The sequence below is a fragment of the Novosphingobium sp. genome (genome assembly GCF_036820275.1).
Lineage (GTDB): Bacteria > Pseudomonadota > Alphaproteobacteria > Sphingomonadales > Sphingomonadaceae > Novosphingobium.
Window position 1 is genome coordinate 1 of the sequence record NZ_DAISLT010000052.1, and the last position, 41,359, is coordinate 41,359.

The 41,359-nt window shown below is 63.9% G+C and carries 39 protein-coding genes, 1 tRNA gene and 1 riboswitch; of the genes, 20 read left to right on the forward strand and 20 right to left on the reverse strand.

Annotated features, from left to right (window positions below):
• Together V7066_RS25690 and V7066_RS25695 are read left to right on the forward strand one after the other, a co-directional pair.
• Window positions 1–358: hypothetical protein (locus V7066_RS25690; protein ID WP_334185773.1), on the forward strand; the 358-nt coding region annotated here is incomplete at its 5' end.
• Window positions 359–483: 125 nt separating this feature from the next.
• The gene (locus tag V7066_RS25695) at window positions 484–864 is read left to right on the forward strand and encodes a hypothetical protein (RefSeq protein WP_334185774.1); all 381 of its coding nucleotides are present in this window, start codon (window positions 484–486) and stop codon (window positions 862–864) included.
• A gap of 340 nt (window positions 865–1,204) precedes the next feature.
• Here the strand turns inward: V7066_RS25695 and V7066_RS25700 are convergent, their stop codons facing one another.
• The 3 genes from V7066_RS25700 to V7066_RS25710 all read right to left on the reverse strand — a co-directional run bounded on the left by V7066_RS25700 (window position 1,205) and on the right by V7066_RS25710 (window position 2,570).
• On the reverse strand, window positions 1,205–1,684 hold the full coding sequence (locus tag V7066_RS25700) for a hypothetical protein (protein ID WP_334185775.1): 480 nt from the start codon (window positions 1,682–1,684) through the stop codon (window positions 1,205–1,207).
• Between the two features lie 69 nt (window positions 1,685–1,753).
• A complete protein-coding gene (locus tag V7066_RS25705; protein WP_334185776.1) occupies window positions 1,754–2,326 on the reverse strand; it encodes a tyrosine-type recombinase/integrase in 573 nt (190 codons plus the stop codon).
• Between the two features lie 154 nt (window positions 2,327–2,480).
• Window positions 2,481–2,570, reverse strand: a tRNA-Ser gene (locus V7066_RS25710).
• 153 nt (window positions 2,571–2,723) lie between these two features.
• Between V7066_RS25710 and V7066_RS25715 the strand changes: the two genes are divergently transcribed.
• From V7066_RS25715 to V7066_RS25755, 9 genes are all read left to right on the forward strand, one after another.
• Window positions 2,724–3,788, forward strand: a complete 1,065-nt coding sequence (locus tag V7066_RS25715) for a lytic murein transglycosylase (protein WP_442947381.1) — start codon at window positions 2,724–2,726, stop codon at window positions 3,786–3,788.
• Window positions 3,772–4,734, forward strand: coding sequence for an SPOR domain-containing protein (locus V7066_RS25720; protein ID WP_334185777.1), 963 nt, complete (start codon window positions 3,772–3,774; stop codon window positions 4,732–4,734). Before V7066_RS25715 ends, V7066_RS25720 begins: the two co-directional genes overlap by 17 nt.
• Before the next feature lie 73 nt (window positions 4,735–4,807).
• The gene (locus V7066_RS25725; protein ID WP_334185778.1) at window positions 4,808–5,968 is read left to right on the forward strand and encodes a D-alanyl-D-alanine carboxypeptidase family protein; all 1,161 of its coding nucleotides are present in this window, start codon (window positions 4,808–4,810) and stop codon (window positions 5,966–5,968) included.
• Window positions 5,965–6,594: a dTMP kinase gene (gene tmk, locus V7066_RS25730; protein ID WP_334185779.1), complete on the forward strand. Its 630-nt coding sequence runs from the start codon at window positions 5,965–5,967 to the stop codon at window positions 6,592–6,594. The genes V7066_RS25725 and tmk overlap by 4 nt, the downstream gene beginning before the upstream one ends.
• Window positions 6,591–7,565 (forward strand): AAA family ATPase, encoded by a 975-nt coding sequence (locus V7066_RS25735; protein ID WP_334185780.1) that lies wholly within the window; start codon window positions 6,591–6,593, stop codon window positions 7,563–7,565. The genes tmk and V7066_RS25735 overlap by 4 nt, the downstream gene beginning before the upstream one ends.
• A 131-nt stretch (window positions 7,566–7,696) precedes the next feature.
• On the forward strand, window positions 7,697–9,256 hold the full coding sequence (gene metG / locus V7066_RS25740) for a methionine--tRNA ligase (RefSeq protein WP_334185781.1): 1,560 nt from the start codon (window positions 7,697–7,699) through the stop codon (window positions 9,254–9,256).
• Window positions 9,256–10,032, forward strand: a complete 777-nt coding sequence (locus V7066_RS25745) for a TatD family hydrolase (RefSeq protein WP_286980119.1) — start codon at window positions 9,256–9,258, stop codon at window positions 10,030–10,032. The genes metG and V7066_RS25745 overlap by 1 nt, the downstream gene beginning before the upstream one ends.
• A complete protein-coding gene (locus V7066_RS25750) occupies window positions 10,029–10,808 on the forward strand; it encodes an MBL fold metallo-hydrolase (RefSeq protein WP_286980121.1) in 780 nt (259 codons plus the stop codon). Before V7066_RS25745 ends, V7066_RS25750 begins: the two co-directional genes overlap by 4 nt.
• A complete protein-coding gene (locus V7066_RS25755) occupies window positions 10,805–10,990 on the forward strand; it encodes a hypothetical protein (RefSeq protein ID WP_286980123.1) in 186 nt (61 codons plus the stop codon). The genes V7066_RS25750 and V7066_RS25755 overlap by 4 nt, the downstream gene beginning before the upstream one ends.
• Before the next feature lie 192 nt (window positions 10,991–11,182).
• Here the strand turns inward: V7066_RS25755 and V7066_RS25760 are convergent, their stop codons facing one another.
• Both V7066_RS25760 and V7066_RS25765 read right to left on the reverse strand, forming a co-directional pair.
• Window positions 11,183–12,211 (reverse strand): methionine synthase, encoded by a 1,029-nt coding sequence (locus tag V7066_RS25760; protein WP_286980125.1) that lies wholly within the window; start codon window positions 12,209–12,211, stop codon window positions 11,183–11,185.
• Between the two features lie 26 nt (window positions 12,212–12,237).
• Complete coding sequence (locus V7066_RS25765; RefSeq protein ID WP_334185782.1) at window positions 12,238–13,263, reverse strand: DUF1852 domain-containing protein; 1,026 nt, start codon at window positions 13,261–13,263, stop codon at window positions 12,238–12,240.
• Between the two features lie 288 nt (window positions 13,264–13,551).
• A riboswitch (cobalamin riboswitch) is annotated at window positions 13,552–13,773 on the reverse strand.
• 472 nt (window positions 13,774–14,245) lie between these two features.
• Between V7066_RS25765 and mazG the strand changes: the two genes are divergently transcribed.
• Entirely contained in the window at window positions 14,246–15,034 is a 789-nt protein-coding gene (gene mazG / locus V7066_RS25770; RefSeq protein ID WP_334185783.1) for a nucleoside triphosphate pyrophosphohydrolase, read from the forward strand.
• On the opposite strand, the gene hflX is transcribed toward mazG, so the two are convergent.
• From hflX to dusB, 7 genes are all read right to left on the reverse strand, one after another.
• On the reverse strand, window positions 15,011–16,351 hold the full coding sequence (gene hflX, locus V7066_RS25775; protein ID WP_334185784.1) for a GTPase HflX: 1,341 nt from the start codon (window positions 16,349–16,351) through the stop codon (window positions 15,011–15,013). The genes mazG and hflX overlap by 24 nt on opposite strands.
• 28 nt (window positions 16,352–16,379) lie before the next feature.
• Window positions 16,380–16,994, reverse strand: a complete 615-nt coding sequence (gene hfq / locus V7066_RS25780) for an RNA chaperone Hfq (RefSeq protein WP_334185785.1) — start codon at window positions 16,992–16,994, stop codon at window positions 16,380–16,382.
• A 215-nt stretch (window positions 16,995–17,209) separates the two neighbouring features.
• Entirely contained in the window at window positions 17,210–18,607 is a 1,398-nt protein-coding gene (gene ntrX, locus V7066_RS25785; protein ID WP_334185786.1) for a nitrogen assimilation response regulator NtrX, read from the reverse strand.
• Between the two features lie 58 nt (window positions 18,608–18,665).
• Window positions 18,666–20,840 (reverse strand): sensor histidine kinase, encoded by a 2,175-nt coding sequence (locus V7066_RS25790; protein WP_334185805.1) that lies wholly within the window; start codon window positions 20,838–20,840, stop codon window positions 18,666–18,668.
• Window positions 20,841–20,951: 111 nt separating this feature from the next.
• The gene (locus V7066_RS25795; RefSeq protein ID WP_334185787.1) at window positions 20,952–22,361 is read right to left on the reverse strand and encodes a sigma-54-dependent transcriptional regulator; all 1,410 of its coding nucleotides are present in this window, start codon (window positions 22,359–22,361) and stop codon (window positions 20,952–20,954) included.
• Window positions 22,358–23,497 carry a two-component system sensor histidine kinase NtrB gene (locus V7066_RS25800; protein ID WP_334185788.1) on the reverse strand — a complete coding sequence of 380 codons (1,140 nt, stop codon included), beginning with the start codon at window positions 23,495–23,497 and terminating at the stop codon, window positions 22,358–22,360. The genes V7066_RS25795 and V7066_RS25800 overlap by 4 nt, the downstream gene beginning before the upstream one ends.
• Window positions 23,494–24,549 carry a tRNA dihydrouridine synthase DusB gene (dusB, locus tag V7066_RS25805; RefSeq protein WP_334185789.1) on the reverse strand — a complete coding sequence of 352 codons (1,056 nt, stop codon included), beginning with the start codon at window positions 24,547–24,549 and terminating at the stop codon, window positions 23,494–23,496. The genes V7066_RS25800 and dusB overlap by 4 nt, the downstream gene beginning before the upstream one ends.
• A gap of 100 nt (window positions 24,550–24,649) precedes the next feature.
• Between dusB and V7066_RS25810 the strand changes: the two genes are divergently transcribed.
• The 3 genes from V7066_RS25810 to V7066_RS25820 are packed head-to-tail and all read left to right on the forward strand — an operon-like array spanning window position 24,650 to window position 26,928.
• Window positions 24,650–25,846: a bifunctional 2-C-methyl-D-erythritol 4-phosphate cytidylyltransferase/2-C-methyl-D-erythritol 2,4-cyclodiphosphate synthase gene (locus V7066_RS25810; RefSeq protein ID WP_334185790.1), complete on the forward strand. Its 1,197-nt coding sequence runs from the start codon at window positions 24,650–24,652 to the stop codon at window positions 25,844–25,846.
• A gap of 10 nt (window positions 25,847–25,856) precedes the next feature.
• On the forward strand, window positions 25,857–26,402 hold the full coding sequence (locus V7066_RS25815; RefSeq protein ID WP_334185791.1) for a hypothetical protein: 546 nt from the start codon (window positions 25,857–25,859) through the stop codon (window positions 26,400–26,402).
• Between the two features lies 1 nt (window position 26,403).
• Window positions 26,404–26,928 (forward strand): CinA family protein, encoded by a 525-nt coding sequence (locus tag V7066_RS25820; RefSeq protein WP_334185792.1) that lies wholly within the window; start codon window positions 26,404–26,406, stop codon window positions 26,926–26,928.
• Between the two features lie 131 nt (window positions 26,929–27,059).
• On the opposite strand, the gene V7066_RS25825 is transcribed toward V7066_RS25820, so the two are convergent.
• A complete protein-coding gene (locus tag V7066_RS25825; RefSeq protein ID WP_334185793.1) occupies window positions 27,060–27,500 on the reverse strand; it encodes a type II toxin-antitoxin system RatA family toxin in 441 nt (146 codons plus the stop codon).
• A 3-nt stretch (window positions 27,501–27,503) separates the two neighbouring features.
• A complete protein-coding gene (gene lipA, locus V7066_RS25830; RefSeq protein ID WP_334185806.1) occupies window positions 27,504–28,460 on the reverse strand; it encodes a lipoyl synthase in 957 nt (318 codons plus the stop codon).
• Between the two features lie 84 nt (window positions 28,461–28,544).
• On the opposite strand from lipA, the gene V7066_RS25835 reads away from it, so the two are divergent.
• Window positions 28,545–29,213 (forward strand): carbonic anhydrase, encoded by a 669-nt coding sequence (locus V7066_RS25835; RefSeq protein ID WP_334185794.1) that lies wholly within the window; start codon window positions 28,545–28,547, stop codon window positions 29,211–29,213.
• Between the two features lie 91 nt (window positions 29,214–29,304).
• On the opposite strand, the gene V7066_RS25840 is transcribed toward V7066_RS25835, so the two are convergent.
• Window positions 29,305–30,660, reverse strand: a complete 1,356-nt coding sequence (locus V7066_RS25840) for a hypothetical protein (RefSeq protein WP_334185795.1) — start codon at window positions 30,658–30,660, stop codon at window positions 29,305–29,307.
• 340 nt (window positions 30,661–31,000) lie between these two features.
• Here V7066_RS25840 and gyrA point away from each other — a divergent pair, with 340 nt between their 5' ends.
• The 3 genes from gyrA to trmFO all read left to right on the forward strand — a co-directional run bounded on the left by gyrA (window position 31,001) and on the right by trmFO (window position 35,699).
• Window positions 31,001–33,799, forward strand: a complete 2,799-nt coding sequence (gene gyrA, locus V7066_RS25845; protein ID WP_442947382.1) for a DNA gyrase subunit A — start codon at window positions 31,001–31,003, stop codon at window positions 33,797–33,799.
• Window positions 33,796–34,140, forward strand: coding sequence for a DUF952 domain-containing protein (locus V7066_RS25850; protein WP_334185796.1), 345 nt, complete (start codon window positions 33,796–33,798; stop codon window positions 34,138–34,140). Before gyrA ends, V7066_RS25850 begins: the two co-directional genes overlap by 4 nt.
• 209 nt (window positions 34,141–34,349) lie before the next feature.
• Window positions 34,350–35,699, forward strand: coding sequence for a methylenetetrahydrofolate--tRNA-(uracil(54)-C(5))-methyltransferase (FADH(2)-oxidizing) TrmFO (trmFO, locus tag V7066_RS25855; protein ID WP_334185797.1), 1,350 nt, complete (start codon window positions 34,350–34,352; stop codon window positions 35,697–35,699).
• 10 nt (window positions 35,700–35,709) lie between these two features.
• Here the strand turns inward: trmFO and V7066_RS25860 are convergent, their stop codons facing one another.
• The 5 genes from V7066_RS25860 to V7066_RS25880 all read right to left on the reverse strand — a co-directional run bounded on the left by V7066_RS25860 (window position 35,710) and on the right by V7066_RS25880 (window position 40,063).
• Window positions 35,710–36,177, reverse strand: coding sequence for an EF-hand domain-containing protein (locus V7066_RS25860; RefSeq protein ID WP_334185798.1), 468 nt, complete (start codon window positions 36,175–36,177; stop codon window positions 35,710–35,712).
• 83 nt (window positions 36,178–36,260) lie between these two features.
• Entirely contained in the window at window positions 36,261–36,941 is a 681-nt protein-coding gene (locus V7066_RS25865) for a hypothetical protein (RefSeq protein WP_334185799.1), read from the reverse strand.
• 130 nt (window positions 36,942–37,071) lie between these two features.
• Entirely contained in the window at window positions 37,072–38,433 is a 1,362-nt protein-coding gene (locus tag V7066_RS25870; protein WP_334185800.1) for a pyruvate dehydrogenase complex E1 component subunit beta, read from the reverse strand.
• Entirely contained in the window at window positions 38,433–39,518 is a 1,086-nt protein-coding gene (gene pdhA / locus V7066_RS25875; protein WP_334185801.1) for a pyruvate dehydrogenase (acetyl-transferring) E1 component subunit alpha, read from the reverse strand. The genes V7066_RS25870 and pdhA overlap by 1 nt, the downstream gene beginning before the upstream one ends.
• Window positions 39,519–39,736: 218 nt before the next feature.
• Entirely contained in the window at window positions 39,737–40,063 is a 327-nt protein-coding gene (locus V7066_RS25880) for an FtsB family cell division protein (RefSeq protein WP_334185802.1), read from the reverse strand.
• A 226-nt stretch (window positions 40,064–40,289) separates the two neighbouring features.
• Between V7066_RS25880 and V7066_RS25885 the strand changes: the two genes are divergently transcribed.
• Window positions 40,290–41,359: ABC-F family ATP-binding cassette domain-containing protein (locus V7066_RS25885; RefSeq protein ID WP_334185803.1), on the forward strand; the 1,070-nt coding region annotated here is incomplete at its 3' end.

The following is a 41,359-nucleotide window of genomic DNA, read 5'->3' on the forward strand; positions in this document are numbered from 1 at the left end:
CCGTCAGGCAGAAAATCCACTTAACCCTCTGTCCAGTTTTACCAGGCCACCTCTGGATAACGCCATCCCGTTTCACGCCGTGATGCCAGCGCGCAACATAGAAGCAGTGGATCCGATGCGCACAGATGTACGGATAGTCGACAAAAGCTACGCTGGTCACTGGGTTCGTAGCGTGGATTTCCCAGAGACGGTCGTGTTTCAATCTGAAGTTGTGAAAAATCTCCATACGTTTTCCGACATCGACATTCGTGGGTGGTTTTGGTCTCGCGAACTCATTGAAGCGGCTATAAAAGCCTGCATCAAGGGGCTATACACAACAACGATCGGAGGGCGATCACGTCAGGTGCATAGATTATAAGAGTCACCTATCCATTTTCAATATGTCCGCCTGCGCCGACATCTGCGGACGTCCAACCAAGTTTCGCTTCCGCTTGCATACACGATTGCGCAAATTATCATGAGGCCTGAGAAGAGGAATACTTAATGGGCATCGGCGCGCGAATAGGCGTGATTGCAACGGGTAGCGTACTGATCGCAGTTCTCTGTGTCGGGTTGCATTTCGGAATTGAGGCGCTTCGCACCGGGAGACAATCGAACCGGGTAAAGCCGGACCTTAACCGATATGCTGAAGAAGCGCAGCTTTGCTCCGAAACCTACCGCTTCAGCCAATTTTCTGATAACGACCATTGCAAGTCAGCTATGGAAGCCAAAAGAAAACTCATAGGCGCTGTGCCGTACAATAACCGAAGAATGGTGGATCAATTAAATTTTGCATTAATAAACATGCGCAATGCCTATATTGGTTCGTTTCGCGAACATGGCTGCCCAAAGGCGTGCATGGATATTCCCATCGGCGCCCTTTGATCAATGCGCTCAACGTAGCAGGCAAAGTCCGCTTCCCCCGACATTTTGGTCGTATAGGGTGTTAATCCGACCCATCCATACCGGTCATCCGTTCAGATTGTGACCGACCATGGCAACGCACGGCCGCTATCAGGGATCGGCAGAGACCACCTGAAGGACGGCTAAGTTGGCGCAGCAGGGCAGGGCGCGACCGGCAGGTCGCGACCAGATCAGGACTTTACGCAACTCAAACAAGCGTCAGCGATTGACGATAGCGGCCGTTGGTCCGTTGGTGGGACAACGACCCACGACGGGCAGAAACTTGTAGGCGATGTTCGGAGATAGCCGCTAACCCGCATGATTATGCTCGGCCGCTAAAGAGGCCAATCACGCTGTGCGGGGCGTCATCGCTGAAGAAACGCTTGAGATTGTCGGCCGAAGCCTGCGCGACTACTTCCGCGCGCGGAAACAGGTCGCGCTCGTAATCAGTCAGTGCCGCCTCAATAGCTTCTCCCGCGAAGGGCATAGCGGCGAAGGACAAGCCGCCCCCCACTAGGAGCTGCACAACGGTCACCCGGCTACTGTCGACCACGGATGCAAACCGCCCGATAAGGATGATCTCACCAGCAATGGCGACGGCGCTGAACAGCGTAGCGATCTCGCCGATACCAAGGCCGAGATGGAAGGCGTCCGGGCCAGCAAGCAACGCCAAGCCGATAAATGCAAGCGCAATCCCTATCCATGTCGTCGTTTGCGGTGGTCGGCGCATTGTTGCCCATTGGAGGAGCGGTACCATCGGCACGTAGAGCGCCGTTAGGAAAGCCGACGTGCTGCTGTTCACGCTCTGAAGCCCATATGCCTGAAGCGCGTACTTGGCTGTTTTCCTTTCTTGGGAAGCGGCTTCAGCGCCTTACCTACGATTGCTGCCGGATCGCCGGACAATCCCTTCAGCGATTGCATAGGCATACACGGCTGAAATACGCTGCCTCAGCCTTTTGGCCGTCTCAATTGCTCCGCGATCCTCTACGACACGAAGCGTCTTCAACACTGCAGGCGCATCGATGGCCACGACAGGCATTGCTCCCAGCAGAGGAAACACATCACGCTCGAGGCTTGTAATCACGTCGTCCGCGTGGACCGGCGTCCAACGAGAGGCGTGCATTCCAAACCAGGTTCGAGCGGCAGATTCGAAGGTAACCAGCTTCGCCAACTCAGCGGCTTCAGCCGCTTTGGTCTCGAGAGCACGCTTACGAACCCCAGAAGGGTCAACATTTTCCTGGATCTGTTTGCGAGCGGCATCTCGCTTGTCCCGAGCCTTGCTTAGCTTGACGTCCGGGTAGGACCCGAAGGTCAGGAGCTTCTCCTTGCCTTCGAATTTGAATTTGATCCGCCAGGATTTGAGGCCGGTTTTCGTCACATAGAGGAACAGCCCGCCCGAATCCGAAAGCTTGTAAGCCTTCTCTCTCGGCTTGGCGTTCAGCACCTGTTTGTCCGTTAGCACGATACCCCACTTTGTACCCCACTCTGCCGTGGGCTAGAGTGGAACAAAGCGGGTAAAAGCGAAACCGATGATAGCAGAAAAATCGGCTAAAATCAGCCGTTTTTTGGACTTTTGGGGATGTCTTGGGAAGGGCACTTGGCGGACAGGGTGGGATTCGAACCCACGGTGAGCTTACACCCACGGCGGTTTTCAAGACCGCTGCCTTAAACCACTCGGCCACCTGTCCGTTGGTCCCAGCGAATAGAGAAATCGCAGCCGCTTGCAAGCCCCGCCTGCAAAGTCTGATTGGGACAGACAGCAATCCGCTTGCGGTGACTTTCCACGGAGGATGCGCGGCGGCCATTTGCAAGAGCGTGGCATTGTGCCAGATTTGCAGGCGATGACTTTTGCTTCGAAGCTTCGTTCCTTGCGCTTTCCGCTAGCTGCCACCGTTCTTGCCATGGTGCCGATGGTCTCCTCGGATGCGCAACCGGTTGTCCAGAACATCGGCAGCCAGGCCGTTCCTGCGCAGAGCTTCGAGAGCTATCTGCAAACGGTTGGCGCGCGCGCGCGCCGGGAAGGCGTCAGCGAAGCGACGATTTCGCGCGTATTGACGGGGCTGACGCCGAATCAACGCGTTGTCGAACTCGATTCGGCACAGCCAAGCCGCGCGAGCACGCCTCCGCCGATCGGACCGTACATCGCCCAGCACGTCGGGCCGAACATCATCGCCCGTGGGCGCGCGCGCTATGCCGACCTTTCCGGAATCGTTCCCTCGATCGAGCGACGCTATGGCGTGCCCGCGCCGGTGCTCTTCGCGATCTGGGGGCATGAAACGAACTACGGCAGTTATGTGGGCGACTTCGATCTCGCGCGCTCGCTGGCGACCCTTGCCTGGGAAGGGCGCCGCCGGGGCCTGTTCGAAGGCGAGCTGATTGCGCTGCTCAAGATGGTGGATCAGGGCGTCCCGACTTACCGGCTGAAGGGCAGCTGGGCAGGGGCCTTCGGTTATCCGCAGTTCCTTCCAAGCGTCTATCTCCGTCTGGCGGTGGATGGCGACGGCAACGGCACGCGCGACATCTTCACCAGCCCGGCCGACACCATTGCCTCGATCGCCAACTATTTTCGCGATTCCGGTTGGCGTCCAGGCCAACCCTGGGGCGTGCGCGTTTCGCTGCCCGCCGGGTTCGACGCCAACGCCTATGCCTCAAAGCTGGCCGCACCCACCTGCGACCGGGTCCACGCCCGTCATGGCCAGTGGAAGTCGGTATCCGAATGGCGCGCGCTGGGGGTGACGCCGCAGAGTGCCATCGGCAGCGATGTGCAGGCCTCGCTGTTCCAGCCCGATGGGCCGGGAACGCCCGCCTATCTGTTAACCGGCAATTATCGGGTGATCCTCCAGTACAACTGCTCGAACTACTACGCGTTGTCCGTGGGATTGCTTGCAGATGAGATTGCCCGTTAACCTGACCCTGCCGCTCGCGGCGCTGATCCTTGCTGCCCCGGTCATGGGGTCTGAGGCGGGCCCGGCTCCGACGACGGGACCGGCTGCGGACTATCCCGTGACGGTGGGCGAGCCGTTTACCGTCGGCAACGTCACCTGGACGCCGACGGACCAGCTCAACTACGATGCCGTAGGGTATGCCGTCATCGGGGAAGGGGCCGGAACGACCGGCGCCAACAAGACCTTGCCGCTGCCCTCCTATGTGGAAGTAACCGCGCTGGACAGCGGCCGCACTATCCTCGTCCGGCTCGAACGGCGCGGCCCTATGGTCAATGAGGCACTGGTGGAGCTTTCGGCGGACGCTGCCACCCAGCTTGGTCTGGCACCGGGCAGCCATGCCCCCGTCCGCGTTCGCCGCGTCAATCCTCCCGAAGTCGAACGCGCCGCGCTTCGTTCGGGCAACAAGGTGCCCGAGCGCATGGAAACGCCGGAAGGCCTGCTCAAGGTCCTGCGCCGCAAGCTCGCCGACCAGTCGCCGCTCCTGCCGCCCCCTTCCACTCCGCCGACGATGCCGAAGGGGCCGCTCGCACAAGCTGCACCGGCTCCGTTGCCCCTCGCTTCTTCGACACCCGTTCCCAAGGCCAAGACGCTGCCCCCGGCAACAACAGCGGCCATACCCAATCCGGCGCCCCGAAAGCCGGCCTCTTCAGCACCTCAAGTTCCCGGCCCGAAGCCGTCCGCGAAGCCTCCGGTTCCGAAAGGCGGGGAGGTCGTGCAGATCGGCGCCTTTTCCGTCGAAGCGAACGCGCACAAGGCAGCTGCCCAACTGGGTGCAACCGTGACCACGGCAGGCAAGTTCTGGCGCGTCCAGACAGGGCCCTTCGCAAACCGTGCACAAGCCGCCGCAGCGCTGGAGAAGGCCAGGGCGGCAGGGTATAGCGACGCACGAATCCAGCGCGCGGATTGATGTCGGGTCGTTTCGCGCAGGCCACCGCGTCCGTCCTGGGCGCGCGGGGAGAAGTCGCGCCTTGAAATCCTTGTTGAAGTTTGCCCTCCTGCTCGCCGCTCCGGCGAGCGTCGTCGCCGCCAGCCTGTCCAGCGCCGCCAGTGCCGCGATTCCCGCACCGCCGCCTCAACTGGCGCCGGTTCCGGTCAGCATCCTGGTGGACATCGGTTCCGGCCAGGTACTCGTGCAGCGCCGCCCGGACGTGCCGTTCCTGCCGGCCTCGGTCACCAAGGTCATGACCGCCTTCGTCGCCTTCGAGGAGATTGATGCAGGCCGCCTCAGCCTTGACCGGCGCATGTCCGTCCGTCCGGAAACGGCCAAGGAATGGTTCGCAAAAGGCACGTCCATGTATCTGACGGAAAAGGATCATCCTACCGTCCGCGACCTGCTCCACGGTGTCATGACCGCCTCCTCCAACGACGGTGCCGTGGTCCTCGCCGAGGGATATGCAGGCAGCGTCACCGCCTGGACCGCCATGATGAACGCCGCCGCACACCGCATCGGCATGACCGGCAGCCACTACCACACGCCCAATGGCTGGATGGACGACGGCAACACGTACATTACCGCCAGCGACATGGTTAAGCTGGCCGATGCCATGATCACACGCCACCCGCAGCTCTATCACGAGTTCTCGGGCGTGAAGCATTACATGTGGCGCGACATCCCTCTGCGTAGCCACGATCCGACGGTCGGCGTGATCCCCGGCGCGGATGGCATCAAGACCGGCTATACCCGCGAGGCCGGCTACAACTTCCTCGGTACCGCCGAGCGGGGCGGGCGGCGTCTGGTCATGATGCTGGCCGCATCGCCGCTGCCGAAAGTTCGCGACGATGCCGCCAAGGCGCTCCTCGAATGGGGCTTCTCGGCCTGGGAAGCGCGCCATCTCTTCGATCAGGGCCAGCCTGTGGCCCAGGCGAAAGTGCAGGACGGCGATGCCCGCGAGGTGCCGCTCGTCGCCGACCGCGAGGTTCATGCCACCCTGCCCAGGGGCGGGCACGAGAAAGTCTCGCTGGCAGTCCATTACAAGGGACCGCTGGTCGCGCCGATCCGCAAGGGCGATCAGGTCGGCGAACTGGAGATCAAGGTCGACGGTCTCGCGCCGGGCCATATACCGCTCTACGCCGGCAAGGACGTCGGCGTCGCCGGACCGCTGGACAGACTGATGAACGGGCTTATCAGCTTCTTCTCATGATCCGGGGACGATTCATTGCACTGGAAGGTGGGGAAGGGGCCGGCAAGTCCACCCAGTCTCGCCTGTTGGCCGAAGCTCTGCGCGCGCGGGGCGTCGAAGTTGTGACCACGCGTGAGCCGGGCGGCACCGCCGGGGCCGAGGCGATCCGAGCGCTCGTGCTGGACGGGGTCGAAGGGCAAGGCTGGGGTGCGCGCGCCGAAGCGCTGTTGTTTGCCGCTGCCCGCTCGGACCATGTCGAAAGGCTGATCCAGCCTGCACTGGAACGCGGCGCCTGGGTGATCTGCGACCGCTTCCTTGATTCGAGCCGTGCCTATCAGGGCGGCGGCGGCGGGCTTTCGGATGAAGACATCCGTACGCTCCACGGGATCGGCAGCCTCGACATGCTTCCGGACGTGACCGTTCTCATCGAAGTGTCCCCGGAGATAGCGGCCCAGCGCCTCGCGCTGCGCGACGTCGACGGCACCGATCTGATCGGCGGGCGCGAGGCTGCCTATCACGACCGCGTGGCGCAGGCCTTCGCCCGCTTCGCGGATGCCGAACCGGAGCGCTTCGCCCGTATCGACGGCGACGGAACGCCGGAGGAAACCTGCACGCGCATTCTTGCCGCACTGGACGAAATCCGATGAGTGACGACCTGCCGTTCATCGGCCAGCGGGCCGCATGGAACGAGTGGCTCTCCGCGCTCGATTCCGAACGCATGCACCATGCCTGGCTGCTGGCGGGAAGCAAGGGCCTCGGCAAGGCCGCCTTCGCGCGCACGGCCGCCGCGCAGCTCGTACGGAATCCCGGCGAGCCACGCCCCGATCCGGAAATGCACCCGGACATCCACATTCTCGAACATCTTCCCGCGAACGACGACGAGGCGAAGAAGAAGGCCGAGGGCAAGCCCTACCAGACCAAGCGCAACATCTCGGTCGACCAGGTCCGCGAGATGATCCGTCGCCTCGTGACCAAGCCCACCATGGGCGATCGCCGCGCGATCATCATCGATCCGGCGGACGACATGGAGAAGAGTGCGGTCAACGCCTTGCTCAAGGCACTGGAAGAGCCGCCTGCGGGAACCTATTTCTTGCTGCTCGCCCACCAGCCCGGACGCCTGCTGCCGACCATTCGCTCGCGCTGCCGCGTCCTGCGCTTCGCCGCACTGGACGAAGGTGAACTCGACGAGGTCATCCGCCGCGACCTGCCGCAGTCCGATGCCGAGACGCGCCGCGCCGCCATAGCCGCCGCGCACGGCTCCCCCGGCGTGGCCCTGAACTTCGTGGAGCACGACCTCGGCGCGATCCACCGGCTGATGATGCAGATCCTGCGCGAAGGCGACTACGAATACCAATTGCGCGGCAGCCTGGCCGAGGAAATGGGCGCGAGACCGGCGCGAGACCGGCAATTGGCAACGCTGGAACTGGCGCGCACCGTGCTGGCCAACGAATTGGCGCAAGCCTCCCCGGCACGCCAGATGCGGCTGATCGAGGCCCATGGCACGCTCACGAAGCTGTCCACCCAGGCGCCGACCTACAATTTCGACGCCGGGCTCCTGATTATGGAAATTGGCGGGTTGCTGGCTTCGACCGCGATGCCTAGAGAAGCGGTTCGGTAGAGCAGCTCCCGATCCGACTGCATCGGATCAACTGCTCTAGGTTGTTGGTTTGCCGCATTTTCCGAGTCATCAGGTGATTCCACCTGATTAGAAAATGCTCTGACACTCTTGAAAAGAAAGCGCGACGCCGCATGGGCGAGCCCTATTACATTACCACCGCGATCAGCTACCCCAACGGCAAGCCCCATATCGGCCACGCCTACGAGGCGATCGCCGCCGACGTCATCGCCCGCTTCAAGAAGGCGGAAGGCTTCGATGTCCGCTTCCAGACCGGAACCGACGAACACGGCCTGAAGATGGCTCAGAAGGCCCGCGATCTCGGCATTACCCCGGCCGAACTCGCCACGGAAATGTCCGCGCACTTCAAGGACATGTGCGACGCTTTGAACATCGGTTACGATGTCTTCATCCGCACCACCGAGCCGCGCCACCATGCCGCCACGCAGGAACTCTGGCGCCGGATGGAAGCCAATGGCGACCTCTATCTCGACCGCTATGAGGGCTGGTACTCGGTCCGCGACGAAGCCTATTACGACGAAGGCGAACTCGTTGCCGGAGAGAACGGCGAAAAGCTCTCTCCGCAAGGTACGCCGGTCGAATGGACCGTCGAGGAATCGTGGTTCTTCCGCCTGTCCAAATACCAGGACAAGCTGATCGAACTCTACAATTCGACCGACTTCATTCGCCCCGAAACCCGCAAGAACGAAATCCTGCGCTTCGTCGAAGGCGGCCTGCGCGACCTTTCGGTATCGCGCACCAGCTTCGACTGGGGGATCAAGGTCCCCGGCAGCGAAAACCATGTGATGTACGTCTGGGTAGACGCCTTGACGAACTACATCACCGGCCTCGGCTTCCCCGAGGAAACCGGCGATTTCGCGAAGTTCTGGCCGGCCGACGTCCACCTGATCGGCAAGGATATCGTCCGCTTCCACACGGTCTACTGGCCCGCATTCCTGATGAGCGCCGGTCTCGATCTGCCCAAGCAGGTCTTCGGCCACGGCTTCCTGCTCAATCGCGGGCAGAAGGAATCGAAGTCGCTCGGCAACGTGACCGACCCGATCGGCCTGGCCGAGACCTTCGGCGTCGATACCCTGCGCTATTTCTTCCTGCGTGAAGTGGCCTTCGGACAGGACGGCTCGTGGTCGCCCGATGCAATCGTCACCCGCGCGAACGCGGAACTGGCGAACAGCTTCGGCAATCTCGCACAGCGCAGCCTTTCCATGATTTTCAAGAACATGGACGGCGTTGTTAAGGCCGGACTTCCGGAAACCGAAGCCGATGCCACGCTGCTTGCCGCCGTTGCAGAGGGGATCACCGGCCTGCGCAAGAGCTTCGACGAACTCTCCTTCAGCGAAGGCCTGGAAGCCTGGATGCGCGCCGTCTTCGCCTGCAACCAGTACGTAGATGAGCAGGCGCCCTGGGCGCTCCGCAAGTCCGATCCGGAGCGCATGGAAGCCGTGCTGATGATGCTGTTCCGCGTCGTGCGCGATCTGGCCATCGCGGTTCGCCCGGTCGTGCCGACCTCGATCGACAAGCTGCTCGACCAGATGGGCCTTGCCGCTGATGCACGGGACTATGCCGCGCTCGCTGACAAGGATTGGTTCGCCTCGCTCGTCGCCACCGGCTTCAAGGTCGACAAGCCCGTGGGCGTGTTCCCCCGCCTCGAACTCCCGGAAGAGGCCAGCACCTGATGCTCATCGATTCGCATTGCCATCTCGAATACGAAGGGCTCGTCGAGGACCAGAACGGCGTCCTGGACCGTGCCCGCGCGGCAGGCATTCGCGGATTCCTGAACATCTCGACGCGGCGCAGCGAGTGGGAGAGGGTGGTCGGCACGGCTGCCCGCCATCCCGACGTCTGGGCCTCGGTCGGCATTCATCCTCATGAAGCCGACCAGCACGCCGATCTCGGAGAAGCGGCGCTGCTCGAAGCAACCCGCCATCCCAAAGTCATCGGCATCGGCGAAACCGGGCTCGACTACTATTACGACAAGTCAGACCGAGAGGTTCAACAGGCCCTGTTCCGCACGCACATCACTGTCGGGCGCGAAACCGGCCTGCCGCTCATCATCCACACGCGCGATGCCGAGGACGATACGTTCCGTATCCTCGAGGAGGAGATGGGGAAGGGAGCCTTCCCGGCGCTGATCCACTGCTTCACCGCCAGCGCCGATTTCGGCCGGAAAGTTCTCGATCTTGGCCTTTCGATCTCGATCTCCGGCATCGTGACTTTCAAGAATGCCAAGGACTTGCAGGACGTAGTTCCGACCATTCCCGAAGATCGTATCCTGGTGGAAACGGACTCCCCGTTCCTCGCTCCGGTCCCGCATCGCGGCAAGCGCTGCGAACCGGCCTATACGGCCGATACGGCAAGGTTCGTGGCCGATCTGCGCGGCATTTCCGTCGAACAACTCGGCGCAACAACGACGCGCAACTTCTTTAATCTGTTCAGGAAAGCTGCCGCGTGAAGGTTACCATTCTCGGCAGCGGCACCTCGACAGGCGTGCCGCGCCTGGGCGGCGAATTCGGAGCGGACTGGGGCCTTTGTGATCCGGGCGAGCCGAAAAACCGCCGCACACGCGTGTCAATCATGCTGGAAAGCGACGTCGGCAGCCGCATTCTCGTCGATACCTCGACCGACTTGCGCGCGCAGCTTCTGGCCAACGACATTCACCGGATCGACGCGGTGTTCTGGACCCACGATCACGCCGACCATTGCCACGGCATCGACGACCTGCGGCCGCTGCGCTACGGCCGCGCCGGGCCGATACCGGGATTCGCGAATTCGGAAACAGTGCGACGCCTTCGCCAGCGCTTCGGTTACGTCTTCGCCGGGCAATTCGGCTATCCGACGCTGATCTCGCTCGACAATCTCGATACCTTGCGGCTCTGCGAAGGTTTCCGGGTCGACCATGTGCAGATGCCGCACGGCCCGACGGAATCGACTGCATTCCGTTTCGATTGTGACGGAAAATCAGTCTGTTACATGACTGATTTCAGCGAAATCACCCGAGGTATGATCGACTTGTGCTACGGCGCCGATCTTCTTGTGGTCGATTGCCTGCGCCGCGAACCGCATCCGACGCACGCGCATCTCGGCATGGCGCTGGAGATCACCGAGGTCTGCCGCGTGGGCCAGGCCGTCCTGACGCATCTCGACAAGAGCATGGATTATGCCACACTCAGCGGCGAAGTGCCCGAGAACGTCCGGGTCGCATTTGACGGGATGGTGATCGAACCATGAGCCAGACAGGAATGATCGTCGCCGTCATCTCCGTGATCGGTTCGCTCATTCTCGTCACCAGCGGTTCGCGGTTCCGGTCGACTCCGATGGGCATCAAGCTCAAGCTGGCGCTGATCTGGGCCGCAATCATCATCGGTCTGGTGGTGATCATCCAGCTAAGCGGCTTCCAGATCCAGCAATGATCGCGCCCGCTCGAACGTAGCGGCACGATATGATGATTTTCATAGCACAGCACCGGCCTTATCGATGGCTCGCAGCCTGCTGAAGTAGCGAAGATTTGCGAAAATCTGGGGGAGGCGAATATCGCACCTCCAACCCGACGCCCCACCGACTATTTCCGGCGGGTCGTCGGGCGTGGTGAACCTCGGCGTTTGTCAGACCGAGAGTTCCTTGCGGACGATCGCCGCGCCTTCGCCGAGAGCTTTCAGCTTGCCCTGCGCCACGCGGCGAGACAGCGGCGCCATGCCGCAGTTGGTGGACGGATAGAGCTTGTCGGCATCGACGAACTGGAGCGCCTTGCGCAAGGTCTCGGCCACTTCTTCCGGCGTCTCGATCGTGTCGGAGGCGACGTCGATGGCGCCCACCATCACTTTCTTTCCGCGGATGAGTTCGACCAGGTCCAGCGGAACGCGGGAGTGGTGGCATTCCAGCGAGATGATGTCGATCCGGGACTTCCGCAGGTTGGGGAAGGTTTCCTCATACTGCCGCCATTCCGATCCCAGGGTCTTCTTCCAGTCGGTATTCGCCTTGATGCCGTAGCCATAGCAGATGTGGACCGCCGTTTCGCACTTCAGTCCTTCGGCGGCTTTTTCGAGAGTGGCGATCCCCCAGTCGTTCGCCTCGTCGAAGAATACGTTGAAGGCCGGTTCGTCGAACTGGATGATATCGACGCCCGCAGCTTCCAGTTCCCTGGCTTCCCGGTTGAGGATCGTGGCGAATTCCCAGGCCAGCTTTTCGCGGCTCCGGTAATGGGCGTCGTAGAGCGTATCGATCATCGTCATGGGGCCGGGCAGCGTCCATTTGATCGGCTGATCGGTCTGGGCCCGCAGGTATCTGGCGTCGTCGACGTAGACCGGCTTCGGACGGGTGACGGGACCGACGACCGTCGGCACGCTGGCATCGTAGCGGTTACGGATCCTGACGGTCTCGCGCTTCTCGAAATCAACGCCGCCGAGATGCTCGATGAACGTCGTGACGAAATGCTGGCGCGTCTGCTCGCCGTCGCCAATGATGTCGATGCCCGCCTGCCGCTGATCGTCCACGGCCAGGCGCAGGGCATCCTGCTTGCCGGCCGCCAGTTCCTCGCCCTCCAGCTTCCAGGGCGACCAGAGTTTCTCCGGCTCGGCCAGCCAGGAAGGCTTGGGCAAGCTGCCGGCGGTCGATGTGGGCAACAGTGTTTTCATGAGGAATGACCTTGTGTTCCGACTTTTCAGAGGGCGGGGTTGGCGGACAATTGCGCCAGGACGTGCCGGTAGGGTTTGATGAAGTTCTCTTCGGCAAACCGGCCCTGCTCGATGGCGAGGCGGCTGCGTTCCTCGCGGTCGTAGACGATCCGGGTGGACGAATAGTCCTGGTGCTCCAGACTGGGCTGGAAGTGCTGTCCCGCCGCGGAGTTGGCATTGTAGATTTCGGGACGGTAGATTTTCTGGAACGATTCCATCGTGCTGATGGTGCCGATAAGCTCGAGACCGGTGTAATCGCCGAGCAGGTCGCCGGTAAAATAGAACGCCATGGGTGCGGCACTGCCCCGAGGCATGAAATAGCGCGCTTTGAGGCCCATCTTGCCGAAGTATTCGTCGGTCGAGGAGAACTCGCTCTGTCGATATTCGACGCCGAGTATCGGGTGGCGATTTTCGGTCCGGTGATAGGTCCTGCTGCTCGATACGCTCAGGCAAATGACCGGGGGCTTCCTGAAGTTGGCTTTGTATGCCTCCGAGATCAGGAACATCCGGAAAAGATTTCCGTGCAGGTCGCCAAAACCGTCCGGCGTGCCGAATGCGGCCCGGCCCCGGTTGTGTTCCGGAAGAACGACGCTGAAATCGTAATCGCGTACGTAGGAGGAGAAGTTGTTCCCGACGATGCCGTCGATAAGCGTGTCGGTCTTCCGGTCGAGGACGCCGATTTTCAGCATTTCGATCATGGGAAACGAATGGCTTCCGCCCGCGCCGGTCACTTCCATGTCGACCGATATGATATCGAGTTCGACTCCGTAGCGCTGCCCGTCGGGATTATCCCAATCGGCCAGATCGTTGAAGCGGTTGTCGATCATCCTCAAGGCATTGCGCAGGTTCTCGCGGCGGTTTTCGCCCCTGGCCAGATTGGCGAAGTTCGTCGTGATGCGGGTATTGTCCGAGGGACGATACGCCTCGTCGAAGCGAATGCTCTTGATGGAGAAGGCTAGCTCATGATCGAGGGCGGAGTGGGGAAGGGCGGGTCTGGCGCGTGTTACAGGCATGCGAGGTTTCCTTCGGTCCGGCGCGGGCGCCGTCCGTCGTTGCGGTTCGAAATGGACGAGGTGTGCGGCGCGCCGCGTCGGCGCGGGGATCAGCCCCGCGACACGGCGCGCGGACGCATTCGTCGGAGGGAGACGGAGCGGAACAGGATTGGAAGCATCGACCGATCACCTGCGATTGCCGGGCGAAAGGGCCGAAGGAAGAACGCGCAAGACACGGTCCGGCTCAGGTGGCCATAAGCCACGGGCCTTGCTTCAAGCGCGATCCACCGGAGGAACCCCCGTCCGAGGAACGTTTTGGCGCCGAAGGCAGGTCTCCTGGCTTGCGGGTCATCGCGGTGGTTCCGGCCTTCCCGAGCCTTGTGCGAAGCTCAGTGACACGAAATGGAACCGCCACTCGCCGCTTACAGTTGCGGGGGCAGCGCCGGACTCTGCCCCGAAAGGCACCACCGGCTTCCCGTCTTAGCCCCGCTGTCATGCCTGAAGCGGGGAACCTTGACATGTTCCTTGAACACCATGGAGGGGCTACTGTCAAGCATCATATAAAGATATCTTTATATGATGCTTGCAATGAGTCGGCTGCGCTCATCGTGGGAACCATGAGTCCTGCGCGCGCCTCCGCTCGATTTCTTCCGGATCAAGCGCAGGGGACGATCTCCGAGCAGACGAATGTCGATGGCATCAGGTGCGAAGATTCTCGACAGCTTCGCCACTATCATCGAGCGTCGTGAACGAACGATGCTCATCGGGCATAGCTGGTTCGATGAGAGTGGCCACGGTGCGGATAGGGTTGGGAAATCACCATCGAGGCACGCTACGATGGCACGCACTTCGACACGCTAAACACGAACACTGTGGGTACATATTTAACATAATACATATTATCAGCCATGTGCGCCGGTTGATCGCAGGACTACACCTGCTGGCGCACAGCGGTGACATTTCTGTCTTGCACAACAAGTGTCTTTTCTAAATGGCAGTGACAATGACCGAACCTCGTCACCAGCAGCTCGACCGCCTCCTGTCCATCATGGCACGCCTTCGCGATCCGGTGTCCGGCTGTGAATGGGACCTTGCGCAGAACTTCGCGACGATCGCGCCTTACACGATCGAGGAAGCCTACGAAGTCGCCGATGCCATCGCCCGCGAGGATCTGGCGGCGCTGCGTGACGAACTCGGCGATTTGCTGCTCCAGGTGGTCTTTCATGCCCGCATGGCCGAGGAAGACGGTCATTTCGCCTTCGGTGATGTGGCGGACGCCATTTCGAACAAGCTGGAAACGCGGCATCCGCATATCTTCGGTGACGACAAGACCGGAGACGCCCAGACCGAGCGCTGGGAAAAGGTCAAGGCCAAGGAGCGCAGCGCCAAGGGAGAAACCAGTGCTGTCGATGGCGTCGCGATCTCGCTGCCGGCCCTGATGCGCGCGGAAAAGCTCCAGAAGCGCGCAGCGCGCGTCGGCTTCGACTGGCCCGATCCCAGCGGCGCCGCCGAAAAGGTGCGCGAGGAAATGGACGAACTGGCCGAGGCATCCGATGCCGAAAAGCTGGAAGAAGCCGGAGACCTGCTGTTCGCGGCGGTGAACCTCGTGCGCCTCAATGGCATCGCGCCAGAGGATGCCCTGCGCGCCGCCAATGCCAAGTTCGAACGCCGCTTCCGCGCCATGGAAGCCTTCGCACAGCGGGACGGCAGGTCGTTCGACGGCCTCCCGCTCGACGAGCAGGAGGCCTATTGGCAGGAAGTGAAAGCGTCAGAGCGCGCTGAAACGGCCTAGTTCGCGCTCGGCCAGTCGAACCTGAAGGCGCAGCAGAGGGCCTTCATCCCCCTCGCCCGCGTCTTCCTCGGACAGGACTTCGCCGCGCGCATGCAGGAATGCGAGGCGCTGTCCGTCTGCGGCGGGAACCACGAACGTGTAGACTTTCGCATCCGATGTCAGCGTGGCGCCGACCGTTTCTAGCAGGAAGTCGCAGCCCATTCCGGTCCGTGCGGAGACCGGGACGATCACTTCGTCCGGGCGCTGCGCCATGACATCGCGCAAGTCCGCGGCCTGGGTCGGGTCCAGCAGGTCCCACTTGTTCCAGACCTCGATGATCGGGATCGAAGGCGCAGCGCCCTCTCCGTCGTCGTTCTGCCCTTCCCCGCCGATCACCCCAAGATCGGCCAGAACTTCCAGAACCTGCCGCTTCTGCGATTCCGTGTCGGGATTATGGATGTCGCGAACGTGGAGAATCACGTCCGCCGCGTTCACTTCTTCCAGCGTCGCGCGGAACGCCGCGACGAGCTGGGTCGGAAGGTCGGAGATGAAGCCCACGGTGTCGGACAGGATCGCCTTCTCGACCGCCGGCAGGCGGATCGCCCGCATGGTCGGGTCGAGGGTGGCGAAGAGCAAGTCCTCCGCCATCACTTCAGCACCAGTCAGGTAATTGAAAAGCGTAGACTTTCCGGCGTTAGTATAGCCCACCAGAGCCACGATCGGCCAAGGTGCCTTTTCGCGGCGATCACGGTGGAGACCGCGTGTACGGCGGACCTGTTCCAGTTCCCGCCGGATCTTGCTCATGCGATCGCGGATCATGCGGCGGTCCGCCTCGATCTGCGTTTCACCCGGTCCGCCGAGGAAGCCGAAGCCGCCCCGCTGACGTTCCAGGTGAGTCCAGCTGCGCACCAGGCGACCGGCCTGATAGTCCAGGTGGGCCAGTTCGACCTGAAGGCGGCCCTCGGCAGTCGCTGCACGCTCACCGAAGATTTCGAGGATCAGGCCGGTCCGGTCGATGACCTTGCGCTTGAGCTTCTCTTCGAGGTTGCGCTGCTGAATCGCCGACAGCGAGCCGTCGACGATGATCAGTTCCGCCTCGTTCAGCTCGCAGGCGACCGAGATGTTCTGGATCTGGCCTTCGCCGAAGAGCGTGCCGGCGCGGGGTTCGCGGATCGGAATGGCCATGGCTTCCGCCACAACGAGACCGATCGCCAGGGCGAGGCCCTTGGCCTCTTCGAGGCGTGCCTCGGTATCGAGGTCGCCTCTGCCGCGCATCTGCGGATAGACGACGAGGGCACGCGCGCCGCGCGTGACCTCGCCCTTGAGTTCGTCGTTCAAATCAGTTCAGCTTCGGTCCGGAGTGTTCTCAGTCTTCGGCTTCTTCATGCGCCTGAAGATCGACCGGAGTCACGGGCTGAATCGTCGAAACGGCATGCTTGTAAGCGAGCTGGACGTAGCCTTCGCGTTCCAGCAGCATGCAGAACAGGTCGTAAGCCGCGACGCGGCCCTGCAGCATGACGCCGTTGATCAGGAACATCGTGACCTGAACACCGGCATTGCGGATGCTGGAAAGGAACACGTCCTGAAGGACGCGCGTCTTCTTGCCGTTGTCCGCACCGCTCGAGAACTGGCGCGCATCGACCGGGGTCGAAGGCATGATCGTCGAGATCGCGTGCTTGTAAACGAGCTGCGACTGGCCGTCGCGGCGCAGCAGGATCGAGAAATTGTCGAACCAGGTGACGATACCCTGCAACTTCACGCCCTTGACCAGGAACATGGTCACGGGGGTCTTGTTCTTGCGCAGGAGGTTCAGGAACTGGTCCTGGAGGTTCTGCCCCTTCCCTGCCGAGGTGCTGGGAGAAGAAGTACCGGCGGAAATCGGCGGCGGTGCCACGGCGGGCGTGGAAGGTGCGGCTTCGGTTTCGGTTTCGACCTCGGTGGTCGTGGTTCGCGGACGAGCGGTCAGCGTACGGCCGGCCATATCATTTCTCCTTCTTTTTGGCGGCCGCTTTGCGGTCCGCGATCTGGCCATCGGAACTTCCCGAGACCGTTCTCGAATCGGAATCTACTCAGTTGCTGCAATGCAGTAAACGCCAAAAATGTAGCGTTCTTGTGACAGGTTCGCAAAAATCGACCGAAGGCAACCCTGCCGCAGGATTGCCAATCCGCTGAAACCCCGTAGTTTTCAGGGTTTTCTCAAGGCTGATCCTCGCCGTCGACCTCGCCTTCGCGCCGGTCTGCCATGCCCAGGAGCTTCAGCTTGCGGTGCAGCGCCGAGCGCTCCATCCCGATGAACGAGGCCGTCTTCGAGATATTGCCGGAGAACCGCCGGATCTGGACGCGCAGATACTCCCGCTCGAAACTTTCCCGGGCTTCGCGCAAGGGGGCGCTCATCATCACCGAGACCCCCGCATCGCCGTTGCCCCGGCTGTTGAAGATTTCCGGCGGCAGCATGTCGGCCTCGATCCGGGCCAGCTTCTCGCGCGGGGCCATGATGACGGTGCGCTCCACGACGTTGCGAAGCTGGCGGACGTTGCCCGGCCATTCGTAGGCCTGAAGCGCCGTCATCGCTTCGGCGCTGACCACCGGCGGGGCAACGCCCTGCTCATTGGCATAGCGGGCGAAGAAGTGATCGATCAGCGCAGGAATGTCGTCCCGGCGCTCGCGCAGCGCGGGAATCGTCACCGGCACCACGTTGAGGCGGTAGAACAGGTCCTCGCGGAAACGGCGCTCGGCGATTTCCTTTTCGAGATCGCGCGAAGTGGAGGAAACCACGCGCACGTCCACGCGGATCTGGCGCGTGCCGCCCACGCGCACGAAGGCCTGATCGGTGAGAACACGCAGGATGCGGGCCTGGGTGGAGAGCGGCATGTCGGCCACTTCGTCGAAATAGAGCGTACCGCTGTCCGCCGTTTCCAGCAGACCGGGGCGAATCAGCGCGCCGTCGGCTTCCTCGCCGAACAGTTCCTGCTCGAAGCGTTCGGGCGTGATGCGCGCCGAATTGACGCTGACGAAGGCATTGCCGGCACGCGGACTCCAGGCATGCAGCAGCCTGGCCGCGACTTCCTTGCCGGAACCGGCCGGGCCGGTGATGAGCAGGCGGCTGCCGGTATTGGCCACGCGCTTCAGCGTCGCGCGAACCTGGTTGATGGCCCCGCTCGATCCGGTGAATTCCTCGCCGGTCGAGAAATCGTGGCGAAGCTGCGCATTCTCGCGGCGCAGGCGCTCGGTTTCTGTCGCGCGGCCGACGAGATGCAGCAGCTTTTCCGCCTCGAACGGCTTCTCGATGAAATCCACCGCCCCGCGGCTGATCGCGGCGACGGCCGTGTCGATATTGCCGTGGCCCGAGAAGATGATGACCGGCAGTTCCGGCTCGCGGGCCTTGATGGCGTCGAGCACCTCCAGGCCGTCCATCGGGCTGCCGTGAAGCCAGACGTCCAGCAGGACCAGCGAGGGGCGACGCGCGTCGATCGCGGCCAGCGCCGCCTCGCTGTCTCCGGCGGTGCGGCATTCGTAGCCTTCGTCGCTCAGGACACCTGCGACCAGTTCACGGATGTCGCGCTCGTCGTCGACGATCAGGATTTCGAGAGCCATGGGATTGTCTTCTTGGTGAGGGAGATGGAGGGGGAAAGCAGGTTGCGACAGGCCGGCATCATTCGGCGGCCTCCTGCTTGCGGGCATGGGCTACGGGATCGGCAGCGAAGCGCATGGAGACGGTGGTTCCGCCGCCCGGAGTCGGCAGGAACAGCATTTCGCCGCCATGTTCCTCGATGATCTTGTTGACGATGGCGAGGCCGAGGCCGGTGCCTTTCTCGCGCGTGGTCACGTAAGGCTCGATGATGCGCTCGCGGTCCTGCGAGAGGCCGATACCGTTGTCGGCAACACGCACAACGATGGCGCTTTCCAGCGCTTCCACCGAGACCCCGATCGCACCGCGATAGTCCGGATCGGCATCCTTGGCCTTGGCCTCAATCGCCTCGACGGCGTTCTTGAGCACATTGGTCATGGCCTGGCCGAACTGGTGGCGGTCGCAGTCGATCGCGCTGATCGCCGGATCGCTCTCGAAGCGGAAGCCGATATCGGGACGCGCCACTTCCTGGAGGAACAGGGCCTGCCGGGTGAGCGCCACCGGATCTTCCGAGCGGAACACCGGCTTGGGCAGACGCGCGAAGGACGAGAATTCATCCACCATCTTGCGCAGTTCCCCGACCTGCCGGATGATCGTGCGGGTCAGGTCCTCGAACAGCTCCGGATTGTCGACGATCTGCTTGCGGTAACGGCGGCTGAGTCGCTCGGTGGCGAGCTGGATCGGGGTGAGCGGGTTCTTGATCTCGTGCGCGATGCGGCGGGCGACGTCGGACCAGGCGGCGGTGCGCTGGTCGAGCAGTTGCCGGGTGATATCCTCGAAGGTGATGACGAAGCCGGTCACGTCGCGCGTGACCTTCACGGCGAAAGTCAGGAGATCGCCGTTGCGGTTGTACTGGACGAGCCCACCCGAACTGCCCTGCTCGATCAAGGCCGCCAGTTGCGGCGCGAGTTCGGCAAGCGGCATGTCCTCGGGCAGTTCGGCCCGGTCGGTCAGCAGCTTCTGCGCGGTGCTGTTCATCAGCAGGATGCGGCCGGCGGGATCGAGCGAGACGATGCCCGAGGTCACCGATTCCAGCACAGCCTCGATGAAGACGCGGCGTTCGTGAAGCTGGCGGTTGGCGCCGAGCAAGGCCTGGGTCTGCTTCTCGATCTGCGCGGTCATGCGGTTGAAGGCGCGGTTGAGCAGGCCGATCTCGTCGGCACCGGTACGCCCCTCGATCCGCAGCGCGAAGTTGCCGCTGCCGACACGGCGAGCGGCATCGACCAGCTCGTAGAGCGGCTTGACCTGCCGGTCCGCGAACCGCAGCGCGAACCACACAGAAAGGCCGACGAGCGCCAGCGAGACCACGAACAGCGCGACGTTGAAACGCAATTGCAGCACGCGAGCACGATTGGTCAGGACCTCGTAGGCCCGCACGATGTTCTCGGCGTTTTCCGCGCGCTGGCCCTGGCTGAGGGCGAGAAGTTCGGAACTGCGCGCGGCGTAGAGATAGACCCCGGCGTCGTTGTCGATCGGCGCCACCGCGACGACGCGGTCGTTGTTCGAACTGACGACCAGTTGTTCGCCGTTGCTCAGCCGTTCCAGCGCTTGGGGTGAGATCCGCTTGTCTTCGGTCTTGCCTTCCGGGTCGACGATGATCGGCGTGCGCTGGGTCCCGTCCGGCGCGACCTGGATGATCGCAGCAACGGAAAGATTGCGCTTATAGACCTGACCAGCAAAAAACTGCTGAAAGCGATCGCTGGCTACGGGAAACTCAGCGAGCACGTCGCCTGTGTCCTTGGCCATGGCCGCCGACTCGTATCCGACTTCGCGCTGGGTCTGCTCGTAGTATCCGCGCGCCAGCTTGTTCGCGTTTTCCAGAAGCCCACGCGACGAATCGGAGAACCAGAATTCGACGCCGGACTGAAACTGCCAGGACGCGAAAATCACGACCAGCAAGGTCGGCACCGCAGCGATCAGCGAAAAGATGAACACGAGGCGCACGTGCATCTGCCCGGTGCCGCCGATGCTCTCCGCCGCGCGCCGCAGGGCGAGATGGCGGCCCAGCAGAACAAGGATCGCCATGGCCGGAACCAGCGTGCCTACCAGCAGCGTCGCGGTCAGGTTTGAAGGTAGTAGCTGGCCCTTGTCCCGCGAATTCAGGGCGATCCAGGTGATCGCCGTCATCGCCAGGAACAAGACAATCGACACTACGGTGATGATCGCGAAGAAGTTCGCGCGGCGGGCAGCGACCTGCATCCGCCGCCACCAGCGCGGCCATGCTCGTTTGTGGACCAGTGCCTCGTTCATCGTTGCACCGTTACAACGCCGGTGTTGCCGTTTTGCAAGGGTAAATCCATCAAAGACGTATCATAAGCGACGGGCGAATTCCTCGGGATCGAGCGCCAGTTCGCTGAGACGCTTGCGCAAGGTGTTGCGGTTTATCCCGAGCGCCTGCGCCGCACGGAGCTGATTTCCGCCGGTCTCCCGCAGCACTTCAGCAAAAAGCGGCCGTTCGAACGCGGCCGCGGCGGCCTGATAGATCGTGCCACTGGCCGGACGTTCGGAGGCCAGCCAACGCGTGACCGCCTGTGCAATGTCGCCGCTTTCTTCCTCGCTCGGCGCGGGCGCATCCGCGACGAGCAGCGACTGGATGCTCTCGGGATCAATCGCGTCCTCTCGCGCCAGCAAGGCGAGGCGATAGATGAAGTTCTTGAGTTCGCGCACATTGCCGCGCCAGGGCTGCCGACTGAGCAGTTCCGCCGCTTCCGGCGTCAACTGGCGGCGTGGCAGCCCCTCGTTCGCGGCATGCTGGAGGAAGTGCCGGGCGAGCACATCGATATCGTCGCGCCGGTCGCGCAGGGGCGGCATATGGATCGGCACGACATTGAGGCGGTAGTAGAGATCCTCGCGGAACCGCCCGGCGGCGATCTCGGGTTCGAGATCCTTGTTGGTCGCGGCGATGATGCGCACGTCGAGCCGGATCTCGTCGCGTCCGCCCACCCGGCGCACGGTGCCGGACTGGAGCGCGCGCAGCAAACGGGTCTGGGCCTGCATCGGCATGTCGCCGATCTCATCAAGGAACAGGGTGCCGCCTGCCGCCTGCTCGAACTTGCCCATGTGACGCGCGACGGCGCCGGTGAAGGCGCCCTTCTCGTGGCCGAACAGTTCGCTTTCGATGAGTTCGGCGGGAATCGCGGCGGCGTTGACGGCAATGAAGGGGCCGGTGCGGCGATGGCCGAGGTTGTGCACCGCCTCCGCCACCAGTTCCTTGCCGGTTCCCGATTCGCCGAGGATCAACACGGTCAGGTCGTTGCGCAGGACGCGCGTGATCATGCGGAACACGGTCTGCATCGCCGTGCTGCGCCCGACCAGCGGCAGGCCGTCGCCAAGCGGCTCGTCACCTTCGACGGCAATGCCCTGCCCCGCTCCCGCAGCCTGGCGAACAGTGCGTGCGAGTTCGTCGATGTCGAAAGGCTTGGGGAAATATTCGAACGCGCCGGTATCGGTGGCGCGGACCGCGGTATCGAGCGTGTTCTGCGCGGAGAGGATCACGATCGGCAGCGCGGGATGCAGGGTCCGCACCCGGTCGATCGTCTCGATTCCGTCGCCGTCGGGCAGCATCACGTCGGTGACGAGCGCCTGATAGGAGCCCTCTTCCAGCAGCCGGTCGCGCTCGGCGATGGACAGGCAGTGGACCACGCTGAAGCCCTCCGCCTCCAGCGCGGCGGTGATGACGATGGCGATCGAAAGGTCGTCCTCGACGAGCAGCACGCTCACGCGGTCGGTCTCCTTCTGGTCGGGCGGCTGCGCGTCTCGCGCGCCAGCGGCAGGTGGACGCGGAAGTGGGTATAGCAGCCCTCTTCGTCGCGTTCGTGGGTGATGCGGCCGTTCATGTCCCGCACCAGCTTGCGCACGAGCGGCAGGCCGAGGCCCTGTCCCGACTTCTTGGTGGTCACGAAAGGCTCGAAGATATGGTCGCGCATCGCCGGATCGACGCCGGGGCCGTTGTCGGTGACGCGCAGTTCCACCGGCAGGCGCACCGGCTCGCCCGAATCGGTTGTGTGAAGCTGGAGGCCGCTGGCAAAGCGGGTGCGGATCGTCACGCGCGGCTTCTCCTCGTGGGCGCAGGCCTCCGAGGCATTGGCGAGCAGGTTGATGATCACCTGCACGAGCGCATCGGGGCTGCCGAGCACCGCGGGCAGCGAGGGGTCGAATTCTTCGACCAGCCTCACCCGCTCGGGCGCCGCGCCATTCGCGGCCGACATCACGTCGAGTGCCCGGCGCGCGGCTTCGTGGAGGTTGCAGGGCTCGACCGGAGGCGCGGTGCGGCGGCTGAGTTTCTGCATCTGGTCGATCAGACCCGCGATCCGGTCGACCTCCAGCGTGATGAGATCGGTGAGCGCCCGGTCCTTGTCCTCGACCTTGCGGGCGAGCAACTGGGCGGCACCGCGAATGCCGGCGAGCGGGTTCTTGATCTCGTGGGCCATGATCTCCGGCCCGCGGAGCACCGCATTGTCGGGACCGCCCGAATCGTCTCCGAGCGCCTCGGTGGCGGTATTGTCGTGAATCGTCAGGACCTGCCAGCCCGGCGTATCGGCGACCGGGGCGACATTGATGTCGATCCGGCGCGCGCCCCGGCCCTTCAGTGCAACAGCGACTTCGCGCGCCGAAACCGGCGTTTCGTAATCGTCGAGACGCTCCAGCAACAGCGGGTCGGAAAAGGTCAGGATATCCTGAAGCGGCGTCCCCACGAGCAGGCGCAGCGACTGGCCGAAGAACTGCTCCGCAGCGGGATTCAGCGAAGCGATCCGCAGACCCGGCTCAAGCAGCACGACGGCCTGCGGCAGACTCCCGAGAATCCGGGATGCCGCAGGCAGGTTGGTGTTCGGGGCCGAGCGCGGCGCGAGGCTCATGCAGCCTGACGGTCTGCCGATGCGTCGTCCTGATCGCAATGAGGGCCCTGGTCGCGGTAAGGCGCATAGAATTCGGCGAGCAGGCGCAGCACTTCGTCGGGATCGCTGACGAAATTGATGCGGTTGCGGAATTCGGCCGAACCCTTGATGCCCTTGATGTACCAGCCCAGGTGCTTGCGCGCCATCTTCACGCCGGTATCGCGGCCGTAGTGCGAGAGCATGTCCTCGTAGTGCTCACGGATGATCTCGTACTGCTGGCCGAAACCGGGCTCTTCCATCAGCCCGTTGCCGCGCCACCACTGCATCACCTTGGCGAGCGCCCAGGGCCTACCGTAGGAGCCGCGCCCGATCATCAGGCCGTCGGCGCCCGACTGTTCCAGCGCGGTGGCGGCATTCTCGATATCGAGAATATCGCCGTTGACGATCACCGGGATCGAGACCGCTTCCTTCACGCCGCGCACGAAGGCCCAGTCGGCCGAGCCCTTGTACATCTGATTGCGGGTGCGGCCGTGGACCGTGATCATCTGCGCGCCCAGGTCCTGAGCAATGCGCGCGAGTTCGGGGGCGTTGAGGCTGTCATGGCACCAGCCCATGCGCATCTTCACGGTGACAGGCACTTTCACCGCCTTCACCGTCGCCTCGATCAGGCGGGTGGCGAGCGGCACGTCGCGCATCAGCGCGGAACCGGCGTCGCCATTGACGACCTTGCGGACCGGGCAGCCCATGTTGATGTCGATGATCGCCGCGCCGCGATCCTCCACCAGCCTTGCGGCTTCGGCCATCTGCTCCGGCTCGCAGCCCACGAGCTGCATCGAGACCGGGTCCTCGATCTGGTCCCACATGGCCTTCTGGAGCGACACGCGCGTCTCGCGGATGGCCGCCGGGCTGGCGATCATCTCGGTGACGTTCAGGCCGGAGCCGAAACCGCGCACCATGCGGCGGAACGGCAGGTCCGATACGCCGGTCATCGGCGCGAGGACGACCGGACAGTCGATCGTGACCGGACCGACCTGGATCGGCTTCAGAGCCGGAGGAGTGGGCAGTGTGTTCATTGCGCGCGCCGTTAAATGCCTGGAAAACAGGATGTGCCTAAAAAACAGGCAGCGCATAGTGGATTGCCCTCGCCTCGGCAAGCGATTACCGGCAACGACAATGTCGCAAGACCTGTCAGAAACGCCCCGGCGTCCCCCTTCGCATCCCTCCACAGCAGCCATCGTGGTGGCCGCAGGCAAGGGACTGCGTGCCGGACAGCCCCTCCCCAAACAGTTCGCCTTCTGGCGCGGCAAGCCCGTGATCCGCCATTCGGTGGAAGCCTTGGCCCGCGCCGGAGTCGCGCCGATCCTCGTGGTGATCCCGCAAGGCGCCGAGGACATTGCCGCCGAGGCACTGGCAGGCATCCCGAGCGTCCAGTTCACCAACGGCGGCGAGACGCGGCAGGAATCGGTTCGGCTCGGGCTGGAAGTGCTGGCCGGCAGCGCCCCCGATTTCGTGCTGATCCACGATGCCGCTCGCCCCGTGCTTCCCTCCGCAGTGATCGACCGTCTGCTCGGCGCACTGACGAGCAAGCCCGGCGCGATTCCCGTCCTGCCGGTTGCGGACAGCCTGACCCACGCGGAATGCGAGGATGGCGCCGAAGTGATGGGCGCACCCGCCCGCCGCGAGGACTTGCGCCGCGTGCAGACCCCGCAGGCCTTTCGCTTCGCCGATATCCTCGCCGCCCACCGCGCCTGGGACGGCCCGACCACGGCCGGAGACGACGCCCAGGTGGCGCAGGCTTCCGGCCTCCAGATCGCGCTCGTCGAAGGAGACGAAGCCTTGCACAAGCTTACTTACGCTTCTGATTTCGCGGGCGATTTCGCAGTCGGCGCCCCGCCGATCCGCGTCGGCACCGGCTACGACGTCCACCGCCTGGAACAGGGCGAGGAACTCTGGCTCTGCGGTGTCAGGATCGAACACACCCATGGCCTGTCCGGCCACAGCGATGCCGACGTCGCCATCCACGCCCTCGTCGATGCCCTGCTCGGCGCGGTCGGGCGGGGTGACATCGGTCAGCACTTCCCGCCCAGCGATCCGCAGTGGAAGGGCGCCGCGTCCGATCGCTTCCTCGCCCATGCCGGAAAGCTCGTTGCCGAAGCCGGTTACGCCTTGGGCAACGCCGACGTGACGATCATTTGCGAGGCACCCAAGATCGGCCCCCACCGTGAGGCCATGCGGGCACGCCTTGCGGAAATTCTCGCCGTGGACCCGTCGCTCATCAGCGTGAAAGCAACTACCACCGAGAAGCTGGGTTTCACCGGCAGGTCGGAAGGGATCGCCTGCCAGGCCGCCGTCAGCCTGGTAAGGATGTAAGGAGATGACGATGCGCAAGACCATTACCCTCGCTCTGGCCTCCGCGCTGGCGATCGTGCCCGGCGTGGCCAGCGCCCAGCAGGCATGCCTGACCAAGGCCGAGGCCCGCTCGCTGTTCGGCTATGCCCTGCCGCAGGTCATTTCCGGCACCAGCAAGCGCTGCGCCCAGGTCCTGCCGAGCGATTCCTTCCTGCGCAGCCATGGCGCCGAGCTCGTCACGCGCTATTCCGCGCAGAAGGCCCGCTACTGGCCCGAAGCCAAGGCCGCCTTCCTCAAGCTCGGTCAGAGCAAGGACGCCGGGGTCGGCCAGTTCGCGCGCAACCTGCCCGACGAATCGCTGCGTCCACTGGTGGACATCACCGTGGAAGGCCTTGTTTCCCAGGAGCTTCCGCTGAAATCCTGCGACAAGGTCGATCTCGCACTCGACCTGCTCTCCCCGCTTCCTCCCGAGAACACCGCCGGCCTGATCGCCCTGCTGATCGAAGCCACCTCCAAGGCCGACGACGTAGCGCCCGGAAAGACGAAGCTCGGCGGCTTCTCGCTCTGCAAGGACTGACATGGCCGACATCCTCTTTCCGCAGGACCTCTACGCCCTCGCCGCGCGCGTGATCGCCGAGAACAAGGCGATCGGCCGCAAGGTCGCGCTGGCAGAAAGCTGCACGGGCGGGCTGGTCTGCGCCGCACTTACCGAAGTGGCCGGTTCTTCCGCCGTGCTCGATCGCGGTTTCGTGACGTATTCGAACGAATCGAAGCGGGAACTGCTCGGCGTTCCCTCGGACATCATCGACACGCTCGGCGCAGTCTCGCCCGCGACGGCATGGGCCATGGCGCAAGGCGCGATCGCGCATAGCCACGCCGATGTGGCCGTGGCGATCAGCGGGATCGCCGGTCCGGACGGCGGCAGCGAACTCAAGCCGGTCGGCACCGTGGTCTTCGCCCGCGCCCATCGCGGCGAAGAGGAAGTCCATGCCGAACAGAAGCTGATCGCAGGCGCGAACCGGGCGGAAATTCGCCATCACGCGGCCGTGGTCGCGCTGGAGCTGCTACTGCCGGGAACGGAATTGCCCGCTTACGCCGATTGATTGCAAGCGTAGCGAAGCGGATCCAAAGCCGGTCTCAGGCCGCCCAGGATTGCTTCGCTACGCTCGCAATGACCAAAGTTGAGGACGAAAGTCGGGAACGAAGGTCCGGGTAAACGCGCTCAGCGGCGCATTCAGACCGGCTCGCCGTAAAGCTCGTGAGCACGGGTTTCGAAGGCCGCCACCATCTTGCGGAAGGCCTTGTCGAAATACTGCCCCGCCAGCTTCTCGAACAGGGCATTGCGGAAGCTGAAGCGCACGTCGAACTCGATGTCGCAGCTATGCGAATCCACCGGATGGAAGATCCAGTGGTTGTGCAGGTCCTTCATCGGACCGTCGACATAGTGGACCTTGATCTCGCGCGGCCGCACCTTCTCGACACGCGACGTGAACTTCTCGCGCAAAGCCTTGAAGCCGACCAGCATGTCCGCAACCATCTCGGTCTCGGTGTCCGACTTCACGCGGGTGGCGACCACCCAGGGAAGGAACTCCTGGTAGCGGCCCACGTCCGCCACGAGGTCGAACATCTGCTGGGCGCTGTAAGGCAGCCGCTGGGTCTCATGAATTCCGGGCATGCGTCAGGCTTTCGAAACAGCCCCAGGAGCCTTTTGGGCGAGTTTCGCCTCACGCGCCGCGCGCATTTCGGCGAAGTCCTTGCCCGCATGATAGCTTGAGCGCGTGAGCGGCGAGGACGCGACCTGAAGGAAGCCCTTCGCACGGGCGATCGCGCCATAGGCGTCGAAAGCCTTCGGCGTGACGAATTCCTTGACCTCGGCATGCTTCGGCGTCGGGCGCAGGTACTGGCCCATGGTCAGGAAGTCGATGTCGGCACAGCGCATGTCGTCCATGACCTGGTGCACTTCGAGGCGTTCCTCGCCAAGGCCGAGCATGACGCCGGACTTGGTGAAGATCAGAGGATTGTGCGCCTTGACCTCTTCCAGCAGGCGCAGCGACGCATAGTAGCGCGCGCCGGGACGGATCGTGGGATAGAGCCGCGGAACCGTCTCCAGGTTGTGGTTGTAGACGTCCGGACCAGCCTCGACGATCGCTTCGACCGCGCGGCGCATCTTGCCGCGGAAGTCGGGCGTGAGGATCTCGATCGTGGTGTTCGGCGTGGCCGCGCGCAAGGCCTGGATCACCTTCACGAACTGGTTCGCGCCGCCGTCCGGCAGGTCGTCGCGGTCGACCGAGGTGATGACGATGTGTTCGAGGCCGGTCTTGAGCGCCAGTTCGGCGACATGTTCCGGCTCGGAAGGATCGACGCGGCCAGGCATGCCGGTCTTCACGTTGCAGAAGGCACAGGCGCGGGTGCAGGTGTCGCCGAGAATCATCACCGTGGCGTGCTTCTTGGTCCAGCACTCGCCGATGTTCGGGCAGGCCGCTTCCTCGCAGACCGTATTGAGCTTGAGATCCCGCATCAACTGGCGCGTCTCGCCATAGCCCTTGCTGGTCGGCGCCTTGACGCGGATCCAGTCGGGCTTGCGCTGACGTTCGGGCTTCTGCTCTGGGCTCGGCACGGAGGAAAGATCGTTCATGGCGTCCAGATAGTCGCAAGCTTGCCCGCTTGCCAGTGCGAATATCCGCTCTATGGGTTGCGTGCGTTTCAATGGAGGCAACCCATGACCGATTCCAGCGCCGCGCAACCCGAACAACGCGCCCTCGATAATCTCCTCGCCGGATACCGCCGCTTCCGCAACAGCGGCTGGAGCCCCCATCGCGAACGCTGGGAACGCCTCAGCGAAGGCCAGCAGCCCGAAGTGATGATCGTCGCCTGCTCCGACAGCCGCGTCGACCCCTCGCAGATCTTCGACGTCGATCCCGGCGAAATCTTCGTGGTCCGCAACGTCGCCGCGCTCGTTCCGCCCTTCGAGACCACGCCCGGCCACCACGGCGTCTCTGCCGCACTGGAATTCGCGGTGCAGGTGCTGAAGGTGAAGGAAATCGTGGTCATGGGCCACGGCATGTGCGGCGGCTGCAAGGCGGCGCTGACCCAGGAACTGCGCGGCGCCGAGCCCGGCCAGGGCGGCTTCATCGCCGACTGGATCTCGATGCTCGACGAGGCGCGCGCGCCTGTCGCCGCCGAGTTCGGCACTTCGGGCCGCCCCGCCGAACGCCAGATGGAACAGGCCGCCGTGCGCGTCAGCCTCGACAACCTGATGACGTTCCCTTGCGTGCGCCACAAGGTGAAGAACGGCGACCTCAAGCTGCGCGGCGCCTTTTTCGCGATTTCCGACGGCGAGCTTCATCTGATGGACGAAGCCAGCGGCGAATTCGCTCCGGCGGCCTGATCCTCCCGGACTGGTCCTGCGACGGATCAGGCAAACGAAAAGGGCGGCGGGATGATCCCGCCGCCCTTTCTTTTTCGCCGGAATGGCAGGCTCAGGAAGCCGGCACACCCTTGGTGGCGGCATAAGCAGCCCAGAGCTTGGCGATCGGCGCGCGGGTGCCGGTGACCTTGGCGAGCGTCGCCTGGGCATCGGCTGCCTTGCCCTGCATCGCCTGGGCCATGCCGAGGCGCAGGTTCGCCTTGTTGGCATCGACACCCGACTTGCCGAGCGCGACCTTGTAGAGCGCTTCCGCCTGCGGATACTGCTCGTAGCTGAGGAACACGTCGGCCGAACCGGTGACGGAAGCGGCGGTCGCGGCAGGCTTCATCGCGTCACGCTCGGTGGCAGGCAGCGACGCCTTGTCGGCAGCGACGCGTCCGGCGCTGTTGGTGCGATCCTGCCCGACTTCGGCCTGGGTCAGCAGGCCCTTGGCGAGACCCTGGTCGATGACCTTGACGGCTTCGCCCGGGAAGGCGCGGGGGTCGACGTTCTGGAGATATTCGAAGTAGTCGCCCTTGGTCTTCATCGCGCCGGTCACGAACATCAGGCGCATCAGGTCGATGTTTTCCGCGTTCTGGAGCGAGGCCAGCTGGCGCACGATCGAGGTCGAGATGTTCCAGGTGTCGACGCTCGGATAATACTGCGTAAGCATCGCGGCATATTCGGCCGAAGGCGCAAGCTGCTTGGCGTCGTAGGAAGCCTGGAGCGCGCTGCGGATCGAGGTCTCGCTCGGCTTGGTGCCGTTGGCCTTTGCAGCCTCCAGTTCCTTCTTGACCATCTCCAGCGCCGCCTGCGGGTTGTTCGAGCGCTTGTAGGAATCGGCCAGCAGCGGCTGGATCATGTTTTGCTGGTCGCGATAGCCACCGTCGTAGGACTGCTGGAGGTAGCGCGCAGCCACGTCGTACTGGCCGCTCTGGTAAGCGGTAACGCCGGCGAGGTACTGGACCTGGCCGAGCGATTCAGGGCTGGTCTGGCCGCTGTCCAGCATCAGGATGAGACCCTTGTGCTGCATGGCCGGGTCATTCATCAGAACGCCGACATTGCGGGTCATCTCGCCCTGCTTGAGCTTGTCGAACGGCTGGGTGGCCTGCGCCTCGGCCGCCTGGAGCTGGGCGAGCACGCCGCCCATGGCCGCATCCACTTCGGCGCGGGCAGCGGCCTTCTCGGCGTCGGTCTTGGCAGCCTGGGCCTTCTGCGAGGCAGCCTGCACGGCCGGGTTGGCCTTGGAATCTGCGATAGCCTTGTCGACCGGTGCGGCGACGGCGGCGTATTCCTTCGAGAAGGTCGCCTTCGCGGGCGCAGCAGCCTTTTCCTTGGCGACGGCCATCGTCGGCGCCACGGCAGCTGTCATTCCGCCGGTCATGGCCACGGCCAGGGCGATACGGGAAATCAGGAACTTGCGAGCCATTCAGGCCTACTCCTCATCAAGACACGGGGAGACGCGCTCGAAAGCGTGACTCCATGAATTCGGTGTTGCCGGTGTGGCCGCGAAACGCCCGCTTGGCAACCTCGACGCGGAATTAGAACTCCGCCACTTAACGCTGTTTGAATGCAATTCATCGCAGGCTGCTCGGTTCCCCCGGGCGCTTCGATGCGCACGATACCGGTGGATGCGCTCCCTTCGGCCCATAAGTGTGGAAAAAAGCATGGAGCTCCGTCCGCGCCCGCCTGTTCATGTGGCTTTCCCCCGGCGCATGTCCTAGGGCGATCCATCACCCTTTGTCCCGCAGCAACGAACGATCCAGCGCGTGAGCGACGACACCGACATGAACGGCCCCGAGCACATCGGTCCCGAAGGCGAATATACCCGCATCGACATCGTCGATGAGATGAAGACGAGCTATCTCGATTACGCGATGAGCGTGATCGTGAGCCGCGCCCTGCCCGACGTGCGCGACGGCCTGAAGCCGGTCCACCGCCGCATTCTCTATGCCTGCCAGGAAGCGGGCTACGTCGCCGGTCGTCCCTACCGCAAGTCGAGCCGCATCGTCGGCGACGTCATGGGTAAGTATCACCCCCATGGCGACAGCGCGATCTACGACGCTCTGGCGCGCCTGACGCAGCCGTGGTCGATGCGCCTTCCGCTGATCGACGGCCAGGGCAACTTCGGCTCGATGGACCCCGATCCGCCGGCGGCCATGCGTTACACGGAAGCCCGCCTCGACAAGGTGGCGAACGAGTTGCTCGCCGATATCGACAAGAACACCGTCGATTTCGCCGACAACTACGACGGCTCCGAAAGCGAGCCGACCGTGCTTCCCGCGCGCTTCCCGAACCTGCTGGTCAACGGCGCGGGCGGCATCGCGGTCGGCATGGCCACGAACATTCCGCCGCACAACCTGGGCGAAGTGATCGACGGCTGCCTGGCCATGATCGACAATCCGGCCACGACGATCGAGGACCTGATCCAGATCATTCCCGGCCCGGACTTCCCCACCGGCCCGCTGATCCTCGGCCAGGGCGGCGCCCGCAATGCCTATATGACGGGCCGCGGCTCGATCATCATGCGCTGCCGCCACGAGATCGAGGAAGGCCGCGGCGATCGCCGCTCGATCGTCCTCACCTCGATTCCCTATCAGGTCGGCAAGTCGAACCTCGTCGAGAAGATCGCCGAAGCCGCCAAGGAAAAGCGGATCGAGGGCATCTCCGACATCCGCGACGAATCGAACCGCGAAGGCGTTCGCGTCGTCGTCGATCTCAAGCGCGATGCCACTCCCGAGGTCGTGCTCAACCAGATCTGGCGCAACACTCCGGCGCAGTCGAACTTCGCCGCCAACATGCTGGCGATCAAGGGCGGCCGCCCCGAAGTGATGAACCTGCGGGACTTCCTCCAGGCCTTCATCCAGTTCCGCGAAGAAGTCATCACCCGCCGCACCAAGTTCGAGCTGAACAAGGCGCGCGACCGGGCACACATCTTGCTGGGCCTCGTGGTCGCGGTTTCGAACCTCGACGAAGTCGTGGTCATGATCCGCAGCGCCCCGAACCCGGCAACGGCCCGCGTACGCCTGATGGCCAAGGAATGGCCGATCGGCGACATCGCGCCCTACATCAAGCTCGTCGAGGCGATCGAGCCCAGCGCCGAGCAGGACGGCGGCACCTATCGCCTGTCCGAGATCCAGGTGAAGGCCATCCTCGACCTGCGTCTGCACCGCCTGACGGCGCTCGGCCGCGACGAGATCGGCGACGAGCTCAAGGAACTGGCCGCCGCGATCGAGGAGTATCTCTCGATCCTCGCAGACCGCGTGAAGCTCTACGGCGTCATGCGCGATGAACTGGTGGCGGTGCGCGAACTCTACGCCACCCCGCGCGTCTCGCAGCTGACCGGCGCCGCCGACGGCATCGAGGACGAAGACCTCATCGAGCGCGAGGAAATGGTCGTGACCGTCACCATGGACGGTTACATCAAGCGCACCCCGCTTTCGACCTTCCGCGCCCAGGCGCGCGGCGGCAAGGGCCGCGCCGGCATGGCGACGAAGGACGAGGACGTCGTCACGACGATGTTCGTCACTTCGACGCACAACCCGGTGCTGTTCTTCTCCACCGCTGGCAAGGTCTATCGCCTCAAGGTCTACAAGCTGCCCGAAGGCGGCCCGACCACGCGCGGACGCCCGATCGTCAACCTCCTGCCCTCGCTGGACAAGGACGAGACGATCCAGACCGTCCTGCCGCTGCCCGAGGACGAGAAGGAGTGGAGCAAGCTCTCGGTCGTCTTCGCCACGGCCAAGGGCAACGTGCGCCGCAACGCCATGGACGCCTTCGCGAACATCCCCTCGAACGGCAAGTTCGCGATGAAGTTCGACGACGACAGCCAGGATCGCCTGATCGGCGTCGCCCTGCTCGACCAGTCGGACGACGTCCTGCTGGCAAGCCGCCAGGGCAAGGCCATCCGCTTTGCCGGCGATCTCGTCCGCGAATTCGCGAGCCGCACGTCCACGGGCGTCAAGGCCATGACCCTGAAGGACGACGACGAGGTGATCTCGCTCTCGATCCTTCACCGCGTCGGCGTGCAGGACCAGGACGAGCGCGAGGCCTACTTGCGCTTCGCCCCGTGGAAGGGCGAACGCGACGGCGAGAGCACGCTGGACCCCGAACGTCTGGCCTATCTCGTCGAGAAGGAGCAGTTCATCCTCACGGTCTGCGCCAACGGTTACGGCAAGCTGTCCTCGGCCTATGAGTACCGCCGCACCGGGCGCGGCGGCCAGGGCATCACCAATATCGACAATATCGGCCGTAACGGTCCAGTCGTCGCAAGCTTCCCGGCCACCCGCGCCGACCAGCTGATGCTCGTGACCGACCAGGCCAAGCTGATCCGCCTGCCGCTCGAATCGCTGCGCGTGATCGGTCGCGGTTCGGCAGGCGTGCGCCTGTTCAACGTCTCGAACAACGAGCACGTCGTCAGCGCCGTGCGCCTTGATGAACCGGCCGAGGAAGACGTCGCCGAAGCGGCTGTCGAAGGCGAGACCATCGGCGAAGGCGAAGCGATCGTCACCGAACAGGCTCCGGAAGCAGGTTCGCCGGAAGGCGAAGCGCCGGACACCGAAGCGTGACCGATACCGTCGCCTACAAGATCCTGACCGGAGAGCAGCTGCAAACGCTGCTCTCCGACGGGGTCTTCACCGGAGCGCCGATCGATCTGGCTGACGGCTACATCCATATGTCGACCGCCGTGCAGGCGCAGGAGACGCTGGACAAGCACTTCGCCGGCCAGACCGGCCTCGGCATCGCCGCCGTGGACCTCTCCGCGCTAGGCGACAGTGTGAAGTGGGAAGTCTCGCGCGGCGGCGCGCTGTTCCCGCATATCTACGCCGACCTGCCGCTCTCGTCCGTGATCGCCCATGGTCCGGTCGAACGGGACCTTGACGGAAAGCTGATCCTGCCGGGCGCCTGAATTTCGGCGCGCCCGTCGATGTCCAAAATTCCCTCGTCATTGCGAGCATAGCGAAGCAATCCAGAGCGGCGTAAACCGCCCCTGGATTGCTTCGCTATGCTCGCAATGACGAAAGTGGTTTTTTCGACATAGTTATGTGAAGGGCGCGTTTCGCCTGAAATCCCGCGCGCCCTTCCCTGACGGCGCGCAAAGGTCTAGGCGCTGGCGCCATGACACAAGACGTCCATATCATCGGCGGCGGCCTCGCCGGCAGCGAAGCGGCCTGGCAGCTCGGGCGGCGCGGTTTCCGCGTGCGCCTTTCGGAAATGCGCGGAACCGGCGAGCGCAGCCCGGCCCACCAGGGCGACGGCCTGGCCGAGCTGGTCTGCTCCAACTCCTTCCGCTCCGACGACCACGAAAAGAACGCCGTCGGCCTGCTGCATGAAGAAATGCGCCGCTGCGATTCGCTGATCATGTCGGCTGCGAACAAGGCGCAAGTGCCCGCAGGCTCCGCGCTCGCGGTCGACCGCGACGTGTTCTCGGCCGAAGTCGAGGCCCGCCTTTCCGCACTTCCCAATGTCGAGATCGTGCGCGAGCGCGTCGACACGCTGCCCGATACCGGCACCACCATCATCGCCACCGGGCCGCTGACGGCGGATTCGCTCGCCGGCAGCATCGGCCGCGCGACCGGTGCCGACAGCCTCGCCTTCTTCGATGCCATCGCTCCCATCGTCTACCGCGAGAGCATCGACATGGACGTGTGCTGGATGGCCTCGCGCTGGGACAAAGGCGAGACCAAGGACTACATCAACTGCCCGATGGACAAGGAGCAGTACCTGGCCTTCCATCAGGCCCTCCTCGACGGCGAGAAGACCGCCTTCAAGGAGTGGGAATCGAACACCCCCTACTTCGACGGCTGCATGCCGATCGAAGTCATGGCCGAACGCGGCGTCGAAACGCTGCGGTTCGGGCCGATGAAGCCCGTGGGCCTCGACAATCCGCATTGGGCGACCGAAGAGCATCCCAAGGGTCGCTGGGCCCATGCCGTCGTCCAGCTGCGGCAGGACAACAAGCTTGGCACGCTGTGGAACATGGTCGGCTTCCAGACCAAGCTCAAGCACGCCGAACAGGTGCGGCTGTTCCGCACCATCCCCGGCCTGGAAAATGCAGAATTCGCACGGCTCGGCGGCCTGCACCGCAATACCTTCATCAATTCGCCGGTCCTGCTGGACCGCCAACTGCGCCTCAAGACCGCGCCGCACGTTCGCTTCGCCGGTCAGATCACCGGCTGCGAGGGCTATGTCGAAAGCGCAGCGGTCGGCCTGATGGCGGGCCTGATGACGGCCACCCAGCTTGTCGGCGGCGATTGGCAGGCCCCGCCCCGCACCACCGCGCTGGGCGCCCTGCTCTCGCACATCACCGGCGACGCCGAGGCGGAAAGCTATCAGCCGATGAACGTCAACTTCGGCCTCTTCCCACCGCTCCACGACGTGAAGAAGAAGCAGCGCAAGGAAGCCTATACCGAGCGCGCCAAGCAGGAAATCGTGCCCTGGCTCGAAAGCCTGACGCCCGCAGCCTGATCCGCTGATATCAGCAACTGCACTTCGGCCGGGGCTTCGCCTTGGCCGGAGGCGGTGCGGTCTTGCGGAACTCTTCCGGCGACAGCCACTGGTCGTGGTTGGTATCGGCGCTGTCGAACCTGTTGACGGTCGCCACTGCCCATTCCTCGAAAGTCAGCAGGTTGTTGCCGTCCTTGTCGAGCTTGCGGAAGGCGTCGACGCGCGTGGACAGCATCTCGTTACGGGTAATCCGCCCGTCGCGATTCCGGTCGTAGCGACTGAACCGGCGCTGCTCGCGCGTCTGCTCGGTCGCCTCGGGCAATTCCGGCCCTTCGAAATCGCCGGGGTCGGCGCTGGGCATATCCTGCGGGGGTGGCGCGCTGACCACGGCCTGCGGCAGCGGCGCAGCCTTTTCCACTTCCGCCCTTCCCTGCCACCAGAACAGCCCGACGGACAGCATCACGAATGCCGTAATCCCGCCGAGGATGAAGCGCTGCATCGCCAATCTCCCTGAAACCGCGCGCGGCTTATCCACTCGGGCGGGCGCAACAGGGAAATTACATGTCTGTTATCGGGACTAACTCAGCGCCCGAGGAGGCCAATGCGCATGGCCTTGAGTACCGTCCGCGCCGAGCCCTGCCCGCCGCTGGCCAGATTGTCGCGGGCAAGTCCCTCCAGCACCGCCAGCGGTCGCAGCACGCGCGAAACCCGCGCCGAACGCCCCTGCTCGGCCTGGGCAAGCCGCCGCACGACAACGCTTTCTCCGGGATGATTGAGCTTGGTGGCGAGGTCAGCCAGCGCCCAGCGGCGCCCAAGCGCACGCGCCGTATCGGCCTCGCTCTCCCGGCCCAGTGCATTGGCGAGTCCTGCAAAGGCGGCCGCGCGACCGTCGACCATCTCTTCCAGGGCTTCCGGCGCCAGCGGCGCTTCCCCGGTCAGCGCTTCCCAACCATCGACCAGGGCAACCAGAGCAGGATGCCCGCCATTCCAGCTTCGCAGTGCCGCCAGCAGCGGCTCGCCTTCCGGCCATTCCCCGGCATCGCGTTCCAGCGTCTCGCGCCACCATGCGAGACGGATCTGCGCCATCATCGGTTCGCGTGAATGGCGAAGCAGTCCGGCAAGTCGCTGGTCCAGTGCCAGCAAGGCGAGCGTCGGCAACTTCGCGCGCGACGGCGCATAGGCCAGCGCAAGCTGCATGGTCTGCGGCAGCGCGGGGACCAGCAGGTCTTCGGGACGGCTTATCGGGGCAGTTGGCTCGGACACCGGGCCTCTCTAACCCGCCCGGTTCTTCGCGCAAGTCCGTAAGAGAGCCGGTAACGCAAAACGGCGGCGAAGCTTTCGCTCCGCCGCCGTTCTACTTGTTACTGCTCAGGCAACGAGCAGCGCCGGCACCTTAACGATAGCAGACCTTGCGGACCGCCTCGACGATGCGCGGCGTATCGATCAGCGCGAGCTTTTCGAGGTTGGCCGCGTAAGGCAGCGGCACGTCCTCGTTGCAGACGCGGACGACCGGGGCATCAAGGTTGTCGAAGCCGTCTTCCATGCAGATCGCGACGATCTCGGAAGCGATCGAGCAGACCGGGAAGCCTTCCTCGGCCACGACCATGCGGTTGGTCTTGGCAAGGCTGGCCAGCACCGTTTCTTTGTCGAGCGGACGCAGCGTGCGCAGGTCGATGACTTCGGCATCGATGCCTTCGCCCGCCAGCTGCTCAGCGGCTTCGAGCGCGAGGCCGACGCCGATCGAGTAGGACACGATGGTCACGTCCTTGCCTTCCCGCATGATGCGCGCCTTGCCGATCGGCAGGACGTGATCGTCGAGTTCGGGCAGTTCGAACGAACGACCGTAGACCAGTTCGTTTTCGAGGAACACGACCGGATCGTCGCTACGGATCGCAGCCTTGAGCAGGCCCTTGGCATCCGAAGCGTCGTAGGGCGCGATCACGACCAGGCCGGGCACGTTGGCGTACCACGGGCCGTAGTTCTGCGAGTGCTGTGCACCGACGCGGGCCGCTGCGCCGTTCGGGCCGCGGAACACGATCGGGCAGCGCATCTGGCCGCCGGACATGTAGTTGGTCTTGGCGGCCGAGTTGATGATGTGGTCGATCGCCTGCATGGCGAAGTTGAACGTCATGAACTCGATCACCGGACGCAGGCCGCCCATGGCGGCGCCGGTGCCGATGCCGGCAAAGCCGTATTCGGTGATCGGCGTGTCGATCACGCGCTGCGCACCGAACTCTTCCAGCAGCCCCTGGGTCACCTTGTAGGCGCCCTGGTACTCGGCCACTTCCTCGCCCATCACGAAGACGCGGTCGTCGCGGCGCATTTCCTCGGCCATCGCGTCGCGCAGGGCTTCGCGGACGGTCGAGGTCTTCATGTTGGTGCCGTGGGGGACCTCGGGGTCCTTCTTCGCGACCGGAGCGGGCGCTTCGGGGCGAGCGGCAGCCGGAGCGGCATCGGCGGCGGGAGCAGCCTCTGCCTTCGGTGCCGAAGCCGAGACCGCCGAAGCGTCCTCGCCTTCACCGGCGAGCACGGCGATGACCGTGCCGACCTTCACGCCCTCGGTGCCTTCGGCCACGAGGATCTTGCCGACGGTGCCTTCGTCGACGGCTTCGAATTCCATCGTCGCCTTGTCGGTCTCGATCTCGGCGAGGATGTCACCGGATTTAACCTCGTCGCCTTCCTTAACCAGCCAGCGGGCAAGCTTGCCCTCTTCCATCGTCGGAGAGAGCGCCGGCATCTTCAGTTCGATCGCCATCAGTAGCGCTCCACCAGGACGTCAGTATAGAGTTCAGAGGGTGCCGGCTCGGGCGAGTTTTCGGCAAAGTCGGCCGATTCGGCGACCTGCGCGCGAACGCGCTTGTCGATTTCCTTCAGCGCGGCTTCGTCGACGCCGAGGGCGGCGAGGTCCTGCTTCACATGCTCGATCGGATCGCGCTTCTCGCGCACGTCCTGCACTTCCTCGCGGCTGCGATACTTGGCAGGGTCGGACATCGAGTGGCCGCGATAGCGGTAGGTGTTCAGTTCCATCAGAACCGGACCATTGCCCGCGCGGACGTATTCCAGCGCCACTTCGGCGGCCTTCCGAACTTCGAGCACGTCCATGCCGTCCACCTGCATGCCGGGGATCCGGAACGCGGTGCCGCGGCGGTAGAAGTGCGTCTCGGCCGAGCCGCGCTTCACGGCGGTGCCCATGGCGTAGCCGTTGTTCTCGATCACGAAGATGATCGGGAGCTTCCAGAGAGCCGCCATGTTGAAGCTCTCGTAGACCTGGCCCTGGTTGGCCGCGCCGTCGCCGAAGTAGGCCATCGCGACGCCGCCGTCTTCACGGTACTTGTGCGCGAAGGCGAGACCGGCGCCCAGCGAGACCTGCGCGCCGACGATGCCGTGACCGCCGTAGAACTTATGCTCGACGCTGAACATGTGCATCGAGCCGCCCTTGCCGCGCGAGATACCGGCTTCGCGGCCGGTCAACTCGGCCATGATCACCTTCGGATCGATACCGTAGGCAAGCATGTGGCCGTGGTCGCGATAGCCGGTGATGACCGAGTCGCGGTTGGAATCGAGCGCGGACTGAAGGCCCACGGCAACGGCTTCCTGGCCGATATAGAGGTGGCAGAAGCCGCCGATCAGGCCCAGGCCGTAAAGCTGGCCCGCGCGTTCCTCGAAGCGGCGGATGAGAACCATCTGCTCATAGAGGTTGAGAAGCTCTTCCTTGTTCGGCGTGTAGCGCCGATCGGCCGCGAGGGCCTCCTGGAGGCTATGCAGCGCGAAGTCTTCGTCCTGTGCCGGTGTTACGGCTGGCTCGGCGCCGGACACGGCGTCAATCTTTGCTTTGGGCAACGGGGCTCCCCATCGTTGGTGCGATTGATTTCGGGCCGCTTATAAGACGCCCAGCGGAAATCGAAAGCGCGATGAAGGAAATTTGCCGCGAGAAGTACAAAAATTATGGCCACCCGCAACAGAATGGCCACAATTGGACGGACTTCCTAGCTTTCCAGAGTCTCGGGCCAGTGTCTGGAGCGATAAATCCGATCGGCACGTGAAGCGCCGCGCCGCCCTCACTTGTCGAGCATCATCACCATTTCGTCGGGCCGCACGACATTGAGATTGCTGCGCAGCAATTCACCGGCGAGATCGGGGTCGACATGGTTCTGATCGAGCAGGCCCACCCGGTTCTTCAGGTGATCGCGGGTGATGCGAAGTTCGGCCAGCTTCGTGCGGCGCTCTTCCAGCATATGCTGGTTCTCGGTCCAGGCGATCAGCCCGCTGGGACCGGCAATCACGAAGGCCCCCATCAGCAGGAGCAGCGCGAGCGCAATGCCCTGGACCAGGCGTTCCTTGGCAAGGCTGGCGTCCTGACGCATGACGGGAGAGTTAGGCCTCATGAAAATCGATAGAATCACAAGTGATTCCGCGTTGCAAGCGAAATTGATAACCGATTCGCACGGCTCCGGAACAGGCCGTAACAGAACCTGTCATCGCAATCCGGAGCATATTGGTGTTGATAACTCCGGTATAGCTTTCCGGCGCGTTCACGGGTGCACATAGCGCCGTAGAACACGCAAGTCGGAAGATGTTTCCCACCGCGCGCAAATCCTCTAGGCGCTCCCGATGCTGACGATCCGTGACATCACCGTCCGCCTTGGCGGGCGCACCATTCTCGACCAGGCCGCTGCCACCATTCCCAAGGACGGGAAGGTCGGCCTGATCGGCCGTAACGGCGCGGGCAAGTCCACGCTGGTAAAGGCGATCATCGGCGAACTGGAACCCGACGAAGGTTCGGTGGACATGCCGCGCCGCGCCCGGCTCGGCTATATCGCGCAGGAAGCACCTGCGGGACACAAGACCGCGCTTCAGGCGGTGCTCGATGCCGATGCCGAGCGGATGTCCCTGTTTGCCGAGGCCGAAACCTGCACCGATCCGAACCGCCTGGGCGACCTGCACGACCGACTGATCGCAATCGATGCCTATACCGGCGAGGCCCGCGCCGCGCGCATCCTCGTCGGCCTCGGCTTCGATGAGGCGATGCAGGGCAGCCCGCTCGACAGCTTCTCCGGCGGCTGGAAGATGCGCGTGGCGCTCGCCGGCCTGCTGTTCTCGCAGCCCGACGTGCTGCTGCTCGACGAACCTTCGAACCACCTCGATCTCGAAGCCACGCTCTGGCTGGAGAACTTCCTCCAGACCTATCCCAAGACGCTGATCGTCATCAGCCACGAACGCGACCTGCTCAACAATGTGGTCGATCACATCCTGCACCTCCAGCAGGGCAAGCTGACGCTCTATCCCGGCACTTACGACAGCTTCGAACGCATCCGCGCCGAACGCGCCGCGCAGGCCGTCGCCGCGCGCGCGAATCAGGATGCGCAGCGCAAGAAGCTGGCCGATTACGTGGCCCGCAATTCCGCCCGCGCCTCCACCGCGAAGCAGGCCCAGTCGCGCGCCAAGATGCTCGCGCGGATGCAGCCGATCGCAGCCATGGCGGAGGATTCGTCGCTCAGCTTCGATTTCCCGAGCCCCGACGAGCTGCGCCCGCCGCTGGTCACGCTCGACCTCGCCTCCGTCGGCTACGAGGCGGACAAGCCGATCCTGCGCCGCCTCAACTTGCGCATCGATCCCGAGGACCGGATCGCCCTGCTCGGCCGCAACGGCAACGGCAAGACCACGCTGGCGCGCGAGTGCCG

What these genes read in the sequence shown, in the direction of transcription:
- dusB (WP_334185789.1), bottom strand. Translation starts at nt 24,549, where the DNA reads ATGAACACACTGCCCACTCCTCCGGCTCTGAAGCCGATCCAGGTCGGT.
- V7066_RS25735 (WP_334185780.1), top strand. Translation starts at nt 6,591, where the DNA reads ATGAGTGACGACCTGCCGTTCATCGGCCAGCGGGCCGCATGGAACGAG.
- tmk (WP_334185779.1), top strand. Translation starts at nt 5,965, where the DNA reads ATGATCCGGGGACGATTCATTGCACTGGAAGGTGGGGAAGGGGCCGGC.
- V7066_RS25835 (WP_334185794.1), top strand. Translation starts at nt 28,545, where the DNA reads ATGACCGATTCCAGCGCCGCGCAACCCGAACAACGCGCCCTCGATAAT.
- V7066_RS25695 (WP_334185774.1), top strand. Translation starts at nt 484, where the DNA reads ATGGGCATCGGCGCGCGAATAGGCGTGATTGCAACGGGTAGCGTACTG.
- V7066_RS25760 (WP_286980125.1), bottom strand. Translation starts at nt 12,211, where the DNA reads ATGAAAACACTGTTGCCCACATCGACCGCCGGCAGCTTGCCCAAGCCT.
- V7066_RS25860 (WP_334185798.1), bottom strand. Translation starts at nt 36,177, where the DNA reads ATGCAGCGCTTCATCCTCGGCGGGATTACGGCATTCGTGATGCTGTCC.
- metG (WP_334185781.1), top strand. Translation starts at nt 7,697, where the DNA reads ATGGGCGAGCCCTATTACATTACCACCGCGATCAGCTACCCCAACGGC.
- V7066_RS25880 (WP_334185802.1), bottom strand. Translation starts at nt 40,063, where the DNA reads ATGAGGCCTAACTCTCCCGTCATGCGTCAGGACGCCAGCCTTGCCAAG.
- mazG (WP_334185783.1), top strand. Translation starts at nt 14,246, where the DNA reads ATGACCGAACCTCGTCACCAGCAGCTCGACCGCCTCCTGTCCATCATG.
- V7066_RS25825 (WP_334185793.1), bottom strand. Translation starts at nt 27,500, where the DNA reads ATGCCCGGAATTCATGAGACCCAGCGGCTGCCTTACAGCGCCCAGCAG.
- V7066_RS25715 (WP_442947381.1), top strand. Translation starts at nt 2,724, where the DNA reads ATGACTTTTGCTTCGAAGCTTCGTTCCTTGCGCTTTCCGCTAGCTGCC.
- lipA (WP_334185806.1), bottom strand. Translation starts at nt 28,460, where the DNA reads ATGAACGATCTTTCCTCCGTGCCGAGCCCAGAGCAGAAGCCCGAACGT.
- trmFO (WP_334185797.1), top strand. Translation starts at nt 34,350, where the DNA reads ATGACACAAGACGTCCATATCATCGGCGGCGGCCTCGCCGGCAGCGAA.
- V7066_RS25745 (WP_286980119.1), top strand. Translation starts at nt 9,256, where the DNA reads ATGCTCATCGATTCGCATTGCCATCTCGAATACGAAGGGCTCGTCGAG.
- V7066_RS25810 (WP_334185790.1), top strand. Translation starts at nt 24,650, where the DNA reads ATGTCGCAAGACCTGTCAGAAACGCCCCGGCGTCCCCCTTCGCATCCC.
- ntrX (WP_334185786.1), bottom strand. Translation starts at nt 18,607, where the DNA reads ATGGCTCTCGAAATCCTGATCGTCGACGACGAGCGCGACATCCGTGAA.
- V7066_RS25820 (WP_334185792.1), top strand. Translation starts at nt 26,404, where the DNA reads ATGGCCGACATCCTCTTTCCGCAGGACCTCTACGCCCTCGCCGCGCGC.
- V7066_RS25870 (WP_334185800.1), bottom strand. Translation starts at nt 38,433, where the DNA reads ATGGCGATCGAACTGAAGATGCCGGCGCTCTCTCCGACGATGGAAGAG.
- V7066_RS25765 (WP_334185782.1), bottom strand. Translation starts at nt 13,263, where the DNA reads ATGCCTGTAACACGCGCCAGACCCGCCCTTCCCCACTCCGCCCTCGAT.
- V7066_RS25800 (WP_334185788.1), bottom strand. Translation starts at nt 23,497, where the DNA reads ATGAGCCTCGCGCCGCGCTCGGCCCCGAACACCAACCTGCCTGCGGCA.
- V7066_RS25840 (WP_334185795.1), bottom strand. Translation starts at nt 30,660, where the DNA reads ATGGCTCGCAAGTTCCTGATTTCCCGTATCGCCCTGGCCGTGGCCATG.
- hfq (WP_334185785.1), bottom strand. Translation starts at nt 16,994, where the DNA reads ATGGCCGGCCGTACGCTGACCGCTCGTCCGCGAACCACGACCACCGAG.
- V7066_RS25815 (WP_334185791.1), top strand. Translation starts at nt 25,857, where the DNA reads ATGCGCAAGACCATTACCCTCGCTCTGGCCTCCGCGCTGGCGATCGTG.
- V7066_RS25720 (WP_334185777.1), top strand. Translation starts at nt 3,772, where the DNA reads ATGAGATTGCCCGTTAACCTGACCCTGCCGCTCGCGGCGCTGATCCTT.
- V7066_RS25755 (WP_286980123.1), top strand. Translation starts at nt 10,805, where the DNA reads ATGAGCCAGACAGGAATGATCGTCGCCGTCATCTCCGTGATCGGTTCG.
- V7066_RS25790 (WP_334185805.1), bottom strand. Translation starts at nt 20,840, where the DNA reads ATGCAGGTCGCTGCCCGCCGCGCGAACTTCTTCGCGATCATCACCGTA.